This is a genomic window from Clostridium sp. SGI.024 (genome assembly GCF_050315195.1).
GTDB lineage: Bacteria > Bacillota > Clostridia > Clostridiales > Clostridiaceae > Clostridium.
Window position 1 is genome coordinate 1 of sequence record NZ_JBNPON010000022.1, and the last position, 47214, is coordinate 47214.

A 47214-nucleotide genomic window follows, 5' to 3' on the forward strand; every position below is an offset into this window, starting at 1 on the left:
TTTGTTTATTCCGTTTTAGAAGAGTTATAATGTGAATAACTTTTTTATTTATAAAAAGTACATTTGACTTTATGGATAATTATGGTTAGTATGTGTATAATAAATGAAAATTATGAGGTAATAAAATGAATAAGAAAATGCCAGTTTTATTTCTAGCTCATGGAAGTCCAATGAACGTGGTTTTAGATAATGAATATACAAATTCCTTAATAAAACTTGGAAAAGAGTTAGAAAAACCAAAAGCTATTATTATAATTTCAGCTCATTGGAAAACTAAAGGAACATATATAACATACAGTAAAAAGCCAAGACAAATTTATGATTTTTATGGATTTCCAGAGGAAATATATAATATAAAATATGAACCAGAAGGTGGAGAAAAATACGCTGAAATGGTTGCTAATGAATTAAAAAAAGAAGATGTAAAACTTACTGATGAGTGGGGATTAGATCACGCTGCATGGGGAGTTTTGAAGTATCTTTATCCTAAAGCTGATATACCTACCTTTGAACTAAGCTTAAATGGATTGTTGACAGAAGAACAACATTATAATATAGGTAAAAAACTAGTAAAGTTTAGAGAAGAAGGGATATTAATAATAGGCAGTGGAGATATAGTTCATAATTTAAGAGTAGCAGATTATGATCTTTATGGAAAGCCACATGAATGGGCTGAAGCCTTTGATGATTATATTGTTAGTGCAGTTAAAAATTATAGTCATAATACTTTAATTAACTATAAAGCTTTAGGAGATATATCAAAACTTGCAGTACCAACAGATGAGCATTTTTTACCCCTTTTATATGTAATAGGTGCACAAGAAAAAGCTGATAAAGTTCAAGTTGTTCATAAAAGTATTCAAAATTCTTCTGTATCAATGACATGTCTAAAGATAGGTTAGAACGTATTAAATGAAGGAAATTAAGTATAAAATGGATCTTATGAGAAGACAATTTTAAATTTGAAGATACTTTTTTATGTGTTTTAGTTGTATATTTTGTATTTATTATAGAATTACCTATATATAATATATATTAATTTGTTAAATTAATGAAAATAAATATAAAATATAAGTATATAATAATAGAAATATTCGAAATATTATTAATAATATCTATAAAATATTAACAAAATGATAATAAACCCTATATAAAAAAGCTTTTAAAAAGTGAATTGGCAAAGTTTTCTTAAAATTCTTGACATAGGATGAGAAGGGTAGTAAAATCTTAACAATAGCAAAACTTAATATGACCTTAAGATTTCAAATGCAATGAAGGAGACCTTTATTTAGATTAAAAGTTTCAGAGAGTCCATGTTAGGTGAGAATGGATACTTTACTAAATAATAATCACTCTAGAGCAGTGTCACAGAAATTACGAATAAGTATAAGTAAGTGGTAACCGGTAAGCACCGTTAAAGGCAAGGGTTTGTTTGAACCTAGTGATTGTAGAAATTAAGGCGGAATTATATACCACCATAATGATTCTTTCATTAAGGGTGGTTTTTTTACACAATTTTTTAAAAGGGGGCTAAGAATTTGGAAAGACATGTATTATCTGTATTAGTTAGAAATTCATCAGGAGTTTTAACTAGAGTTTCAGGATTATTCGCAAGACGTGGATTTAATATTGATAGTTTAACAGTAGGAAGAACTGAAAATCCAGAAATATCAAGGATGACTATTGTATTAATGGGAAATGACGATGTTTTAGAACAATTTACCAAACAACTTAATAAGTTAGAAGATGTTTTAAGAGTACATGAATTAGAATCAGAACATTCAATATATAGAGAGCTGGTTCTAATTAAAGTAAAAGCTTCAGCAGAAAATAGAGGGGCAATAAATGAAGTAGTAAAAATATTTAGAAGTAAGATAATAGATGTAGCACATAATACTGTAACAATAGAATTAACAGGTGATGATAGTAAGATTAGCGCACTAATAGAGTTAATGGAAGATTACGGAATAGTAGAAATAGTTAGAACAGGAATAGTTGCTTTAGAAAGAGGCGATAAGGATATTACTAATTATGGAGAATACTTTAATTAAAATGAAGAATGAAGAATGTAAAATGTAAAATTAATGAAATAACTTAGCATAGCTAAGTTATAAAATAGAAAATTAAAATTCAGCTATGCTGAATTATCCTTAATTATTCATTTTACATTTTTAATTTTACATTCAAATAAGGGGGTAAGCAATGAGCAAAAGGTATATAGAAATCTTTGATTCTACATTAAGAGATGGGGCACAGGGTGAAGATATTTCATTTTCTCTTGAGGACAAGATAAAGGTTGCTATTGCTTTAGATAAACTGGGGGTTTCTTATATAGAAGCTGGTAATCCTGGATCTAATCCAAAGGATATGGAGTTCTTTAAGAGAATTAAGGAAATAGAACTTAAGAACTCAAAATTATCAGCCTTTGGGGCAACGAGGAAAGCAAATATTAAAGCTGAAGATGACAATAATATAAAAAGTTTATTAAAAGCAGACACAGAAGTAGTTGTTATCTTTGGTAAGTCATGGGATTTTCAAGTAAAAGAAATATTAAAGACATCATTAGATGAAAATTTAAATATGATAAGGGATTCTATAATATATCTTAAAAGTCATAATAAAGAAGTTATTTTTGATGCAGAGCATTTTTTTGACGGATATAAGGCAAATAGTGAATATGCTATCAAAACATTAATGTCAGCAAAGGAAGCTGGGGCAGATGTAATAACCCTTTGTGATACTAATGGGGGAACTTTAACTTCTGAAATAAAAGAAATAGTAACTGAAGTAGTATCTTTAGTAGGTGGTAAGATAGGAATTCATTGTCATAATGATATAGGAATGGCTGTAGCAAATTCAATAATGGCTATAGAATGTGGGGCATCTCATGTACAAGGTACTTTTATAGGAGTTGGTGAAAGATGTGGTAATGCAAATTTATCATCTATAATACCAACATTACAATTAAAACTTGGATATGAAGTAATTCCTGAAAATAAGCTTTTGGAGCTTACAAAAACAGCAAAATATATTTCAGAAATATCAAATATAAAGCTTTTAGATAATATGCCATATGTAGGTTCATCAGCCTTTGCACATAAGGGAGGAATGCATATAGATGCAATTTGTAAAACTCCAGAATCTTATGAGCATATAAAGCCTGAAATGGTAGGTAATTACAGAAGGTTCTTAGTATCTGAAGTAAGTGGAAAAAGTACTATTTTAAAAGAAATTCAAAAGGTATTTCCAAGTATAACTAGAGATAGTGAAGAAGTTGAGAAAATAACTAATAGGCTTAAAGAGTTAGAATATGAAGGTTATAAATTTGAAGGGGCAGAAGGTACAGTAGAACTTTTAATTAGAAAGACTATAGGAAAGTACAAGCCTTTCTTTGAACTTAAACACTTTAAAACCATTGGTGAACAACCATGGAATACGAAGGATTTTACATCAACAGCTTTAATAAATGTGGTAGTTGAAGGAAAAAATAAAATGACAGCAGCAGAGGGAGATGGACCAGTTAATGCTTTAGATAAAGCTTTAAGAGAAGCCCTTGAAAACTTCTATCCACAGTTAAAAGAAGTAAGACTTATAGATTATAAGGTTAGAGTTTTAGATTCAGAAAGTGCCACAGGAGCAAAGGTAAGGGTTTTAATAGAATCAACAGACGGAATGGAAAATTGGAGTACGGTTGGAGTATCTAGAGACGTTATAGAGGCTAGTTTAATAGCTTTAGTTGATTCAATAGAATATAAATTAATAAAAGATATAGAAAAAAAATTAAAGACTTATTTTTAAAAAGGGGGACTAAAAACATGGGTATGACTATGACTCAAAAAATTCTTGCAGCCCATGCAGGATTAGAAAGTGTAAAGGCAGGGCAATTAATTGAAGCTAACTTAGATTTAGTGCTAGGTAATGATATTACATCACCAGTAGCAGTTAATGAATTTTATAAATTAAAGTTAGAAAAAGTTTTTGATAAAGATAAAGTGGCAATAGTACCTGACCATTTTACTCCAAACAAAGATATAAAAGCAGCAGAACAAAATAAAATGATAAGAGAATTTGCAAAAGAAAAGGATATAGCTAATTACTTTGATGTTGGTGAAATGGGAATTGAACATTGTCTTATTCCAGAAAAAGGCCTAGTAGTTGCTGGTGATGTTGTAATTGGGGCAGATTCACACACTTGTACTTATGGAGCTTTAGGAGCTTTTTCAACAGGAATAGGTTCTACAGATATGGCAGCTGGAATGGCTATAGGTAAGTGTTGGTTTAAGGTGCCATCAGCTATAAAATTTGTTTTAAAGAATAAGCCTGCTAAGTGGATAAGTGGTAAGGATATAATTCTTCACATTATAGGTATGATAGGTGTTGATGGAGCATTATATAGATCTATGGAATTTGTTGGAGATGGAATAAAGTATCTTTCAATAGATGATAGATTTACAATGGCAAATATGGCTATAGAAGCCGGTGGAAAAAACGGAATATTCCCAGTTGATGATGTAACTATTGAATATTTAAAAGATCATTCAGATAGAGAATGGAAGGTTTATGAGGCTGATGAAGATGCTGAATATGATGAAGTCTATGAAATAGATTTAAGCACATTAAGACCAACAGTAGCATTCCCTCATTTACCAGATAACACAAGAACTATAGATAATGTTGGGGATGTAGAAGTAGATCAAGTAGTTATAGGTTCTTGTACAAATGGTAGAATCTCTGATTTACGAATAGCAAGAGATATTATAAAAGGAAAGAAAATTAAAAAGGGAGTTAGATGTATCATATTCCCAGGAACTCAAAAAATTTACCTTCAAGCTTTAGAAGAAGGAATAATAAAAGATTTAGTAGAAGCAGGTGCAGTATTCTCAACATCTACTTGTGGGCCATGCTTAGGAGGACATATGGGAATCCTAGCAAAAGGAGAGAGAGCTGTTTCAACTACAAATAGAAACTTCGTAGGAAGAATGGGACATGTTGAATCAGAAGTATACCTAGCGAGTCCAGCAGTTGCAGCAGCATCAGCACTTACAGGGAAGATAACAAACCCTGAGGAAATTAAGAATTAAGAATGAAAAATGAAGAATTAAGGAAATAACTTAGCAAAGCTAAGTTAAGAAATAAAATTTCAAATTCAGCTATGCTGAATTATCCATAATTCTACATTCTAGATTCTACATTTTACATTATAAAAAGGGGGATTTTAAATGAAGGCAAAAGGTAGAGTTTTTAAATATGGAGATAATGTTGATACAGATGTAATAATTCCAGCGAGGTATTTAAATACCTCTGATCCAAAGGAATTAGCAGCACATTGTATGGAAGATATAGATAAAGAGTTTACAGAGAAAGTTCAAAAGGGTGATATTATCGTTGCAAATAAGAACTTTGGATGTGGATCCTCTAGGGAACATGCACCAATAGCTATAAAAGAAAGTGGAGTAAGTTGTGTTATAGCATCAACATTTGCAAGAATATTTTATAGAAATGCAATAAATATAGGATTACCTATATTAGAATGTGATGAAGCAGTTAAAGCAATAGATGCAGGGGACGAACTTGAAATAGATTTTACTACAGGAATTATAAAAAATAATACTAAAAATCAAGAATATCAAGGAGAGCCATTCCCAGAATTTATGCAAAATATAATAAACTGTGGAGGACTAGTTAACTACATTAAAAGTAAGTAATAAGTAAGAGTAAATAAGTAATAGTGAAGAGGTAATAGTGAAGAATTAAGAGTGAATAGTTAAGGAATAAACTCCTACGGAGTTTAGAAATTTTATAATTCAGCCAAGCTGAATTATTTCAACAATTCTACAATTTACATTCTTCATGTTCATTCAATTTAGGGGGTTATAAGATGAATTATAAAATAGCTATAATACCTGGGGATGGAATTGGTCCAGAGGTTGTGGAACAAACTGTGAATGTTTTGAATTGTGTTGGGGATAAATTTAATCATACTTTTGAATATGAGTATTTATTAGCAGGGGGATGTGCTATAGATGAGAAAGGCACACCTTTACCAGAGGAAACTTTAGAAGCTTGTAAAAAAGCTGATGCAGTATTGCTTGGAGCAGTTGGAGGACCTAAATGGGATGATCCAAATGCCAAGGTTAGACCAGAGCAAGCATTGCTTGGATTAAGGGGAGGACTTAATTTATATTGTAATTTAAGACCAGCTTTATTATATGCACCTTTAAAGGATGCATCACCTCTTAAAGATAACATAATAGGTGATGGAATAGATATATGCGTAGTTAGGGAACTAACTGGGGGAATATATTTTGGTGAAAGAGGAAGAGAAGAAGTAGATGGAGTACAAGGTGCTTATGATACTGAAAGATATAATGTAAATGAAGTAAGAAGAATAGCTAAGATTGCTTTTGAGACAGCTATGAAAAGAGATAAAAAACTTACAAGTGTAGATAAAGCAAATATATTAGAGACTTCAAGACTTTGGAGAAGTGTTATAGAGGAAGTTGCTAAAGATTATCCAGAAGTTTATGTTAATCACATGTATGTGGACAATGCTTCTATGCAATTAGTAAGGGATCCAAAGCAATTTGATGTAATAGTTACTTCTAATATGTTTGGAGATATTTTATCAGATGAAGCAAGTATGATAACAGGGTCAATTGGTATGCTACCTTCAGCATCTTTAGGAGAAGGAAAGCTTGGAATGTATGAGCCTATACATGGTAGTGCTCCAGATATTGCAGGAAAGGGAATTGCAAATCCATTAGCAACTATACTTTCTGCAGCAATGATGCTAAGATACAGCTTTAATTTAGAAGATGAAGCAAGACTTATAGAAGGAGCAGTAGTTAAGGTTTTAGAAGATGGGTATAGAACAGGTGATATAATGAGCGAAGGAATGAAGCTAGTTGGAACTAGTGAGATAGGAAAGCTAGTATTAGAAAATATGTAAAATGAGAGGTGAAATATATGAGGAGTGATGTGATAAAAAAAGGTCCACAAAAGGCACCACATAGATCATTACTAAAGGCAACAGGGTTAACAGATGAAGAAATCAACAGACCATTAATAGGTGTTGTAACTTCACAAAATGATATAATAGCAGGTCATATAAATTTAGATAAAATAGTTGAATCAGTTAAAAAAGGAGTACTTATGTCTGGAGGCACTCCAATAGTATTTCCAACTATAGGAGTATGTGATGGTATAGCAATGGGGCATGAAGGAATGAGATATTCCTTAGTTACAAGAGAACTTATAGCAGACACTATTGAATGTATGGTTAAGGCACATGCTTTTGATGCACTTGTATTAATACCAAACTGTGACAAGATTGTGCCTGGTATGATGATGGCTGCATTAAGACTTAATATACCAGCAATAGTTATTAGCGGTGGACCAATGCTAGCTGGTAAGTTTAAGGGTAAGGACGTATCTCTTTCAACTATGTTTGAGGCAGTTGGGGCATTTGAGAATGGTACTATGTTAGAAGGTGATTTGTGTGATATGGAAAATAAAGCATGTCCAACATGTGGTTCATGTTCAGGTATGTTTACAGCCAATTCAATGAATTGCTTAGCAGAGGTTTTAGGTTTAGGATTACCTGGTAATGGAACAATACCAGCAGTATATTCAGAAAGAATGAGACTTGCTAAATATGCAGGTATGAAAATAATGGACTTATTAGAAAAGGATATTAAGCCAAGAGATATAGTAAATGAAAAATCTATAAGAAATGCATTAACTGTAGATATGGCTTTAGGATGTTCTACAAATAGTGTTCTTCATTTAACAGCAATAGCAAATGAAGCAAAAGTAGATTTAAATTTAGATATGATAAATGAAGTATCAGAAGTAACACCTAATCTTTGTAGATTAGCACCAGCTTCAGATACTCATATTGAAGAGTTATATTGGGCTGGTGGAATTCAAGCAGTTATGAAGGAGCTTTCAAAGAAAGATCTTTTAGACTTAGATTCTGTAACAGCTACATCCAAAACTCATAAGGAAAACTTAGAGGGAGTAGAAGTACTTGATTACAATATCATTAAGAGTATAGAGGAGCCATTTAGTTCAACTGGTGGAATAAGGGTATTAAAAGGGAATTTAGCAACAGATGGAGCAGTAGTTAAAAAGTCAGCAGTTTTAGAAGAAATGTTAGTGCATAAGGGGCCAGCAAGAGTATTTGATTCAGAAGAAGATGCAATTGAAGCAATTCTTTCTAAGAAAATAATTAAAGGCGATGTAGTGGTAATTAGATATGAAGGACCTAAGGGTGGTCCAGGTATGAGAGAAATGTTATCACCAACATCAGCAATTGCAGGAATGGGTTTAGATAAGCACGTAGCATTAATAACTGATGGAAGATTCAGTGGAGCAACTAAAGGAGCTGCAATAGGACATATTTCTCCAGAAGCAGCTGAAGGTGGAACAATAGGACTAGTAGAAGAAGGAGATATTATTTCAATAGATATTCCAAATGGAAAACTAGAACTATTAGTAGATGAGGAAGTTTTAAAAGAAAGAAGAAAGAACTTCAAACCATTGCCACCAAAGGTTACAGAAGGGTACTTAGCAAGATATGCTAAGCTAGTAAGCTCTGCAAGCACAGGAGCAATACTTAAATAATTAAGAATTTAAAATGTAAAATGTAGAATTAAGGAAATAACTCAGACAAGCTGAGTTATGAAAGATTAATAATTTTTCATTCTACATTAAAAAAAGGGGGGTATTTATGATTATAACTGGAGCTGAAATTTTAATAAAAACCCTTTTAGATGAGGGTGTTGACACTATATTTGGATATCCGGGTGGAGCTGTTTTGAATATATATGATGAGCTTTATAAATATAGAGATGAGATTACTCATGTATTAACTGCCCATGAACAAGGGGCTTCTCATGCAGCTGATGGATATGCAAGGGCTACTGGTAAAGTTGGAGTTTGTTTAGCTACATCTGGACCAGGGGCAACTAATTTAGTTACTGGAATTGCAACTGCATATATGGATTCTATTCCTATGGTTGCTATTACAGGAAATGTAACTAAACCATTATTAGGAAAGGATAGTTTCCAAGAAGTAGATATTACAGGAATTACAATGCCAATAACAAAGCACAATTATATTGTTAAAGATGTTAATGACTTGCAGAGAATAGTAAAAGAAGCCTTTTATATAGCAAAGGAAGGTAGACCAGGTCCTGTATTAATAGATATACCTAAAGATATAACAGCAGCTAAGGCAATATATGAACCAATGCCTCATACGGAGGTTGAAAGAAAAACTAAGTATATAACTAAGGAAGCCTTAGAAAGTGTAGCAAGACTAATTAATGAAGCAGAAAATCCATTTATATATGCAGGGGGAGGAATAGTAGCATCAGGAGCTTATGAAGAACTTAAGGAAATAGTTAATAAAATAAATTCTCCAATTGCAACATCTCTTATGGCAATGTCATCATTCCCTTATGATCATCCATTATATACGGGAATGATAGGGATGCATGGAAGTAAAGCTTCTAATATATTAACTAGTAAATGCGATTTATTAATAAATCTTGGGGCAAGATTTAGTGATAGGGTTATAAGCAATCAAAATCATATTAAAAATGCAAAGGTAATTCATATAGATGTAGATCCTGCAGAAATAAATAAAAATGTAAAAGTAGATGCCTTTGTAGTGGGAGATTTAAAAATAGTTCTTCAAAAATTAATTCCACTTCTTAAAGAAAAGAAAAATGAAGAGTGGCTTGAAAAAATGAGAGAACTTAAAGCCTTAAATGTAGAAGATACTTCTGAAACAGGAGAATTAACACCAGAATTCCTATTTAGAAAATTAAGTGAGTTAGATGATGGAAGTTTCGTTCTTACAACAGAAGTTGGACAGCATCAAATGTGGGCTTCCCAATACTTTAAATTTAAAACACCAAGAACCTTTATATCATCAGGGGGACTTGGAACTATGGGATATGGATTAGGGGCTTCAATTGGAGCTCAAATGGCACTAAAGGATAAGCAAGTTATAAATATTGCTGGTGATGGAAGTTTTGGAATGAACTGCAATGAATTAGCCACAGCAGCTAAAAATAATCTACCTATAATAGTTATAATATTAAATAACAATTCCTTAGGAATGGTTAGACAGTGGCAAAACTTTTTCTATGAGGGAAGATATTCATCAACAACTTTAAATAGAACAACAGATTTTGTGAAAGTAGCTGAAGCCTTTGGTGGTAAAGGATATAGAGTCTTTGAAAAAGAAGAATTAGTTCCTGTATTAAAGGAAGCCTTAGAATACAAAGGACCTGTTGTAATAGATTATGTAATAGAAAGCGACAAGAAAGTATTTCCAATGGTTGCACCAGGTGCACCAATTAATGAAATAATAAGTGAAGAAGATGTATAAATAATAGGGGGTTAGAAAAATGGCAAAAATGTATTATGAAAAGGACACAAATTTAGATTTATTAAAGGGGAAAAAAGTTGCAATAATTGGATATGGTAGTCAAGGTCATGCACATGCATTAAATTTACATGAAAGTGGAGTAGATGTTGTAGTTGGACTTTATAATGGAAGTAAATCATGGAAGAGAGCTGAAGAAGCAGGCTTAGAAGTTGCAACAGTTGCAGAAGCAGCAAAGGCAGCAGATGTTATAATGATTTTGTTACCAGATGAAAGACAAGCACAAGTTTACAAATCAGAAATCGCACCAAATTTAGAAGCAGGAAATGCCTTAGTATTTGCTCATGGATTTAACATTCATTATGGACAAATAGTTCCACCAGCAGATGTAGATGTATTTATGTGTGCACCTAAGGGACCAGGACATATGGTAAGAAGAACATATACTGAAGGTTCAGGAGTTCCATGTTTAATAGCTGTATATCAAAATCCAACAGGAAATGCTAGAGATTTAGCATTAGCATATTCTAATGGTATTGGTGGCGCAAGAGCAGGTGTTTTAGAAACTACATTTAAAGATGAAACAGAAACAGACTTATTTGGTGAACAAGCAGTTTTATGTGGTGGTTGTACAGCACTTATAAAGGCTGGATTTGAAACATTAGTAGAAGCAGGATATGCACCAGAAAATGCATACTTTGAATGTTTACATGAAATGAAACTAATTGTAGATTTACTATATCAAGGTGGTATGAGTATGATGAGATATTCAATATCTGATACTGCAGAGTATGGAGACTACATGGTTGGGGATAGAATAGTTACAGATGAAACAAAGAAAGAAATGAAGAAAGTATTAAAAGAAATCCAAGATGGAACCTTTGCAAAGAACTGGTTATTAGAAAACCAAGTTGGAAGACCAATGTTTAATGCAAGAAGAAAAATGGAAGCAGAACATCCAATTGAAAAAGTTGGTAAAGAACTTAGAGAAATGATGAGCTGGATAGATACTAAGAAATTAGATTAATAATAAAATATAACCTTCACTAAAAAGTGTATCTTTTAATTTTACTATGATTTCAAGAGTAAAATTACATAGATACACTTTTTAACTTATGTTAAAATATTTAAGTAATAAATAAGGAGGAAATTAAATGGATATTAAAAGTTTTTTAAAGCTAGTGGAAATACAGACAAAAGTAGCAAGTGTTATTCCATATTTATTAGGAACTTTTTATGTTTTATACAGATATGAAAATTTTAATTTAAAAAATGCAATTATAATGTTTTTATCAATGATAATCTTTGATATGACTACAACAGTAATAAATAATTATATAGATTACGCAAAGGCAATTAAAAAAGAAGGATATGGATATGAAACTCATAATGCAATAGTAAGTCATAATTTAAATCCAAAAGTAGTTAGGACTTTAATTTGTACTATGCTAGTTGTAGCAGTAACTTTAGGATTAATATTAGTTAAAAATACTAATATTATAGTTTTATTAATTGGAGCTATATCTTTTGTAATTGGAATTACTTATTCCTTTGGTCCAATTCCAATTTCAAGAACACCCTTTGGAGAAATTTTTTCTGGACTTGCTATGGGATTTATAATAACATTCTTATCTATTTATATTCATATATTTGACGCTGGAATATTAAGTGTAAATATTAATGAATTAAGTAATATAAATATCAGTTTTAATTTCATAGAATTAATTAAGATATTTATAATATGTTTGTCTCCAATAATGGGAATTTCAAATATAATGCTTGCAAATAATATTTGTGATATAGATGAAGATATAGAAAATAAAAGATATACATTACCAATATATATCGGTAAAGAAAATGCATTAAGGGTATTTAAATGGCTATACTATATTGGATTTATTTCTATATTTATTGGTATATTAATTAGAGCATTGCCAGTAGTTTCAATAGTAACTTTATTAGTATTAAAAGTAGTTCAAGGAAATATTAATAAATTTAACAAGCTTCAAACTAAAAAAGATACATTTATTTTAGCTGTAAAAAACTTTGTTATTACAAATCTAGTTTATGTTATTACTATATTATGCGGATTGATTTTAGATTTATATTAAAAAGTGGATTTGTTTTAAAGAAATATTTATATTAGTTAATTTAAAAGGGCTATTGTATTAGCGGGTAAAAAACTGCTAGCGATAGCTCTTTTTTCTCTAGCAAATCTTGAATAATCTGAAGTGTAATCATCTTCTAGTAAAAAAAATAAAAAAAAGTATTAAAAAATCGAAATAAGTTCAAATATTCAAAAAAACTTTGAATAATAATATAATTTTGATATAAAATCTTAAAAAATAGTAATTGTATAGGAGGTTAATATGCATTTATCTAAATTTACTTATTATTCTTTAAGAACTTTAGTTTATTTAGCTAATAATAGAGAAAATGTTTTTACGACAGAAGAATTATCGAATAAGTTAGAAGTATCCAGGCATCATTTAAAAAAAATAATAAATAAGTTAGGTAAAACGGAGTTTATTATATCAACGAAAGGCAGAACAGGGGGAATAATGTTAGGCTTAGATCCAAAGGATATAAATTTAGGAGAATTAATCAGTATAACAGAAAAAAACTTAAATATGGAAGAATGTTTTTATAAAAATAATTGTATAAACCCTAATTGTAAAATCAAGGGAGTAATACAAAGTGCATTAAATGAATTTATTAATGAATTTTCTAAATATTACTTAAGTGATATCTTATAGATTATATGTTTCTTATTTAAAGCAACTTTATTAATAATAGGTATTATAGAATAATAATTTATTTATTTTAAAAGCATTTCAAGTGAAATCAGTTAGTTTTGCATAAAAACAAAACTAACTGATTTGTTGTTTGCAACGAATATTAGTATTGTTTTTTATTAATTGAAAAACTATTTATTAATAAATGTATATTAAGTCATATGAGAATTACATGTAGTGTTTATAAAATAGATTTATTAATTAATTGATATTGTTTTGGTGTGATACCAGTTGAATTTTTAAATGTTTTAGAAAAGTGAGAAGCATCAAAAAAACCTAATTTTAAAGCTATTTCATTTATAGAAATATTAGACTTTAACAATTCTTTAGATTCCGCAATCTTTTTTTTAGTAATGAATTCTTGAAGAGTCATATTAGTTTCTTTTTTAAATTTATTGCGTAAACATGTTTCACTTATATAGAAATGTTTAGCAATTTCTTTTGTTTTTAATGAACTATAAGTATTAAGTGAAATATATTGTATTACATTAGTAATAAAAGGTGAATAGTTCTTTTTGTTATTTCCAATTAAACGAGTGAAATATATTATTGCAGCTTCTCTAATTTTTAATACTTCAGAAAGAGTTTTTGCAAGTTCCATATCTGTTATAAATAAATCTCTACTCCTATAGGATTCGATAATATCCACACCAAGATTTATTGCTATATTTGAAAGCTTTTCAAAAAAAGTAATACTGTAATTTTTACAACTTCTAAACTCATCTCCTGTTAGATAAGGAGTAGGAGAGTTACTTAATTGAAGAATTAATTCCTTTAATTTAGATTCATCTCCATTTTTAACGCATTGAAGAATTTCTTTCTCGTAGTAAAATAGATAAATGTTTTTATCAAATAAATTAGATGTAAGGACATGTAGTTTTGATTTCTCTAATTTAAGATAAAATTTATCTAAGTAATCCTCCACTTCTTTTGATAATGGATCTGTAAAATTACCAGTTATACAATAATTTAGATGAATAATTATGTCATGAATATCTCCTAAAGAAAATAACTTTAAATTAACTAAATATTTATATATTTCGGTTCTTTCCTCTAATCCAGCATTTATATGGGAGAATTTTTTTGACAATAAGTTTTTATCAATATTGTTATATCTAAATGGACCAATTAAAATATATATATCTTTATATGGATAAAAAATATATAATTCATTAAAGAATCCATTTATTATTTTTATTTCATTTAAATTTTTTTGGAATTTTGATGAATTAAAATTATAACTAAAATTATAGTCTAATAATTGAGCTTTATCTGATTTATATACATAGATAGATTTAAAATTTTTATCAAATACCTGAATAGGTAAACTAGATATAATATGAAATGATTTTAAAAATTTTAAATTTTGCATAAAAAAACTCCTCTCAAAAAAATCTTTTGTTCATAAATATTTTACAAAATTTATATAAAATTTAAAATAGTTTTACAAAAAAAATAAACTTTTTTATTCATTTTTATATATATAAGTACATCTAATGAAGTTGCTTAAAATAATAATTAATTGCTTAAAGGGAGAGTATTATTTTGAAAAGAGACATAATCATTATTTATAGGGAGTATATCATTATTTAATATAGACTTTTATTGAGGTATAATTTATTTAGTTATAATAAAATTTAGACAGGTGATGAAATGAATTATGTTTATATATTAAAATGTAGGGATAATACTTTATATACAGGTTGGACAACATCTTTAGAAAAGAGACTTAAAGCTCATAATAGTGGTAGGGGAGCTAAATATACAAGAGCTAGGCTTCCAGTAGAAATAGTGTATTTTGAAGAGTTTGAAGACAAAAAAGAAGCCATGAAGAGAGAATATGCAATAAAAAAATTATCAAGAGAAGAAAAATTAAAATTGATAGATAAATTTATTGGAGTAGTTAATATTTAATTTGTACATTAAATATTAACTACTTTTTAACTTTAAGGAGGGGAATGGTTATCATAAAAAATATAAGAGAAAATAATATAAAGAATGTTTTATTCAATTTAAAGCTAATATTGATTTTTATTATTGAACTATAATTATTCATTATGAATTACCAATTAGATATTGCAAGCATGTCTAGACATCTACATGTATAGTTGTTAACAAGAGTAAACAGGAGGAAATAAGAGTAATATAGAATTATATTTAAAATTTGGTATAAAATAATTAAATTTAAATAAAAATCGTTGATTTTAAGAAAAAGTATGCTAAAATTAGTGTATATATTAAGGCTAATTGCATAATATATACTGTAAATTAAATAACATAATACCTAAGAAAGGAGGATAGAAAAGTAGAATAAAGCGCCAGAACTTAAGTGAGCCTCCAAATTTTACATTTGGATAGGCGAACTTACTCCTTCGAATGAATATGAGAAGGAGTTTCCTATAATATCCAAGACTTTTATTGGTTTTTGGAGAAGTTACTAACTTTAGGAAAGTAATAATAAGTTTTTAATTATATAAAGCTTATTTTTAAAGGAAACTCGACTCGCATTCGCTCGCTGAGTAAGTTCCACCAACCAAATCGAAGATTTGGGGTGTCACTTAAGTTGACGAGGTTGGGGAGTATCGATACTTCGGCGGGTGCCCCACGGTATTCACACTACCGTTAACAGCTAACAAAACTGTAAAGTGATTTACAGCACAATATTAGCTAGGTGTTAAAACCTTCAAGATGCTATGGAATATTAGAAGTATAAAGATAGCTCTTTAATTTTTAATCAAAAAATAATAGACAATGGAAGGAAGAATAAAATATGTGTGGAATAGTTGGATTCGTAGGAAAGAAGGAAGCATCTCCAATATTAGTTGAGGGATTATCTAAATTAGAATATAGAGGATATGACTCAGCTGGAGTAGCTGTACTAAAAGATGGAGAAATAAAGGTTAGAAAATATAAAGGACGTTTAAAGAATTTAGAAGATAACTTAAATAAAAGTCCTTTAAGTGGAGAAATAGGAATAGGACACACTAGATGGGCTACTCATGGAGAGCCATCAGATATAAATTCTCATCCTCATACAAACGAAAATGCAACAATTAGCGTTGTTCATAATGGGATTATAGAAAACTATATAAAACTTAAAGAATGGTTAGGAAACAAGGGATATGAATTTTATTCAGAAACAGATACAGAAGTAATTCCTAATTTAGTGGATTACTACTATGAAGGTGATTTATTTGAAGCTGTAACTAAAGCAACAGCTAAAATGGAAGGAAGCTATGCTATTGGAGTTATCTGCAAAAATGAACCAGATAAAATAGTAGCAGTTAGAAAAGATAGTCCATTAATAGTTGGGCTTGGAGAAGATGAATACTTTATAGCTTCTGATATACCAGCAGTTCTTAACCATACAAGAGAAGTTTATTTATTAGAAGATAAAGAATTTGTAATAATAACTAAGGATGGAGTAGAAATTAAAACAGAGGATGGAGATAAGATAGATAAAGAGATTTATCATGTTACTTGGGATGTAGATGCAGCTGAAAAAGGTGGTTATGAAGACTTTATGTTAAAAGAAGTTCATGAACAGCCAAAAGCTATAAAAGATACATTAACATCTAGAGTTTTGAAAAATACACCAGTTAAATTAGATGATATAAATATGTCAAAGGAAGAATTAGAATCCTTCGACAGAGTATTTATAGTTGCCTGTGGAACAGCTTATCATGCAGGTTTAGTTGGAAAAACTATAATAGAAAAATTAGCTAAGATACCAGTTGAAGTTGATATAGCTTCAGAATTTAGATATAGAGAGCCACTTATAACAGAAAAATCATTAGTAATAGTTGTTAGCCAATCTGGAGAAACAGCAGATACTTTAGCAGTTTTAAGAGATGCTAAAAAAGTAGGAGCAAAAGTACTTGCTATTACAAATGTTGTTGGAAGCTCAGTTTCAAGAGAAGCTCATCATGTTATTTACACTTGGGCAGGTCCAGAAATTGCAGTTGCATCTACAAAGGCATATGAAACACAATTAATAGCATTCTATGTTTTAGGATTATACTTTGGAGAACTTAAAGGAACTTTAGATAATAAATTATCAGAAGAAATAAAAGAAGAATTACTAGGATTACCTGAAAAGGTAGAATTAATATTAAACAAAAAAGATGAGCTACAAAAATATGCTTCAAAACACTATATGAATAAAGATTTATTCTTTTTAGGAAGAGGAGTTGACTATGCTGTAGCATTAGAAGGCTCATTAAAGCTAAAGGAAATATCATATATTCACTCAGAAGCATATGCTGGTGGAGAGTTAAAGCATGGTCCAATTGCTTTAATAGAAAAGGATACTCCAATAATAGCATTATTAACAGAAGATAGATTAAAAGATAAGATGATAAGTAATATTAGAGAAGTAGTTACAAGAGGGGCAAAGGTATTAGGAATTGCAATTGAAGGGGATGAAGATGCCAAAGAAGTTTGTGATGATATAGTTTATATACCAAGAACAAACCCACTATTAACTCCAGTATTATCAGTAGTACCACTTCAATTAATAGCTTATTATATGGCTAAGCAAAAGGCCTGTGACGTAGATAAGCCTCGTAACTTAGCAAAATCTGTCACTGTTGAATAGAGTGTAATTAAAGGAGAGATTATTATGAGAGAAGAATTAATAAAGACATTATTAAATGAATATAAGGAAACAAAAAAAGCATTAGAACTTGGAATTGATTGGTTAAATGAAAAGGACTATGCTAAAGGAAAGTTAGACTTAGTTAATGTAATAATAGCTGATTTAGAAAAACTATCAAAAGAAGTTTAATATATAAATGCACACTCTTACAATATAAGGGTGTGTATTTTCATATATATAATTGTAAAAAAAAAATAGTTTTATAGGAGTAGTAAATATTTGCAGTAGTAATTAGAATATAATAATAAAATAATATTAGAATGCATACTCTAATTATAAATAATAAAAATATAACGATTTTTTAAATCTCTTGTTTAATTATCTATAAATTTTGAAAAAATTCAAAATATTTGGTAAAATTAAATGTATAATAAATTATAAGGGAGATATAAAAAGATGAGGTGATCTTATGTGTTTAACAAGTTGTTTAATGGGGCAAGAAAATATAGTGGTTTTAAAAGCAACTAAGGATTCTGTAAATGATATTATAGAAAAGGGGATATATGCCTTAACTAATTTACCTAATAATTATAATCAATTCGAGAAATTTGTTTTAGTAGATGATACAGATGAGAATAAAGCTAAAGTTTTAGCAATGGGAAATCTAAGTGAACCCTTTGCCATTAATGAAAATAATAAGTCTTTCAATTCTTATAATAACTATAACTGGAAATGGGGATATCAACTATCTAATATAGTAGATTTAAGAGAAAATACACTAACTCTTAAAGATGTATTTATGGAAGAAAACTTAGATAAAATTAGCTATACTGTTCAGTTCTAGATTTAAATAAATATATTTTTAATAGTTTAGTAAACGTTTAGATATTATGATTTAAGTTAGAAGTTTAAAAATTTATATTCCAAGTATCAGATTGAGGTACTTAATATTGTAAAGAAACTAAATAATAATGAAATAAAGTGTATAAGAGTGATAATATCAGTTTTATACACTTTATTTATTTTTTTCTGATAAATAAATAGGTAAAATATCTTGGTGAAAATAGTATAATATAAAGACTATATATGGAATATTATTATTGCAAAATAGTAAATATTTTGTTATCATTAAGTGCAAAGTTTGTAAAAAAAAGAAAAAAATTAAACTTTTATAGTAGATGGTTTTATCTAGCATTAAAATACTAATAAAAAATAACTTATTTATGTTTGGTGGGAGGGAATATATGCATAATAGAATTAAAGCTTTAATAGTGGCAGCAATGGTCTTTACAAATACTGTTTCTCCAACATTAGAAGTTTTAGCTAATGAAATTGAGATAGAAAAAGCTAGTGAAAATATTGCTAATACTGTAAGCATAGAAGAGGAAACTGAAGAAAACCTAGCTTTAGATATTGATGAAAGTGAAAATGCTGATAAAGAAGAAAATACTGATGAAAAAAGTGAAGAAAGTTTACTTCTAGATGAAGCAAATCTTTCAGATAAAACAAATCTTTCAGAACAAAATGATAATTCAGCAACTAAGAAAGTAAATAAATTAGAAGTTACATCTAACCAAGGTTCCTTTGAGTGGGGATATGGTGATTCTAATGAAATTTCTATACTTGTAGAATTTGATAATATGAATAAGAAAAAAGTAGTAGAAATAGAATTAGAAGAAGGTATGGCATTTGATAAATATCCAGTAGTAGGAAGTACTTCAAATGAAATAGAGTATGAAGGCACAAATGAAGATAAAGCCATAATATCAAAGGTTTTAGAAAGACCTGATAAAGACTTAATTACTAATCAATATAGTGGTAAGTTATCATATGAAATTAATAGTACAGCAACAGTAGCAAATATTGTAGTTAGAGCGTCTGTAGATAGGTATAAATACTATGGGCCAAAAGAAATAGCTAATGCTATTAAAGTTACAGTAAAAGAAGATGGCATAGAACAAGCATCAGAATCTATTAATGTAAAAGCTATAAATAGTACTTCACTAGGTGAAAAAAATGATTCTTTAAATACAAGTACAATAGGAAGATCCATTCAAGTACAGAGAGGAGATAATGGTAATACATATAATTATTATAGAAATACAACCTCTAAAGTAGAAACTGATGGTAATGGAATAAGGAGTTTTACATATATAAAAAATGCTACATTAACTATGTATTATCCTGAACATACGACTTTTGTAGGTGTTAACAATTTACCAAGTGGTGCCATTGTTGATAAAAAGCCAGCTGAAAATAAAGTTATAATATCTATTCCAGGTCCAACCATAGAAAATAGCAATGTTAGTTTAACTTATAAGGTAGATAGTAATGCTCCATATGGAACTATACAGTCACAAAATAATAATACTATGGAAGTTGAATATTATGATGGACATAAAGAAACTTTAATAGCAGATAAAGTAGATAGTGTACAAGTAGTTGATCCAAGTACATTAGGTTCTATTATAGAAATGACTGTACTAGATGGATATTATCATGATTATAATGGAAATAGTTTATCTATAGGTGGATATATATATTTAGATAAGGCCACTTTGATAGAATATACTAATCAAGTATTTGAGTACAATTTTTCAAATTGGAATACTAGAAAAGTTTTAATACCAGAGGGTATTACTGATGTAGTAGATATAAAATATACACTATTTGGAGACCCAACAGTATATAATTTAAACCCTAATGATCTTGCTGATTTTGGAGGAGCTAAAAGATTAATAGATGGAGATAAATTACCAATTGCTAAAGATCAATACTTTGAAAATGTAACTTTTGAAGTTAACAGTATACAGAAAGATTTTCAGCATCTTGATAAAGGAAGACATAATAAATATGCTATAAGCTTTGGAGAGTTAAAAAGTGGTGAGTCTCAAGGAAGTACAACAGTAAAAGTATATTCTAAAGATAATCCAAATATAACTAGAGAGATAACTAGAGAAATAACTAAAGTGGCTAAGCCAGAAAGCATAGCTATAACAGTAGGGGGGACTTCTGTTACGCAAAAATCAGGATCTTCAACTACACTTAAATCATATAAAGCTAAAACTATTTTTGATGCTAATAGAGGATTTACTAGACAAAACGATTTATCGAATTACTTAGAAAATCCTGAAATAATTATAAGAATGCCACAAGGCTTTAATCTATCAAAAACAAGCATAAAATTAAAGCAAAACAATGTGGAGATAACACCTATTATTACTGAACATACAAGTTCAGTAGATGGAGCAACAATATATACCCTTGAAACTAATGATGTTAAGATAGGTGGATTTGATCCAATAACATTAGCCATTAATCCAAGTCTTAATATTGAATTTGATTTTGATGTAGAGTCTTATGTTGGTGGGAATTTTAATATAAATGATATGATTTTTATAGGGAAAAAAGATGCCAATATAGATAGATATTATACAAGTGCAGATATAGTAGTTACAACAGATAAGTTTGGCTTAATTCCAGGAGAAAACAGATCTCTTGGAAGGTGTGAGTCTAAACCATTTGATATAATAAAAACAAGTGATCTTATCGTAACAACACATGTTAGAGATAATGGAAGCGATGTTGATAAAAAACCATATGATAAAAATGATGAAAATACAGCTATACAGATAACAAAAGATAGACTTATAGACTTTATAGTTAAGATTGAGAATAATACTATAAAAGCAACGAAAGAAGTTGCAGTTTATATACCAATTCCTAAAAAAGGCGTTTATATGGGCCCTCAAGTTCAAGAAGAAGAATTTACTTGGGACATGGAACTACATGGAATTCCTGATATTACTGTTAAAGATAGTAATGGAGCTATAATACAATTAGCAGATATATTTGAAATTACATATGGGTCAAGCCAAAATACAAATGATCCATATACTAGTACTCCTTCTCCAGATAAAGATGTTATAAAAATTATAGCTAAAAATGATATAAATCCAGGAGTTATTGGAGAAATAAAGTTTACTTTTAAAGCATCAGATAATTTACCACAAGCATATGTAGGATCTCTTAATGTATTTAATGCATTTTACACTAGAAGATATGATAGTGGATCTGTAGTAATGCTACAAGGAAATTCTGTAGGTATGAAATTAGCTATAGGACAAATTAAAGGTATAGCATTTTTAGATAATGATAGAAATGGATTATATGATATTGTAACTGATACGCTTTTAAAAGATGTAGAAATTAAATTATGGGATAAGGATAAAGGAATAGAGGTAGCAACTACTAAAACAAATTCAAATGGTGAGTATAAATTTGAAGGGCTACCAGCTGGAAACTATGAAATTAGAGTGAAAAATGACGGTAATCCTATAAATGCAAATGCAACTGATGCTAAAAGATTTACAAAGCAAACAATAGTTTCAGGAGATTCATATAAATATGACTCAGATATTTTAAGTACAAATGATATAGATGGTAGTATAACTGTTAGCATACCAAATAATTCAATGACACCAGATATAAATGATTATATAAATGTTGGATTTATTGAACCAATTAATGTTAACATAATAACTGATGGAAATGGAACAGTATCAGGAGGGCATTCCTTAGCTTATAAAGCTTGGGCAGCTACTACAATACAAGAGCCAGGAACTATAACACCAAATACTGGGTATAGATTTGTTAAGTATACAAATGCTGATACTGATGCAATATTTAACTTCCCATTTGAAGTAAATTCAGATATTACTATAAAAGCACATTTTGAAAAAATAATATATACAATAAATCTTGATTCAAATGGTGGAAATGATGGTACTAAAACATCAATAGAAGTAGCTTTTGATGAGTTAATAAAAACTGGATTAAATTCATTAACAGGAGACGAGCTACCAACAAGAGATGGATATAAACTAGTTGGATGGGCTACAAATCAAGATGGAAGTGGTTTAATTACAGACACTGATAGAATGGGAACATCACCAATAACACTTTATGCAGTGTGGGAAAAAATAGAATATCCAATAACTCTTAATGCAAATGGTGGAATTGACGGTAATACAACATCAATAGAAGTAGCTTTTGAAGATAAGATAAAAGATGCATTAGATTTATTAAAAGGAGATGCGCTACCAACAAGAGAAGGGCATAAACTTGTTGGATGGGCTACAAACCAAGATGGAAGTGGCTTAATTACAGACGCTAATAAAATGGGAGCATCACCAATGACACTTTATGCAGTATGGGAAAAAGTAGAATATACAATAACTCTTGATGCAAATGGTGGAATTGACGGTAATACAACATCAATAGAAGTAGCTTTTGATAATAAGATAAAAGATGCATTAGATTTATTAAAAGGAGATGCGCTACCAACAAAAGAAGGGCATAAACTAGTTGGATGGGCTACAAACCAAGATGGAAGTGGCTTAATTACAGACGCTAATAAAATGGGAGCATCACCAATGACACTTTATGCAGTATGGGAAAAAATGGAATATACAATAACTCTTGATGCAAATGGTGGAAATGCTGGTAATACAACATCAATAAAAGTACCTTTTGAAGATAATATAAAAGATGCATTAGATAAATTACAAGATGCTGACAAACCAACAAGAGAGGGTTATACATTTGTAGGATGGTCTAGAAATCCTCAAGGAACTGCTAACGATATAATTACAGCCAATGAAACAATGGGATCATCACCAATGACACTTTATGCAGTGTGGGAAAAAGTAGAATATACAATAACTCTTAATGCAAATGGTGGAAACGCTGGTAATACAACATCAATAAAAGTACCTTTTGAAGATAATATAAAAGATGCATTAGATAAATTACAAGATGCTGACAAACCAACAAGAGATGGTTATACATTTGTAGGATGGTCTAGAAATCCTCAAGGAACTGCTAACGATATAATTACAGCCAATGAAACAATGGGATCATCACCAATAGAACTTTATGCAGTGTGGGAAAAAGTAGAATATACAATAACTCTTAATGCAAATGGTGGAAATGCTGGTAATACAACATCAATAAAAGTACCTTTTGATGAGTCAATAAAAGATTCATTAAACTTATTAACAGGAGATGAGCTACCAACAAGAGATGGATATAAACTAGTTGGATGGGCTACAAATCAAGATGGAAGTGGTTTAATTACAGACACTGATAGAATGGGAGCAGCATCAATAACACTTTATGCAGTGTGGGATAAGGCACCAGAAATAACAGGAGCTGATGATAAAGCTATCAAAGTAAATGACATCTTTAATGAATTAGATGGAGTAGATGCAATTGATCCTGAACAGGGAAGCTTAAAGGGAAGTATAAACGTAATTGAAAATACAGTAGATGTAAAAAATCCTGGAAAATATAAAGTGGTATATGAAGTAACAGATAGAGCTGGAAATGTAACTACGGCAGAAAGAATAATAACAGTATATGGAGAGCCAATAATAACAGGAGCAGATGATAAGATAATACAATTAGGAAGTGCCTTTGAGGAGTTAGCTGGAGTAGAGGCAAAAGATACTGAAGGTAATAACTTAAAAATAACAGTAACTGGAACTATAGATGAAAATAAGTTAGGACCACAAAAAATCACATATACAGTAGAAGATGCAGCTGGAAATATAAAAACAGTAGAAAGAACAATAACAGTATATGGAGAACCAATAATAACAGGAATAGATGATAAGGCAATACAATTAGGAAGCAACTTTGAGGAGTTAGCAGGAGTAGTTGCACAAGATACTGAAGGTAATAACTTAAAAGTAACGGTAACTGGAACTATTGATGAAAATGTGTTAGGACCACAAAAAATCACATATACAGTAGAAGATGCAGCTGGAAATATAAAAACAGTAGAAAGAACAATAACAGTATATGGAGAACCAACAATAACAGGAACAGATGACAAGCCGATAAAATTAGGAAGTACCTTTGAAGAGTTAGCTGGAGTAGAGGCAAAAGATACTCAAGGTAATGACTTAAAAATAACAGTAACTGGAACTGTGGATGAAAATGTGTTAGGACCACAAAAAATCACATATACAGTAGAAGATGAAGCTGGAAATATAAAAACAGTAGAAAGAACAATAACAGTATATGGAGAGCCAATAATAACAGGAGCAGATAATGCTCTGTTAAAAGTAGGAACTACCTTTGATCCATTAGCTGGAGTAAGTGCAAAAGATACTGAAGGTAATAACTTAAAAATAACAGTAACTGGAACTATAGATGAAAATAAGTTAGGACCACAAAAAATCACATATACAGTAGAAGATGTAGTTGGAAATATAAAAACAGTAGAAAGAACAATAACAGTATATGGAATAGCAATAGTAGCAGGAACAGAAGATAAGGCAATACAATTAGGAAGTACCTTTGATGAGTTAGCTGGAGTAAGTGCACAAGATACTCAAGGTAATAACTTAAAAATAACAGTAACTGGAAAAGTGGATGAAAATGTGTTAGGACCACAAAAAATCACATATACAGTAGAGGATGCAGCTGGAAATATAAAAACAGTAGAAAGAACAATAACAGTATATGGAGAACCAACAATAACAGGAACAGATGATAAGCCGATAAAATTAGGAAGTACCTTTGATCCATTAGCTGGAGTAGTTGCAAAAGATACTGAAGGTAATAACTTAAAAGTAACAGTAACTGGAACTATAGATGAAAATGTGTTAGGACCACAAAAAATCACATATACAGTAGAAGATGCAGCTGGAAATATAAAAACAGTAGAAAGAGAAGTAATTGTATATGGAACTCCAGTAATAACAGGAGCTGATGATAAAATAATCAAAGTAAATGATACATTTAATGAGTTAGATGGAGTGACTGCTAAAGATACTGAAGGTAATGACTTAAATGTAACTGTAATTAAAAATACAGTAGATGTAAAAAATCCTGGAAGATATGAAGTAGTATATGAAGCAAAAGATGTAGCAGGTAATACAATTACAGTAGAAAGGGAAGTAATTGTATATGGAACTCCAGAGATAACAGGAGCTACTGATATAACACTTACTGTAGGAAGTAAATTTGATCCATTAGCAGGAGTAGTTGCAAAAGATACTGAAGGTAAAGAATTAACTATAACAGTAACTGGAGATGTAGATGTAGATACACCAGGAAATTATGAAGTAATATATACTGTAACAGATGCAGCTGGAAATGTAACTACAATAAAGAGAGTAGTAACAATAGATGGAGCACCAGAAATAATAGGTACTACAGATGTAGCAATTAAAGTAGGGGATAAATTTGAAGCTTTAGATGGAGTATTTGCAAAAGATTTTGAAGAAGGAGATTTAACAGGTAATATAGTAGTAAATATAGATAAACTAGATGTAACTAAGCCTGGAAAATATACAGTAACATATACAGTAACAGATGAAGTAGGAAATGTAACTACTGTAGATAGAATAGTAATAATAAAAGAGACAACAAATTCATCAGGATCAGATAATTCTGTTGGTACAGAAGAACAAGAAAAAACAGAAGAAAATGGAGCAATAAAACCTAATGCTCCTAATACTGGTGATAAAGGTATGTTCCCATATCTATTATTAGCTATTTCATCTATGTTAGGATTAGCGAAAACTAAAAAAGGTAAGAAAGAATAATATATATTTTAGAATTTAAATTCTAGAGATATATTAATAAAAATTAGCAGCAAACTAAATTGAATGTATTTTTACTTTCAATTTGGTTTGTTATTTTTTATATATAATAAAATTTATTGATAATTACTTTCAATAAATATCTTGACTTCAAGATTTTTTAAGGATATAATTATCTTGAAATCAAGATAATGTAGGTGAATATATGAGTGACATAAATTTAAAGTTAGTTATTGCAATGGCTAGAACTTATGATAGTTTATTTTCTGAAATAGAAAAGAATTTTAAAGAGTTTGGATTAAATATTAGTGAATTTGGAGTTTTAGAAATGCTCTATCACAAAGGTGATCAACCTGTGCAAAAGGTAGCAGAAAAAGTCCTTGTTACTAGTGGAACTATTACTTATGTAATTAATAAGCTAGAAAAAAAGGATTTAGTAATTCGTAGAAAATGTAATATAGATAAAAGAGTTTATTATGTTTCATTAACGGAAAAGGGAAAAGAATTTATAGCCCATATATTTCCTAAACATAAAGACTTCTTAAATGATTTATTTAAAGACTTAAGTGAAGAAAGTAAAAGAGAACTACTAGAAAATTTAATTAAATTTAGAAAGATTCTTAAGTAATTTTCTTAGTTAGAATTATATAAATTTTAAGAGAGGGTAATAAAAAGGAGAGGATTATTAATGAATAAAAATTTTTATGAAGCAATGAAGGAAAGAAGAAGTATATATGCAATAGGTAATGAATCACCTATATCAGATGAAAGGATTAAAGAAATAGTGGAGGATGTAGTAAAATATGTGCCATCTTCTTTTAATTCTCAATCATCAAGAGTTGTAGTTTTATTAGGTGAATCTCATAATAAGCTATGGAATATAACTATGGAAGCTTTAAGAAAGATAGTACCAGCAAGTGATTTTGCATCAACTGAAGGAAAGATAAATTCCTTTAAGGCTGGTTATGGAACAGCTTTATTCTATGAAGATTTTGAAATAGTTGAAGGATTACAAAAGCAATTTGCCTTATATAAGGATAACTTCCCAGTATGGGCATCACAAACTTCAGGAATGATGCAATTTGCACTATGGACTGCACTTTCAATTGAAGGACTTGGAGCAAGCCTTCAACACTATACTGAATTAATAGAAGAAGAAGCTAAAAAGGAATTTAATATACCAAATAATTGGAAGATGATAGCTCAAATGCCTTTCGGTAATATCTTAGCACCAGCAGGTGAAAAAGAATTTTCTCCAATAGAAAATAGAGTTAAGGTTTTAAAGTAAGGAGAATATTATGTTAAGAAAGTTAGACCATAGAAATATGGGGAAAAGTGATTTAGGATGGCTAAGAAGCACATTTCATTTTTCCTTTGCAGATTATTTTAATATAGATAATATGAATTTTGGAGTATTAAGAGTTATAAATGATGACTTAATAGCAGCAGGAACAGGTTTTGATTATCATCAACATAAGGATATGGAAATAGTATCATATGTTATTAATGGTGAGTTAACTCATGGAGATACAATGGGACATAAAAACACTATATATAGAGGGCAAGTCCAATATATGAGTGCTGGAACAGGAGTATACCATAGTGAGCATAACTTAGGTGATAAAACTGCAAGATTACTTCAAATATGGATAGTTCCAGATAAAAAGAACTATAAACCAGCTTATGGTGATTATAGATTTAAAGAAGAAGATAGAAAAAATAAATGGCTTAATATAGTTTCAAGCAAGTATGGTAATGCACCTATTAAAATTAATCAAGATGCAAACTTCTATGTAGTAGAATTAGATGAAGGAAAAGAAATAGACTTTAAAGTTGAATTTAATAGACAGGCTTATTTAATTCAAATAGAAGGCGATTCAATTATTAATAATTTTGAACTTAATGAAAGAGATGCTCTTGAAATAATTGAAGAAAATATTAATATTAAGGCTAATAAAAAATCACATATACTTGTTATTGAAATGAAAAAACAATTAAAATGGTAAATTTATAATTATAAAAGTTCGTCCTTATAGGATGATCTTTTTATTATAAAAAGAGTACACCTTTTTCCATATCTTCGCATAAGTTCTTAAATTGCCGATATATCCTTATTTTTCAAGGTTTATCGGCTTTTCTTGTTTCTTGTACCCCTTGTCGTCCGTGTCTATTCCTTGCCTTGCCCCTTATATTCTCTCATAAATCACAACAAAACCCACATCTGACTCAGAAATTAGTTGTTTATCATCTTCGGAAAGACCTTTAAGAAACAAATAATAATTAAGCAGGCGCATGATTTGAGAAAGGCAAATCCAATGTCACATTCATCTGCAGGACTTATTGATAAGTCTACTACTTCTCAAGATTTGAAGTACTCTATTGAAGACTCAGCTTCACTTATTGATAAGTATAGAGAATTACATAAATAAAGCTCACCTACCAATTCAATACTTGAGCATAAGAAAACGACCACACAGGAGCATTTTTACTCTTGTATGGTCGTTATTTATTTTGTCACCGCTTGAAGACGTCACTCAAAAACTGTTTTTCTCAATCCCTAAGTGAACGCCCAAAACTCCGCTCTTTGTATCCCTGAGTTTAGGTCCTATTCTATTTAGCCTTATTTTAACGCTGCTTTTATCTTTTGGTTTAACCTACTTCAGTTTAGCTGAAGCTTTTACGTCTTTTTGCTACAAGCAGTATGCCTAAAGTACTTGCAGTAGAAATCGCTAAGATTATCCAAAGAATTGCATTATTAGCATCACCTGTGTTTACTCTGTTTGAGCTTTCCGGATTTGTGGTATTTTGCGCTACATTAGAATTTGTGCCACCGCCTGCGTTCTCTTTCTTATCTATATTTGAGCCACCACCTGCGTTCTCTTCCTTATCTATATTTGAGCCACCGCCTGCGTTCTCTTCCTTATCTATATTTGAGCCACCACCTGCGTTCTCTTCCTTATCTATATTTGAGCCACCACCTGCGTTCTCTTCCTTATCTATATTTGAGCCACCGCCTGCGTTCTCTTCCTTATCTATATTTGAGCCACCGCCTGCGTTCTCTTCTTTATCTATATTTGAGCCACCGCCTACGTTCTCTTTTTGTTCGAGTACATTAAATAAAGTCGAGCCTTCTCCGTCTGTGAACTTGAATGTGATGTCATGCTTTCCAAGGCTAAGAGTAGCTACATAATCTTTGTTAAGTGTTACGATCGTACTTCCGCTAACTGCTTTGTAATTATTTTTATCTACTAATTGTCCGTCTATTAGTAGATCTGTGAACTTATGGAATTCTCCGCTGCATCTTACTTTGTATCCTGCGTCATCTCCCTTATATACTTCACCTTCTTTTCCTTCTAGTATGTCATATATGATAGGTTCCTTTTTGTATCCAGCTATATCTAGAGCCTTTATGTTGCTTAATTCGCCGCTTGCAGAAACTTCACTAGAAGGCTTGTTTATTCCTGTGCTGCTTAGTGTTACGTAGTAAAGCTTTTTTGAACTATTCCCTTGTAAGCTGTCCAAATGCAGTGAATTATCTCCTTCACTAAGTAGTGCCTCTTCTCCATTTAATATCTCATCAATAGTAGGCTCACTATCTCCTTCATTTACTATTAAGTATTTTAACACTCCAGCACCATCAGATGTAAGATTAATACTTGCGTTAGTCTCATCGGATCTAGTAGCACTATTTACAGTTATATTTGAGTAAGGAATTGTACCTATCTCAAAGAAGTGTACATCGTATGTAGTAGGAGCCTTTATATCCTCGTTACTGTTTTTATAAATTCCCTCTATAGTAACCTTTACTTTATCTCCCGGCTTATATTGTTTAGCAGGTCTAAAAACTATCATTTCGTTTTTATAAAAAAGCCTCCTTAAATTTCCAACCATTTGCCCAGGTAATATTTCTTCTATCTCTCCGTTACATTCTAATGTAACTTTTAATTCTGCTTCTTTAACCTTAATTTTATTAGGACGCACTACAAAGCTCCATGGGTTTTGAGAGCTATTTGTGTTAAAGATGTCTACAGGTTGTTTTCTAGCAGGCCACATAACTCCTGAATGATTTAAGTTAAAATTACCCATGGAGTATTGGAATACGTTTGGATTCTGTCCATTTCTTGAAGCTCCAAATCCTACTGTATTGTTAGCTGTAGTCAAAATTAGTTTTCTATGTCCAAGTCCTGTTCCGTCGTTTCCAGGATCAGGCATAAAGCTATTTACGATTTTTCCAGCAACACCTCCTCCTTGTACAATATTTGACATAGATGATCCTTTATAGGCTATATTAAACACAGGCTCAGCAATGCCTGCCTCTAAAGTCTTATCCTTTGGTAAATAGTGGGTAGTTACCTTTAAATAATCGCTAAGAGCAGCTCCCGCTTGGGCGCACATCATTTTCTCCTCATCGATTTTCATTTCTACTGCTCCTGCTACGTATCTAATACAGTTTATGGCGTTTAGAGCATTGTTAATTGTTTTGTCGCTAAGCTTACCTATAAGCTGTTCTCTTTTATTCTTGTCTGTTTTTATGTCAATAGCTCCGGCTTTTATTTGGTCGTTTATAGCCTTGTTAGCAATATCAGGCTCTATGTCGTACTCGTCTTTCATATTTGTATCAAATGGGTGAGTAGCAAAATATTCATTAATTTGTTCAAAGGTTCTTTCGTCCGGATATACATGAACAAATGTGGAGTCCGCACCTTGTACCTTATTAATAGGCATAAAAGATAATACTAAAGATAGTGCTATGCCGCTTATTATTACTTTTCTAATTTTTCTTTTTCTCATATATCACATATTCCCCCTCGTGTAATGTAGTTAAGATAGCATTAACTAAATTTTCTGTTATTTAGATTTTTGTTAGGAGATATCTATAAACTCATTATTTTGGAGACTATTAAATCTATATTATAATATCTGTAGAGATAGAGTGGTTTTAACCACCACCTCGTATTATAAAGTAATAGTGTTTATAGTCCCTAATAATTTGCATAAAATAAATCTTTTTACAATTTTACCCTTTATCTATTCCAACGTCAATATCCACATCGTTTTTGTTTACAAAAAAATTTTTAAAATATGCAATTTAGAGGGATATATAAGTATATTATTTTATATAAAGAAATTTTAAACTATTAATATATTAAATTAAGGGGAATTAATGATGAATGAAAATAACGGGGAACAAAGTTTAAAAGGAAGTAAGTTATATTTACAAAATTGTATAAATAATAATCCAGATAAATTATCAGAGCTTATAATTTCTGCATCACCATCACTAACAGTTTTTAGGGGAGCTATAAAAGTAGCTCCTATTTTTATATATAAATTGTTAATAATTATTCTAAAATAATTATTAACTTTTAAATATAAGAAGATTTTGGTATAGTAAATTTGAACTATGGCATGTAGTTAATGAAAATATTAATTGCATAATAGAACATGTCTATGCAAATACTTAAAATATTAAAGAGTTTTATATAAATTAGCATATTAAATTTAAAAGGAGATTAATAGAAAATGAGAAAAATGAAAACAATGGATGGGAATACCGCAGCAGCTTATGTCTCATATGCTCTTACTGAAGTAAGTTCAATATTTCCTATAACACCTTCTTCACCTATGGCTGAACATGTAGACGAATGGGTAGCTAATGGAAGAAAAAATATTTTTGGAAAGCCAGTAAAGGTAGTTGAAATGCAATCTGAAGCAGGTGCTGCAGGAGCCTTACACGGATCTCTTCAAGCAGGTGCATTAAGTACAACTTTTACAGCTTCACAAGGTTTATTACTTATGGTTCCTAATATGTATAAGATGGTTGGTGAAAGACTTCCAGCAGTTATTCATGTAGCTGCAAGAGCAATAGCAACCTCATCATTAAGTATATTTGGAGACCATCAAGATGTTATGGCAGCAAGACAAACAGGTTTTGCAATGTTATCTGAAGGCTCAGTTCAAGAAGTTATGGACTTAGCTCCAGTAGCACATTTAACTGCAATAAAAGCTAGAATGCCTTTTGTAAATTTCTTTGATGGATTTAGAATATCTCATGAAATACAAAAAATTGAGGTTTTAGAATATGATGAATTAGCTAATCTTGTTGATTATGAAGCATTAAATAACTTTAGAAAAAATGCATTGAATCCTGATCATCCAGTTACAAGAGGAACATCACAAAATCCAGATACATATTTCCAATTAACTGAATCTCTAAATAAGTATTATGAAGATATTCCAGATATAGTGGAAGAATATATGTCAAAAATAACTGAACTTACTGGAAGAGAATATCATTGCTTTGATTATTATGGAGATCCAGAAGCAGATAGAATATTAGTAGCTATGGGTTCAGTAATAGAAGTTGCAGAAGAAACTATAGATTACTTAAGAGCTAAGGGAGAAAAAGTTGGACTTGTAAAGGTAAGACTTTATAGACCATTCTCTATAGAAAAATTATTAAAGGTTATTCCAAAGACAGTTAAGAAAATCGCTGTATTAGATAGAACTAAAGAACCTGGTTCTATTGGAGAGCCTTTATATTTAGATATAGTTAGAGCAGTTAATGAAATGGAAAATCCACCTAAGGTTTATGGTGGTAGATTTGGATTAGGTTCAAAGGACCCATATCCAGCTCATATAGAAGCTGTTTTTGATAATCTAAATTTAGATAAACCAAAGAATAGATTTACTATAGGTATTGATGATGATGTAACTTATTTATCATTAACACCCAAGGAAGATTTAGATGCAACTCCAGAAGGTATAACAGCTTGTAAATTCTGGGGCTTAGGTTCAGATGGTACAGTTGGAGCAAATAAGAGTGCTATAAAAATAATTGGTGACCATACAAATATGTATGCTCAAGGATATTTTGCATATGACTCAAAGAAATCAGGTGGAATTACAGTTTCCCACTTAAGATTTGGTAAGTCTCCAATAAAATCTCATTATGAAATAGATAAAGCAGATTTTATAGCATGTCATAATCAATCTTATGTATATAATTATGATGTTTTAAAGGGACTTAAAAAGAATGGAGTATTTGTATTAAATACTATTTGGAGTGAAGAAGAATTAGATAAGAAACTTCCAGCTAAGATTAAGAGATACATAGCAGAAAATAATATACAGTTCTATACTATTAATGCTATAAAGATAGCACAAGAAATAGGTCTTGGTGGAAGAATTAATATGATAATGCAATCAGCTTTCTTTAAGTTAGCTAATATTATTCCTATTGAAGATGCTGTTAAATATTTAAAAGATGCAGTAGTAACTTCCTATGGTAAAAAGGGTGAAAAAGTAATTAATATGAACTTTGAAGCTATAGATAGAGGCTTAGAGTCATTAGTTAAAATAAACCCAAAAGAAAATTGGAAAAATGCTGAAGATGATATGCTAGAAGAAAAAATAAATGTTCCAAAGTTTGTTGAAGAAGTATGTATTCCAATAAATAAATTAGAAGGTAGCAGTATTCCAGTATCAACATTTATAGATGCAGGAGCTGAAGATGGAACCTTTATGTCTGGTACAACTGCCTTTGAAAAAAGAGGAATTGCAGTTAATGTACCTGAATGGATTCCAGATAAGTGTATTCAATGTAACCAATGTTCATTTGTTTGTCCTCATGCAGTTATAAGACCATTCTTATCAACTAATAAGGAGTTAAAAAATGCTCCAGATAGCTATAAGAGCATTAAAGCAAATGGAATTAAAGGAGATAAAGAATTTAACTATACTATAGGAATTACTCCTTTAGATTGTACTGGATGTGGAAACTGTGCAGAAATTTGTCCAGCACCAGGAAAAGCTTTAGTAATGAAGCCTATGGATACACAAAGTGAGCAAATAGAAGCTTGGAACTATGCAATTGAAGAATTAACTCCAAAAGAAAATCCTATGAGTAAGACTACAGTTAAGGGAAGTCAATTTGAACAACCTTTATTAGAATTCTCAGGAGCTTGTGCAGGATGTGGAGAAACTGCTTATGCTAAGCTTGTAACTCAATTATTTGGAGATAGAATGATGATTGCAAATGCCACAGGTTGTTCATCAATTTGGGCTGCATCAGGAGCTTCAACTGCTTATAGACCTAATCATGAAGGAAATGGTCCAGCTTGGGCTAATTCATTATTTGAAGATAATGCTGAATATGGATTAGGTATGTTCTTAGGAGTTAAGACAATTAGAGATAGAATTGCAGATAATGTAAGAATAGCTTTAGAAGAAGGAAATATGTCTACAGAAGCTAATGCTATATTAAAAGATTGGTTAGATAATGTAGATAATGGAGAAGGAACAAGACAAAGAGCAGAAAACTTAAGAAGAGTTTTAGAAGAAGATAATTCAGAAATTGCTAAAGAAATCTTAAAAGATAAAGAGTTCTTTGTTAAGAGATCCCAATGGATATTTGGTGGAGACGGCTGGGCTTATGATATAGGCTTTGGCGGTTTAGATCATGTATTAGCTTCAGGAGAAGATATTAATGTTTTAGTATTTGATACTGAAATTTACTCAAATACAGGAGGTCAATCTTCTAAAGCTACACCAGAAGCAGCAGTTGCTAAGTTTGCTGCAACAGGAAAGAGAACTAAGAAGAAAGACTTAGGCTTAATGGCTATGACCTATGGCTATGTTTATGTAGCACAAGTATGTATGGGAGCTAATTTAAATCAAACTCTTAAAGCAATTGCAGAGGCAGAAGCCTATAAGGGACCTTCATTAATAATAGCTTATGCTACTTGTATATCTCATGGAATTAAGATGGGTATGGCTAATACTCCATATGAAGAAAAGAGAGCAGTTGATTCAGGATACTGGCATTTATACAGATATAATCCTGATTTAAAGATTACTGGCAAGAATCCATTTAATTTAGATTCAAAGGCACCAACTGCAAGTCTTAGAGAGTTCTTAATGGGAGAAGTTAGATATTCATCATTAGCAAAAGCTTTCCCAGAAATAGCAGATGAATTGTTTGAAAAGACAGAAGAAGATGCTAAAGAAAGATATGAAAGATATAAGAGTTTATCTGAAAAGACAATATTATAGTTAAAAAAAGTTAAGAAAATATTAAATCAAAGGCTCAATCTTGTGATTTATTTGTTTGTATTGTACAGTTAGAATAATAAATGTACAAAAAGAAATATTTCATTTAGATTGAGTTTTTCTTTGAAATTTTTATATTTGTATAAAAATCAACTATAAATTTTTGTGGATAGTTGGTTAAATTAGGAGGATTTTATGAAGATATATGAAGCATGTGTAGGAAGTTATAATGAAGCAGTTAGAGCAGAAAAATTAGGAGCTAATAGGATAGAATTTTGTGATAATCTTTCAGAAGCTGGTACAACACCTAGCTTTGGAAATATAAAAAAGGCAATTAACAGTCTTAAGATTCCAGTAATGGTTATTATAAGACCAAGGGGAGGAAACTTTGAATACTCTGAAGAAGAAGTAGAAATTATGATAGAAGATATTAAAATATGTAAAGAATTAGGTGCTTATGGAGTAGTAATTGGAGCCTTAAAAGGAGATAAAATAGATTTAAATACAACTAAAAGATTAGTAGAAGAGGCCAAGCCTATGAATATTACTTTCCATATGGCCTTTGATGAAATAGAAGATAAAAAGGAAGCTATTGATGAATTAGTAGAACTTAGAGTAGATAGAATATTAACTAAGGGTGCAGCAGGAGGAAATGCTCTAATTGGAAGAGAATCAATTAAAGATTTAATAAAGTATGCTGATGATAGAATTATAATTATGCCAGGTAAGGGCGTAAATAAAGAAAATAGAGATTATATTATGGAGTACACTGGAGCTAAAGAAATTCATGGTACTAGAGTAGTATAGGGTTTTATTATAAGTACTGTAATATACTTAATAGTAAAATAATAGAAGAATCATTCAATGAAGAAGATAACTTAATTGTAAAAAAATATAATTAAGGTTATAATAAGGAAGTAAATGTAAGGAATTAGATGTATAATTAAGGATCTAATGGGGGGAAGACCTTGAATAGTTATAAATGGATAACAAAAATAATAAGTATCTTATATATAAAAGGGTTTTTATTTGCATTATTTATTTCCTTTGATAACGGGATTTTTAATATTAATGGAGTAGGTATAAATATATTTGTAATATTAGCTCATTTAGCTATATTAGGAGTATTTATATTTCCATGTTTAATGTTTAAAGGAAAAAATTTGATTAAATATCTAATTATTATAGATGTTGTATATACCCTTTTAATAATTTTAGATTTATGGGTATATAGGGGAACTGGACATTTATTAGAGTTGAAGTTCTTATTCTTTAAGGAAGGATTTAATACTTTAAATAAAGGCATAATTAATCCTAGAATTATAGATATAATCTTTGTAATTGACATTGTTTTATTATTAATTAATTATAAAAAACTTAGCGGTAAAATTAATCATGTAAGAAGAGTAGGAATTTCATTAGTATTAATAACTTTATGTATTACTATAATAGGAGTTTATCACTATATATTTGATATAAAGGATTTATCTAATGGAAAGGTCAGATTTATACAAGAAGAATGGCAAGGATCATGGAACCCCTATACTAAAATTGTATATAGATCTCCTATAGGGAACCATATTTATGAAGACTATAAAACTATTAAAAAGCTAGGAAGAAAAACTAGGAATAGTGATATTAAGGAAATAAATGAATGGTTAGCTTGGAACAAAGAAGAGTTAAAAGATAATGAATATAAAGCACTAGCTAAAGGAAAGAATATTATATTTCTTCAAATTGAAGCTTTAGAAAACTTTGTTATTAATGAAAAAGTATTTGGACAAGAAATTACCCCTAACTTAAATAAGTTAATTAAAGATAATTTATATTTTAAAAATATACATGAGCAAAATAATGCAGGTAATAGTATAGATATGGATATGATGGCAGCTTCAGGAGTATTACCTTTAGGGGATGTAATTACTTATTTAGAATATCCAGAAGTAAAATACTATTCATTGCCACGGATATTAAATAAAGAAGGATATAATACTATTTTAACTCATGCAGAAAAAGCTGGAGATTGGAACTTTGCAGAGGCTGGGAAGTCAGCAGCAGGCTATAAGACCATATGGGATATAAGAGAATATAATATAGATGAAAGAGTTGGTTTTGGATTATCAGATAGAAGCTTTTATACACAATTTGTAGAAAAAATCGCAAAAGAAGAAGAGCCATTTTTAGCTGTATTACCTACATTAACTAGTCATGGACCCTTTGATATTGATGAAAAATACAGAGAATTAGACTTGCCTAAGGAGCTAGATAAGAATAGGTTAGGTGGATATTTTCAAAGTATTCATTATGCAGATAAGCAAATAGGATTATTTTTTGAATTATTAAAGGAAAAAGATTTATTAGATAATACTATTGTAGTTATTTATGGAGATCATGGTGGAGTTCATAAATATTATATGGAAGATGTAGAAGCAAGTAATATTGAAGGAAACTGGTGGCAAGAAAAGGACAGTAAAATTCCTTTGATTATTTGTGGAAGTCATATACCTAGTAAGACCATAGAAACTTATGGTGGACAAATAGATATTATGCCAACTGTTGCATATCTATTAGGCGTAGATACAAAAGGATATCAAATGGGTAGAAATTTATTAAATACTAAAAGGGATGCAACTGTTATTAAGGATGGAATAATAGTAGGAAATCCAAAGGAAGATGAAGAAGAAATGCTTAAAAAAGCTTATGATATAGCAGATAAAATAATAAAAAATGATTATTACAATGCTACAAATAAAATGGACTAGCTATTATTAAGAAAATTAGGAGGGTTTTAAAGAGAGTTTTGGAAAAGTTTAAAATAGTTTTTACAAAATTTTATACAAATATATTAACAGTTTTAATGGGGATAGTTGTTATATCCTGTGGATTAATTACAGCTGGTAGTTTAATATTCTATGAGAAATTTAGCTTTGAAGTTATAATACCAATATTAATTATAGGAATTACAATTTCTTTAGAACTATATATTATTAAAAAGAATATAAAGACTAAATATAAGATATTATTAATTTTATTATTATCCTTTATTTTACGTGTATTGTGGTTATTAAATATATATACTATGCCAATATCAGATTTTAGAGTGATTTATGAAACTGCACAGGATTTATTAGAAGGAAATACAAGTGCTTTTTGGGGAAATGGATATTTAGGAAGGTTTCCACATTTAACAGTAATGAGCTTATATATGTCATTTATGATAAAGTTATTTCCAGTTAATAATATAATTGCAATGAAGGTTGTTAATTTATTCTTTGGAATTATAACAGTTTATTTAATATATCTTTTAGCAAAAGAAATATTTAATTCTAAAAAATTAGGATTATATGCAGCTGGCTTAGCTTCATTTTTTCCACCACTAGTAACTTTTGTTGGAATACTCTGTACAGAAAATATTGCAATACCATTTTATATACTAAGTACTTATTTATTTATCTTAGTAGTTAAAAATAAGAAGAGTAAATACTATCTTATACTATCTGGAGTTATGTTATCTATAGGTAATTTATTTAGAATGGTTGCAACAATTGTGATTATGGCCTTTGGAATATATTTAGTTATTTACACAAAGGACAAGCTTATTGAAAAGATTAAAAGAGTTGGACTTTACTTATTACCATATCTTTTAGTTTTATTTGCAGTAAGCTCTACATTACAAGGAATAGGAGTAACAGAATTTCCATTATGGAAAGGTAGTGAACCTAAGGTTACTAGTATATTGAAAGGAACTAATATAGAGAACTTTGGAAGATGGAATGAAGAAGATGCATCAATTGTAACTAAATACAATTATGACTATGACAAGATAGATAAAGCTAGTAAGGAAATTATAAAAGAAAGATTAACAACTACTAATCCTTTAAAATTAGTTGGATTTTATATATTTAAATTTGCAATGCAATGGAGTATAGGAGATTTTGAGGGAGCATATTTATCTAAATTAGATATGCCAGAAGATGCAGTTAAAGTTAATGTGTCCCTTTGGTTTATTGAAGTTATTTATGGATGTATTATTATACTTGCGTTTTTAGGATTATTTAATAGAAGAAAAAGAACAGATGATTCAGAAATAAATTTATTATATATAATACTTTGTGGATATGGAGTTATGTACTTAGTAACAGAGGCTCAAGGAAGATATTCATTAATAATAGCATGGACATTTATTATATTTGCAATAGAAGGAATTAAGTTTTTATTAAAAAAGTACAATCTAAGTGAAGCCTAAAATAAAAGGAGATAATAGTATGGAGGAAATATTATATTTAGTTGTACCTTGCTACAATGAAGAAGAGGTTTTAATAGAAACATCTAAAAGACTTTTGGGAAAAATAAATAAGATGATAAATGAAGAAAAAATATCAAAGAAAAGCAAGATATTATTTGTTAATGATGGCTCTAAAGATAAGACTTGGGATATGATAGAAGAACTTTACAATAAAAACTCTATATTTTCAGGAGTGAATTTATCAAGAAATAGAGGGCATCAAAATGCCTTGTTAGCAGGGTTAATGGTAGCAAAGGAATATGCAGATATGGTTATTTCCTTAGATGCAGACCTGCAAGATGATATAGATGTAATAGAAAAATTTGTTGAGGAATATTATTCAGGTAGTGACATAGTTTATGGAGTTAGAAGCTCTAGAAAAACAGATACCTTCTTTAAAAGAACAACAGCACTAGGTTTTTATAAATTGATGGATAAGCTAGGGGTTAATGTTGTTTATAACCATGCGGATTATAGGCTTATGAGTAAAAGAGCATTAGAAGCATTAGCTGAATTTAAAGAGGTTAATTTATTTTTAAGAGGTATAGTACCTCTAATTGGATATAAATATTCTATAGTTGAATATGAAAGGCATGAAAGATTTGCTGGAGAATCTAAGTATCCATTAAAAAAGATGCTTGCCTTTGCAGTTGATGGAATAACTTCCTTTAGTGTTAAACCTATAAGATTAATTTCAGTTTTAGGCTTTTCAATATTTTTTATAAGCTTAATTGCATTAATATATTCATTAGTAGTAAAGTTCCTGGGTAAAACAGAAGTTGGATGGACATCAATTGTAATATCCATATGGATGTTAGGTGGAATTCAATTACTTTCATTAGGGGTAATAGGTGAATATATAGGGAAGATATATAATGAAACTAAAGCTAGACCAAGATATATTATTAAAGATAAATTAATAAGAAATAAGGAAGAAAAGATAAATGAATATTATAAACAAAATAAAAAGTATATTTATAAATAAGGAATTTATATTATTTATAATTATAGGCGTTATAAATACCTTTAATGGAGTTATGTTTTCCTTTATATATTCAAGCATACTTAATGAAAATTTAGCTTTTATATTAGGGTATATTTCAGGATTAGTAGTTTCATATATTTTAAATAGTTATATAACCTTTAAAGAAAAGTTATCCTTTACTAAATTTATTAAGTTTGGAATTTCATATATACCTAATTTTATAATTCAAAACATAGTTGTAATAATAACCTTTAATATTTTAGGGTTACATAAATTAATTGCATATTGTTTAGCTGCAATTATAGGAATTCCAGTAACTTTTATATTATTAAAGTTTTTTGCTTTTAAATAAAAAATAAATATACTATTGTTTGATATGTCATAAACTCCAAGTTGCCATAATAGTATATTTATTTTTTAGCTAAAGAAATTTTTTTTAATATACTAATAAAGAAAGGCGAGTATGTCCATCTCTACCAACAAGGGTTTCATTATTTAGTAATGAACTCATAATTGCATCTTCACAGGCTTCAATAGAAGCTCTAAATACTATGTCTATTTTATCTTCATGAATTTCTTTAAGAGTAATAATATCATCTGCTTTGTAATGAGGAATAACATTTGCTGTTGAAAATCCAATTACCACATCTCCACTTCCATTACCTAAATGAGAACCTAATCTTACCAGTGAAACACTCATTCTTTTACAAACTCTTTTTAATTGGCGTGATGATAGGGGGATATCAGTAGCAAGAATAATAATAATACTTCCTTTTTCTAAATTACTATCATTAAAATCAGAAAAATTAAGTGTATCCAATATAAAATCTTTTTTTAGTCCAAAGTTACTTAAGATTAAAACACCTATAGTGAATTCTTGGCCATCTAATTCAACAATACGAGAAGCAGAGCCGATACCACCTTTCATTTCAAAACAGGACATTCCTCTTCCTGCCCCAACACTTCCAAGATCAAAATCTATAGTTGCATTTTCTATAGCTTCATAAACATCTTCTTCTGTTATAGCACATTTACGAATATCATTAAGATAGCCATCATTACACTCTCCAACAATAGCATTAATTGTGCCTGTATCAACACCTATATCAGGATTATCCTTTAACATATGTTTTACTATAGCTTGCTGAACAGTACCAACATTTAAAGTGTTTGTAAGGCCTATAATACTTTCTAAGGTACCCAGTTCATCAACTTGAATTAAACCACTTGTTTTACTGAAGCCATTTATTATATAAGTAGAAGCTATATACTTATTTAAAAATATATTATTTTCACTTGGAATAATAACGGTTACTCCAGTATGAATATCTCCATTATCAATTGTTTTATGTCCTACCTTTATTCCATTAACATCAGTAATTTTATTTAATTTCCCTGTTTTCATGAACATCTCCCATTTCAATACATAATTTAATAAATTACAAATATATCTACTTAATTATAAGATACTATAAATTGAAGAAAAATTCAGCATATTTTTAATGAAATTTGTAATAATATACTAAAAAATACATATATTATTTTTAAAATATTTAATATAAAATTGTTATAAATTAATTAATATTAATTTGAGATTAATGTTTTTAATTTGAATTCATGTTAAAATATTACTGTAATAATATCAATTTAAACTATGGTAGAGGATGGGTATATGTTAAAAAGACTTAGTAAGAAATTTTTTAGAGACAAAATAATAAGTGATGAATTTATAGATGGCATACATAAAAATATGATGCCAATGAACGAGTTAATGGCTTATTATCGTTGTGCAATTATGGAAGTAGAAACAAAGTTTAAAGTATTAGACGAACAATTTTCATTAGAGTATGATAGAAATCCAATAGAAAGTATAAAATCTAGATTGAAGTCTTATGAAAGTATTATAAAAAAGCTTAAGGATAGGGATTTACCTTTTTCCTTAGAGGCAATACAAGAAAATATTAGGGATGTAGCAGGGATAAGGGTAATTTGTTCATTTCCAGAAGATATTTATATGTTAGCAGAATGCCTATTAAGTCAAGATGACGTTAAGTTAATTGAAAAAAAAGACTATATAAAAAATCCTAAAAAAAGTGGGTATAGGAGCTTACATTTAATTATTGAAGTACCAATTTTCTTACGAAATGAAAAGAAATCTATGAAGGTAGAAGTGCAACTGAGAACCATAGCTATGGATTTTTGGGCAAGCCTAGAACATAAATTGAGATATAAGAAAAATATTGATCCAAAGGAAAATGAGATGCTTGAAAAAGACTTAGTAGAGTGTTCAGAAATCAGTGCAGCTTTAGATAAACGTATGGAAGAGATACGAGATAGAATAGAAAAGAAATTATAATAAAATAATAGAGGTAATTACCCTTAATAGAGCGTAATTACCTTTATTATTTTATTTTCTAGGAATTTATAAATTATTAACTGCGGAACTTAATACTTTACCAATAGAATCATGAATAACTAAATCAGCGTTATTATCAGCAGAAGTAGTACTCTTATTAATAAGTACTAAATTTTTACCTCTAAAGTAATTTATAAGTCCAGCAGCAGGATAAACTACAAGAGAAGTTCCACCAATAATTAATGTATCAGCTTTTGATATTGCATCTACAGCGCCTCTAATAGTAGCATCATCAAGTCCTTCTTCATATAAAACCACATCAGGTTTAACTCTTCCACCACATTTAGTACAAGTAGGTACTCCCTTTGATTCTAAAATAAACTTTTCATTATAAAAAGCATTACATTTAACACAATAATTTCTAAGTACAGACCCATGAAGTTCAAAAACATTTTTACTTCCTGCAGCTTGATGAAGTCCATCTATATTTTGAGTTATAACAGCTTTTAATTTTCCCATTTCTTCAAGTTTAGCTAAGGCAATATGAGCTTCATTAGGTTTAGCTTCAGGATAAATGAGCTTAGCCTTATAAAAGTTAAAAAACTCTTCAGGATATCTTATGTAAAAGCTATGTGATACTAATTGTTCAGGAGTAAAGGTAATATTAAGTTTTTCATTAAAAAGACCATTGGAACTTCTAAAGTCAGGAATACCACTCTCGGTTGACACGCCAGCTCCCCCAAAGAAAACAATATTATTGCTTTCTCTTAATATTTCAGCTAATTTTTCTATTTCAGTATTCATAATTTAATCACCGACCTTTTTATTTTATATTCTTATTATTGCATAAATAAATAGAAAATGAAATTTATTAAAGTTAATAAATGGATAAAATTGAATATTATTCTTTAAATGGAGGAGTAGCTGTAAGTAGTCAAGGAGTTAAGGTATATACTGAACATAATCAGTCTCTTGCTCTCCTCACTATTTATAATTTACATTGCAAATATTACATTAATTAATTATTAAACCTACTTGATTATATGAGTTCTTTTTAATATAATCAAATAAATTTAAATTTTTCAAAAAATTAGGGTGTGAAATAATTGTGAAAAAGTATATTAAAAAATCATATTTTATAATAATATTAGCATTATTAATTGGAGCTCCTGTAGTAACTAATGCAACATTAATGAATTATGGATTTAGCTCTCCAAACTTTACAGTTAAAGAATATGACTATAACAATACATGGCAAACACCTATGAATCAATCTATATCTAATTGGAATTCTACAGCGACACGTGTTTGGATTACAAAAAGCAGTTCATCGGCTAACACTATTGTAGCAGCAGGATATTCAGATACATGGTATGGATTAGCAACTCAAACTGTATCAGGTAATACTACAACTAAATTTCAAATTAAACTTAATTCTACAACTATATCTAATGATGCTACTAACTTTAATAATTTTGTACAAAGTGTATTAGTTCATGAATTAGGGCATATACTTTGCTTAGCTGATAATCCAAGTACAACCTCTTCTTCAATAATGAAGTATTCTAGAGATAGAAACACATTAACCAGGCCACAAACCTACGATATAAATGATGTAAACACAAAATTTACGTAAGCATATAAGAGAAAGGTGTAATGATGAAATCAAAAAGAGTATTTAGTATACTATTTATATCTACATTAACAACTATGTTATTTGTTGGCTGTAATAATTTGAATCAAAAAGCTCAAAAAGAAGAAGTTATAATTTCAGCAGATTACTATAATTATGATACAGATGATGACTTAATAAATAATTCAGATGTAATAGTGGAAGGAAAAATACTGAATTATAAATCAGAATATCTAAGTGTTGGTGAATATTCTGAGAGTTCTAATGAAGAAGAAAATCCTGGTGGAGAAATTGATACGACTCAACTTCCATATACTATATTTCAAGTGGAGGTTTATAAAAATTATAAAGGTAATATAGATAAAAAAACTATAATTGAAGTTAAACAATTAGGTGGGGATTTTGATAATATTACATTTTCTGAAAATAATACCACTCCATTAAAGAAAAATCAAAAATATGTTTTCTTTTTAAAACAATATGAAGACTCACCATTTAGCCTTTTGAATCCAGTTCAAGGAACATATTTATCTGAAAATGGTAAGTTGATCCCAAATAATAAGAATAGTGTAAAAATGGATTTGAATAAATTAGAAAAAATTAATAAAAAATAACCTAAATAATAGTTTACTATTTTATAAAAAACTCTTTATTTATTATTTAAAGGTAAAAATTTCTATTATTTTAAGGGGGAAATATGGATAAAAGAGCAATTAAGTTTTTAGTATTCACATTTTTATTAACATTTGGATGTTGGGGCGCAATTATATTAGCAAATCAATTTGAATATTTGGTATATGGTACACCTATTAGTATGATTATATATCTTACAGGAGGATTATCACCAACAATAGTTGCATATTTTTATTTAAAAAAATGTAATAGAGTAGATGGAATAAAGGATTTTTTTAAAAAGTCGTTTTCTATTAAGCAACCTTGGCAATATTATATATTGATTCTAATTTTGCTTACTTTATATTTTGTTTTACCATTTACTATTGGAATAGTTTCTTATTTAACACCAATATATCTGTTACCAATTTTACTAATATCCAATATAATTGGTGGTGGTTTAGAAGAATTAGGATGGCGATATATTTTACAACATGAACTTGAAAAGAAGTATTCCTTCATAGTATCTACTATAATTGTAAGTATTGTATGGGCAGTATGGCATTTACCTCTATTTTATATAGTTGGAACATCTCAGCAGCAGATGCTAGATTTTCGGACTTTCTCAATTTTAGTTGTAGGATTTTCATTTATGCTAGGTGCAATTTATCATATAACTAAAAGTCTTTGGTTATGTATACTTTGCCATGCTTTAATAAACTCTTTAAATGCTTGCTTTTTATTTTTAGATAAGGTAAATATTGTACAGAGTTGTTTAATAGCAGGTTTATTAGTAGTTAGTTCATATATATCTATTATATTAATGAAGAAGAAAAAGATAGTTTAGTATATATTCCTAAGATAAAATTATCTACAGAACCAAATGATTCTTATGATATGATAGGGCTTATAATTTATAAAGGAAAAAGACTAGGATATGCAAAAGGAAATAATTAATTCGGGTGAATCAGTTGCTTTGGGCTTGTTTGCAGAAGTTTCTTGGATTGCAGGAACAGTTATAGAATTTAAAGTTATACTACAAGTAGAAGATAAAGAAACATCAAATATTTTAGCGATATAGAATATAAAATTATGATTATTTTTAATTATTAAGAGTATATATAGAATTGTGAGAGATGGGAGGAGAGTTATATGAAGGATAAAGAGAAGGTATTATTGGGACTTACTTGTTTTTTGGGGGGAGTTGTTGCAGGTTTTTTTATTGCTCCAATTAAAAAGGGAATTTATTGTGGAAATAACTGTGGGAACAATGTTAGAACTGTTGATGAACTAAAAGAATTAATGGATAATGCCATAGAAGAAAATAAGAGTATAAGATGAATATATTAAAATATACATAGGAGATAAATAAGAAATGGATAGAGTGATAATAATAGGCTGTGGAGGTAGTGGGAAATCTACATTATCTAGAGCTTTATCAGAAAAAACTAATTTGCCAGTAGTTCATTTAGATAAGTTATTTTGGAGCGAAGGTTGGGTTTATATACCTAGAGAAGAGTTTAATACCTTACTTAGAGAAGAATTAAAGAAAGACAAATGGATAATTGACGGTAATTATGATAGAACCTTAGAAGAAAGAATAAATAGATGTGATACAGTTATTTATTTAGACTATCCAAGAAGGACATGCTTTTTAGGGGTATTCAAAAGAGTTCTATTAAATTACGGAAAAGTTAGGCCAGACATGGCAGAAGGATGTCCAGAAAAATTCGATTTAGAATTTATGAAATGGATATGGAATTTTAATAAAAATCACAGAGATAAATTATATAGAATACTTAATAAGCAAAAAAATAAAAAAATATATATTTTTAAAAATAGAAAACAATGCAAAGAATTTTTAAATAAAATTTAGAGTTAAACAA

The 47214-nt window shown here is 29.4% G+C and carries 38 protein-coding genes; 34 read left to right on the forward strand and 4 right to left on the reverse strand.

Features of this window, described 5'->3' with window-relative positions:
• Nucleotides 1-125: 125 nt before the first annotated feature.
• The 11 genes from ygiD (at nt 126) to ACQRD5_RS08170 (ending at nt 13155) form a co-directional block, all read left to right on the forward strand.
• Nucleotides 126-902, forward strand: a complete 777-nt coding sequence (gene ygiD / locus ACQRD5_RS08120; RefSeq protein ID WP_291625294.1) for a 4,5-DOPA dioxygenase extradiol — start codon at nt 126-128, stop codon at nt 900-902.
• Nucleotides 903-1538: 636 nt separating this feature from the next.
• Complete coding sequence (gene ilvN, locus ACQRD5_RS08125) at nt 1539-2051, forward strand: acetolactate synthase small subunit (protein WP_291625292.1); 513 nt, start codon at nt 1539-1541, stop codon at nt 2049-2051.
• 151 nt (nt 2052-2202) lie between these two features.
• Nucleotides 2203-3798, forward strand: a complete 1596-nt coding sequence (gene cimA, locus ACQRD5_RS08130; protein ID WP_291625290.1) for a citramalate synthase — start codon at nt 2203-2205, stop codon at nt 3796-3798.
• Between the two features lie 17 nt (nt 3799-3815).
• Nucleotides 3816-5081, forward strand: coding sequence for a 3-isopropylmalate dehydratase large subunit (leuC, locus tag ACQRD5_RS08135; protein WP_291625289.1), 1266 nt, complete (start codon nt 3816-3818; stop codon nt 5079-5081).
• 138 nt (nt 5082-5219) lie between these two features.
• Complete coding sequence (gene leuD / locus ACQRD5_RS08140) at nt 5220-5705, forward strand: 3-isopropylmalate dehydratase small subunit (RefSeq protein ID WP_291625287.1); 486 nt, start codon at nt 5220-5222, stop codon at nt 5703-5705.
• A 173-nt stretch (nt 5706-5878) separates the two neighbouring features.
• The gene (gene leuB / locus ACQRD5_RS08145) at nt 5879-6949 is read left to right on the forward strand and encodes a 3-isopropylmalate dehydrogenase (RefSeq protein WP_291625285.1); all 1071 of its coding nucleotides are present in this window, start codon (nt 5879-5881) and stop codon (nt 6947-6949) included.
• Between the two features lie 17 nt (nt 6950-6966).
• Complete coding sequence (gene ilvD, locus ACQRD5_RS08150) at nt 6967-8625, forward strand: dihydroxy-acid dehydratase (RefSeq protein WP_291625283.1); 1659 nt, start codon at nt 6967-6969, stop codon at nt 8623-8625.
• Nucleotides 8626-8731: 106 nt separating this feature from the next.
• The gene (gene ilvB, locus ACQRD5_RS08155) at nt 8732-10402 is read left to right on the forward strand and encodes a biosynthetic-type acetolactate synthase large subunit (protein WP_320627699.1); all 1671 of its coding nucleotides are present in this window, start codon (nt 8732-8734) and stop codon (nt 10400-10402) included.
• A 19-nt stretch (nt 10403-10421) separates the two neighbouring features.
• A complete protein-coding gene (gene ilvC / locus ACQRD5_RS08160) occupies nt 10422-11426 on the forward strand; it encodes a ketol-acid reductoisomerase (RefSeq protein WP_291629786.1) in 1005 nt (334 codons plus the stop codon).
• Nucleotides 11427-11553: 127 nt separating this feature from the next.
• Nucleotides 11554-12510 carry a 1,4-dihydroxy-2-naphthoate polyprenyltransferase gene (gene menA, locus ACQRD5_RS08165; protein ID WP_291629785.1) on the forward strand — a complete coding sequence of 319 codons (957 nt, stop codon included), beginning with the start codon at nt 11554-11556 and terminating at the stop codon, nt 12508-12510.
• A 258-nt stretch (nt 12511-12768) separates the two neighbouring features.
• Nucleotides 12769-13155, forward strand: coding sequence for an RrF2 family transcriptional regulator (locus ACQRD5_RS08170; protein ID WP_294170622.1), 387 nt, complete (start codon nt 12769-12771; stop codon nt 13153-13155).
• 220 nt (nt 13156-13375) lie between these two features.
• Here the strand turns inward: ACQRD5_RS08170 and ACQRD5_RS08175 are convergent, their stop codons facing one another.
• On the reverse strand, nt 13376-14566 hold the full coding sequence (locus tag ACQRD5_RS08175; RefSeq protein ID WP_291629781.1) for a YSIRK-targeted surface antigen transcriptional regulator: 1191 nt from the start codon (nt 14564-14566) through the stop codon (nt 13376-13378).
• Nucleotides 14567-14847: 281 nt separating this feature from the next.
• On the opposite strand from ACQRD5_RS08175, the gene ACQRD5_RS08180 reads away from it, so the two are divergent.
• The 9 genes from ACQRD5_RS08180 to ACQRD5_RS08220 all read left to right on the forward strand — a co-directional run bounded on the left by ACQRD5_RS08180 (nt 14848) and on the right by ACQRD5_RS08220 (nt 28835).
• Nucleotides 14848-15108: a GIY-YIG nuclease family protein gene (locus tag ACQRD5_RS08180; protein ID WP_294189250.1), complete on the forward strand. Its 261-nt coding sequence runs from the start codon at nt 14848-14850 to the stop codon at nt 15106-15108.
• Nucleotides 15109-15964: 856 nt separating this feature from the next.
• Nucleotides 15965-17791, forward strand: coding sequence for a glutamine--fructose-6-phosphate transaminase (isomerizing) (gene glmS, locus ACQRD5_RS08185; RefSeq protein WP_294170617.1), 1827 nt, complete (start codon nt 15965-15967; stop codon nt 17789-17791).
• A 24-nt stretch (nt 17792-17815) separates the two neighbouring features.
• Nucleotides 17816-17980 carry a hypothetical protein gene (locus ACQRD5_RS08190; RefSeq protein WP_294170615.1) on the forward strand — a complete coding sequence of 55 codons (165 nt, stop codon included), beginning with the start codon at nt 17816-17818 and terminating at the stop codon, nt 17978-17980.
• 280 nt (nt 17981-18260) lie between these two features.
• The gene (locus tag ACQRD5_RS08195) at nt 18261-18635 is read left to right on the forward strand and encodes a hypothetical protein (RefSeq protein WP_320901103.1); all 375 of its coding nucleotides are present in this window, start codon (nt 18261-18263) and stop codon (nt 18633-18635) included.
• Nucleotides 18636-19035: 400 nt separating this feature from the next.
• A complete protein-coding gene (locus ACQRD5_RS08200; RefSeq protein ID WP_427746680.1) occupies nt 19036-26409 on the forward strand; it encodes an immunoglobulin-like domain-containing protein in 7374 nt (2457 codons plus the stop codon).
• A 202-nt stretch (nt 26410-26611) separates the two neighbouring features.
• Nucleotides 26612-27034, forward strand: a complete 423-nt coding sequence (locus tag ACQRD5_RS08205) for a MarR family transcriptional regulator (RefSeq protein ID WP_320899941.1) — start codon at nt 26612-26614, stop codon at nt 27032-27034.
• A 60-nt stretch (nt 27035-27094) separates the two neighbouring features.
• Complete coding sequence (locus ACQRD5_RS08210; protein WP_291631929.1) at nt 27095-27694, forward strand: nitroreductase family protein; 600 nt, start codon at nt 27095-27097, stop codon at nt 27692-27694.
• A 10-nt stretch (nt 27695-27704) separates the two neighbouring features.
• Entirely contained in the window at nt 27705-28412 is a 708-nt protein-coding gene (locus ACQRD5_RS08215; RefSeq protein WP_291631927.1) for a pirin family protein, read from the forward strand.
• Nucleotides 28413-28643: 231 nt separating this feature from the next.
• The gene (locus ACQRD5_RS08220) at nt 28644-28835 is read left to right on the forward strand and encodes an Abia family HEPN domain-containing protein (RefSeq protein ID WP_291631925.1); all 192 of its coding nucleotides are present in this window, start codon (nt 28644-28646) and stop codon (nt 28833-28835) included.
• 235 nt (nt 28836-29070) lie between these two features.
• Here the strand turns inward: ACQRD5_RS08220 and ACQRD5_RS08225 are convergent, their stop codons facing one another.
• Nucleotides 29071-31197 carry a CAP domain-containing protein gene (locus ACQRD5_RS08225; protein ID WP_336624131.1) on the reverse strand — a complete coding sequence of 709 codons (2127 nt, stop codon included), beginning with the start codon at nt 31195-31197 and terminating at the stop codon, nt 29071-29073.
• A 376-nt stretch (nt 31198-31573) separates the two neighbouring features.
• Here ACQRD5_RS08225 and ACQRD5_RS08230 point away from each other — a divergent pair, with 376 nt between their 5' ends.
• The 7 genes from ACQRD5_RS08230 to ACQRD5_RS08260 all read left to right on the forward strand — a co-directional run bounded on the left by ACQRD5_RS08230 (nt 31574) and on the right by ACQRD5_RS08260 (nt 41079).
• A complete protein-coding gene (locus ACQRD5_RS08230) occupies nt 31574-31762 on the forward strand; it encodes a hypothetical protein (RefSeq protein ID WP_294168845.1) in 189 nt (62 codons plus the stop codon).
• A gap of 167 nt (nt 31763-31929) precedes the next feature.
• Nucleotides 31930-35460 (forward strand): pyruvate:ferredoxin (flavodoxin) oxidoreductase, encoded by a 3531-nt coding sequence (nifJ, locus tag ACQRD5_RS08235; protein ID WP_294168844.1) that lies wholly within the window; start codon nt 31930-31932, stop codon nt 35458-35460.
• Between the two features lie 192 nt (nt 35461-35652).
• Nucleotides 35653-36264 carry a copper homeostasis protein CutC gene (locus ACQRD5_RS08240; protein ID WP_294168843.1) on the forward strand — a complete coding sequence of 204 codons (612 nt, stop codon included), beginning with the start codon at nt 35653-35655 and terminating at the stop codon, nt 36262-36264.
• Between the two features lie 161 nt (nt 36265-36425).
• Nucleotides 36426-38219 carry an LTA synthase family protein gene (locus ACQRD5_RS08245; RefSeq protein WP_294168842.1) on the forward strand — a complete coding sequence of 598 codons (1794 nt, stop codon included), beginning with the start codon at nt 36426-36428 and terminating at the stop codon, nt 38217-38219.
• 38 nt (nt 38220-38257) lie between these two features.
• On the forward strand, nt 38258-39703 hold the full coding sequence (locus tag ACQRD5_RS08250) for a glycosyltransferase family 39 protein (RefSeq protein ID WP_294363747.1): 1446 nt from the start codon (nt 38258-38260) through the stop codon (nt 39701-39703).
• A 19-nt stretch (nt 39704-39722) separates the two neighbouring features.
• Nucleotides 39723-40727: a glycosyltransferase family 2 protein gene (locus ACQRD5_RS08255; RefSeq protein ID WP_294363748.1), complete on the forward strand. Its 1005-nt coding sequence runs from the start codon at nt 39723-39725 to the stop codon at nt 40725-40727.
• Nucleotides 40687-41079 carry a GtrA family protein gene (locus ACQRD5_RS08260; protein WP_291626455.1) on the forward strand — a complete coding sequence of 131 codons (393 nt, stop codon included), beginning with the start codon at nt 40687-40689 and terminating at the stop codon, nt 41077-41079. Before ACQRD5_RS08255 ends, ACQRD5_RS08260 begins: the two co-directional genes overlap by 41 nt.
• An 84-nt stretch (nt 41080-41163) precedes the next feature.
• On the opposite strand, the gene ACQRD5_RS08265 is transcribed toward ACQRD5_RS08260, so the two are convergent.
• Nucleotides 41164-42132, reverse strand: a complete 969-nt coding sequence (locus ACQRD5_RS08265) for a P1 family peptidase (protein ID WP_294363750.1) — start codon at nt 42130-42132, stop codon at nt 41164-41166.
• A gap of 267 nt (nt 42133-42399) precedes the next feature.
• Between ACQRD5_RS08265 and ACQRD5_RS08270 the strand changes: the two genes are divergently transcribed.
• On the forward strand, nt 42400-43083 hold the full coding sequence (locus ACQRD5_RS08270; protein WP_291626451.1) for a GTP pyrophosphokinase: 684 nt from the start codon (nt 42400-42402) through the stop codon (nt 43081-43083).
• Nucleotides 43084-43149: 66 nt separating this feature from the next.
• Here ACQRD5_RS08270 and ACQRD5_RS08275 read toward each other — a convergent pair whose 3' ends face one another.
• Complete coding sequence (locus tag ACQRD5_RS08275; protein ID WP_291626449.1) at nt 43150-43887, reverse strand: NAD-dependent protein deacylase; 738 nt, start codon at nt 43885-43887, stop codon at nt 43150-43152.
• 304 nt (nt 43888-44191) lie between these two features.
• Here ACQRD5_RS08275 and ACQRD5_RS08280 point away from each other — a divergent pair, with 304 nt between their 5' ends.
• From ACQRD5_RS08280 to ACQRD5_RS08305, 6 genes are all read left to right on the forward strand, one after another.
• Nucleotides 44192-44719, forward strand: a complete 528-nt coding sequence (locus tag ACQRD5_RS08280; RefSeq protein WP_320899954.1) for a hypothetical protein — start codon at nt 44192-44194, stop codon at nt 44717-44719.
• Nucleotides 44720-44739: 20 nt separating this feature from the next.
• Nucleotides 44740-45330, forward strand: coding sequence for a hypothetical protein (locus ACQRD5_RS08285; RefSeq protein ID WP_320899956.1), 591 nt, complete (start codon nt 44740-44742; stop codon nt 45328-45330).
• Nucleotides 45331-45413: 83 nt separating this feature from the next.
• Entirely contained in the window at nt 45414-46175 is a 762-nt protein-coding gene (locus ACQRD5_RS08290; protein WP_291626444.1) for a CPBP family intramembrane glutamic endopeptidase, read from the forward strand.
• Nucleotides 46176-46265: 90 nt separating this feature from the next.
• Nucleotides 46266-46409 carry a hypothetical protein gene (locus ACQRD5_RS08295; protein ID WP_291626441.1) on the forward strand — a complete coding sequence of 48 codons (144 nt, stop codon included), beginning with the start codon at nt 46266-46268 and terminating at the stop codon, nt 46407-46409.
• A gap of 71 nt (nt 46410-46480) precedes the next feature.
• Entirely contained in the window at nt 46481-46669 is a 189-nt protein-coding gene (locus ACQRD5_RS08300) for a hypothetical protein (protein ID WP_291626439.1), read from the forward strand.
• 34 nt (nt 46670-46703) lie between these two features.
• Nucleotides 46704-47204, forward strand: a complete 501-nt coding sequence (locus ACQRD5_RS08305) for a DNA topology modulation protein (protein ID WP_291626437.1) — start codon at nt 46704-46706, stop codon at nt 47202-47204.
• The last annotated feature ends 10 nt before the right edge of the window (nt 47205-47214 follow it).

Excerpts from the sequence above, each read along its gene's own strand:
- ACQRD5_RS08285 (WP_320899956.1), top strand. The coding sequence starts at position 44,740 with ATGATGAAATCAAAAAGAGTATTTAGTATACTATTTATATCTACATTA.
- glmS (WP_294170617.1), top strand. The coding sequence starts at position 15,965 with ATGTGTGGAATAGTTGGATTCGTAGGAAAGAAGGAAGCATCTCCAATA.
- ACQRD5_RS08190 (WP_294170615.1), top strand. The coding sequence starts at position 17,816 with ATGAGAGAAGAATTAATAAAGACATTATTAAATGAATATAAGGAAACA.
- ACQRD5_RS08200 (WP_427746680.1), top strand. The coding sequence starts at position 19,036 with ATGCATAATAGAATTAAAGCTTTAATAGTGGCAGCAATGGTCTTTACA.
- ilvB (WP_320627699.1), top strand. The coding sequence starts at position 8,732 with ATGATTATAACTGGAGCTGAAATTTTAATAAAAACCCTTTTAGATGAG.
- ACQRD5_RS08270 (WP_291626451.1), top strand. The coding sequence starts at position 42,400 with ATGTTAAAAAGACTTAGTAAGAAATTTTTTAGAGACAAAATAATAAGT.
- ACQRD5_RS08205 (WP_320899941.1), top strand. The coding sequence starts at position 26,612 with ATGAGTGACATAAATTTAAAGTTAGTTATTGCAATGGCTAGAACTTAT.
- leuC (WP_291625289.1), top strand. The coding sequence starts at position 3,816 with ATGGGTATGACTATGACTCAAAAAATTCTTGCAGCCCATGCAGGATTA.
- leuB (WP_291625285.1), top strand. The coding sequence starts at position 5,879 with ATGAATTATAAAATAGCTATAATACCTGGGGATGGAATTGGTCCAGAG.
- ilvD (WP_291625283.1), top strand. The coding sequence starts at position 6,967 with ATGAGGAGTGATGTGATAAAAAAAGGTCCACAAAAGGCACCACATAGA.
- ilvC (WP_291629786.1), top strand. The coding sequence starts at position 10,422 with ATGGCAAAAATGTATTATGAAAAGGACACAAATTTAGATTTATTAAAG.
- ACQRD5_RS08290 (WP_291626444.1), top strand. The coding sequence starts at position 45,414 with ATGGATAAAAGAGCAATTAAGTTTTTAGTATTCACATTTTTATTAACA.
- menA (WP_291629785.1), top strand. The coding sequence starts at position 11,554 with ATGGATATTAAAAGTTTTTTAAAGCTAGTGGAAATACAGACAAAAGTA.
- ACQRD5_RS08305 (WP_291626437.1), top strand. The coding sequence starts at position 46,704 with ATGGATAGAGTGATAATAATAGGCTGTGGAGGTAGTGGGAAATCTACA.
- ACQRD5_RS08215 (WP_291631927.1), top strand. The coding sequence starts at position 27,705 with ATGTTAAGAAAGTTAGACCATAGAAATATGGGGAAAAGTGATTTAGGA.
- ACQRD5_RS08175 (WP_291629781.1), bottom strand. The coding sequence starts at position 14,566 with ATGCAAAATTTAAAATTTTTAAAATCATTTCATATTATATCTAGTTTA.
- ACQRD5_RS08265 (WP_294363750.1), bottom strand. The coding sequence starts at position 42,132 with ATGAAAACAGGGAAATTAAATAAAATTACTGATGTTAATGGAATAAAG.
- ACQRD5_RS08210 (WP_291631929.1), top strand. The coding sequence starts at position 27,095 with ATGAATAAAAATTTTTATGAAGCAATGAAGGAAAGAAGAAGTATATAT.
- ACQRD5_RS08240 (WP_294168843.1), top strand. The coding sequence starts at position 35,653 with ATGAAGATATATGAAGCATGTGTAGGAAGTTATAATGAAGCAGTTAGA.
- ACQRD5_RS08255 (WP_294363748.1), top strand. The coding sequence starts at position 39,723 with ATGGAGGAAATATTATATTTAGTTGTACCTTGCTACAATGAAGAAGAG.
- ACQRD5_RS08195 (WP_320901103.1), top strand. The coding sequence starts at position 18,261 with ATGTGTTTAACAAGTTGTTTAATGGGGCAAGAAAATATAGTGGTTTTA.
- ACQRD5_RS08180 (WP_294189250.1), top strand. The coding sequence starts at position 14,848 with ATGAATTATGTTTATATATTAAAATGTAGGGATAATACTTTATATACA.
- leuD (WP_291625287.1), top strand. The coding sequence starts at position 5,220 with ATGAAGGCAAAAGGTAGAGTTTTTAAATATGGAGATAATGTTGATACA.
- ygiD (WP_291625294.1), top strand. The coding sequence starts at position 126 with ATGAATAAGAAAATGCCAGTTTTATTTCTAGCTCATGGAAGTCCAATG.
- ACQRD5_RS08170 (WP_294170622.1), top strand. The coding sequence starts at position 12,769 with ATGCATTTATCTAAATTTACTTATTATTCTTTAAGAACTTTAGTTTAT.
- cimA (WP_291625290.1), top strand. The coding sequence starts at position 2,203 with ATGAGCAAAAGGTATATAGAAATCTTTGATTCTACATTAAGAGATGGG.
- ACQRD5_RS08295 (WP_291626441.1), top strand. The coding sequence starts at position 46,266 with ATGCAAAAGGAAATAATTAATTCGGGTGAATCAGTTGCTTTGGGCTTG.
- ACQRD5_RS08300 (WP_291626439.1), top strand. The coding sequence starts at position 46,481 with ATGAAGGATAAAGAGAAGGTATTATTGGGACTTACTTGTTTTTTGGGG.
- ACQRD5_RS08225 (WP_336624131.1), bottom strand. The coding sequence starts at position 31,197 with ATGAGAAAAAGAAAAATTAGAAAAGTAATAATAAGCGGCATAGCACTA.
- ACQRD5_RS08230 (WP_294168845.1), top strand. The coding sequence starts at position 31,574 with ATGAATGAAAATAACGGGGAACAAAGTTTAAAAGGAAGTAAGTTATAT.
- ACQRD5_RS08275 (WP_291626449.1), bottom strand. The coding sequence starts at position 43,887 with ATGAATACTGAAATAGAAAAATTAGCTGAAATATTAAGAGAAAGCAAT.
- nifJ (WP_294168844.1), top strand. The coding sequence starts at position 31,930 with ATGAGAAAAATGAAAACAATGGATGGGAATACCGCAGCAGCTTATGTC.
- ACQRD5_RS08260 (WP_291626455.1), top strand. The coding sequence starts at position 40,687 with ATGAATATTATAAACAAAATAAAAAGTATATTTATAAATAAGGAATTT.